The 57671-nt window shown below is 71.3% G+C and carries 49 protein-coding genes and 1 pseudogene (1 of these 50 cut by a window edge); 34 read left to right on the forward strand and 16 right to left on the reverse strand.

Annotated elements, in window-relative coordinates; genetic code table 11:
* Positions 1-307: 307 nt before the first annotated feature.
* The 5 genes from AB0J10_RS16890 to AB0J10_RS16910 all read left to right on the forward strand — a co-directional run bounded on the left by AB0J10_RS16890 (position 308) and on the right by AB0J10_RS16910 (position 7656).
* Complete coding sequence (locus AB0J10_RS16890; protein WP_363062217.1) at positions 308-1189, forward strand: MHYT domain-containing protein; 882 nt, start codon at positions 308-310, stop codon at positions 1187-1189.
* Positions 1190-1287: 98 nt separating this feature from the next.
* Positions 1288-3438 carry an excinuclease ABC subunit UvrB gene (gene uvrB / locus AB0J10_RS16895; RefSeq protein ID WP_363062219.1) on the forward strand — a complete coding sequence of 717 codons (2151 nt, stop codon included), beginning with the start codon at positions 1288-1290 and terminating at the stop codon, positions 3436-3438.
* A gap of 129 nt (positions 3439-3567) precedes the next feature.
* Positions 3568-4200, forward strand: a complete 633-nt coding sequence (locus AB0J10_RS16900; RefSeq protein WP_269731047.1) for a TerD family protein — start codon at positions 3568-3570, stop codon at positions 4198-4200.
* Between the two features lie 119 nt (positions 4201-4319).
* Positions 4320-6278, forward strand: coding sequence for a TerD family protein (locus AB0J10_RS16905; RefSeq protein WP_363062221.1), 1959 nt, complete (start codon positions 4320-4322; stop codon positions 6276-6278).
* Between the two features lie 376 nt (positions 6279-6654).
* On the forward strand, positions 6655-7656 hold the full coding sequence (locus AB0J10_RS16910; RefSeq protein ID WP_363062223.1) for a TerC family protein: 1002 nt from the start codon (positions 6655-6657) through the stop codon (positions 7654-7656).
* A 306-nt stretch (positions 7657-7962) separates the two neighbouring features.
* Here AB0J10_RS16910 and AB0J10_RS16915 read toward each other — a convergent pair whose 3' ends face one another.
* The 6 genes and pseudogenes from AB0J10_RS16915 to AB0J10_RS16940 all read right to left on the reverse strand — a co-directional run bounded on the left by AB0J10_RS16915 (position 7963) and on the right by AB0J10_RS16940 (position 12933).
* Positions 7963-9243: an MFS transporter gene (locus tag AB0J10_RS16915; RefSeq protein ID WP_363062462.1), complete on the reverse strand. Its 1281-nt coding sequence runs from the start codon at positions 9241-9243 to the stop codon at positions 7963-7965.
* Between the two features lie 365 nt (positions 9244-9608).
* Positions 9609-10673 (reverse strand): S66 peptidase family protein, encoded by a 1065-nt coding sequence (locus AB0J10_RS16920; protein ID WP_363062225.1) that lies wholly within the window; start codon positions 10671-10673, stop codon positions 9609-9611.
* Positions 10674-10730: 57 nt separating this feature from the next.
* Positions 10731-10844, reverse strand: a pseudogene (locus AB0J10_RS16925) (hydrolase); the annotation flags it as partial.
* A gap of 166 nt (positions 10845-11010) precedes the next feature.
* Positions 11011-11310 carry a DUF6342 family protein gene (locus tag AB0J10_RS16930; RefSeq protein ID WP_363062227.1) on the reverse strand — a complete coding sequence of 100 codons (300 nt, stop codon included), beginning with the start codon at positions 11308-11310 and terminating at the stop codon, positions 11011-11013.
* A 258-nt stretch (positions 11311-11568) separates the two neighbouring features.
* Positions 11569-12222 (reverse strand): MBL fold metallo-hydrolase, encoded by a 654-nt coding sequence (locus AB0J10_RS16935; protein ID WP_363062229.1) that lies wholly within the window; start codon positions 12220-12222, stop codon positions 11569-11571.
* A gap of 21 nt (positions 12223-12243) precedes the next feature.
* Positions 12244-12933 carry a maleylpyruvate isomerase family mycothiol-dependent enzyme gene (locus tag AB0J10_RS16940; RefSeq protein ID WP_363062231.1) on the reverse strand — a complete coding sequence of 230 codons (690 nt, stop codon included), beginning with the start codon at positions 12931-12933 and terminating at the stop codon, positions 12244-12246.
* A gap of 220 nt (positions 12934-13153) precedes the next feature.
* Here AB0J10_RS16940 and uvrA point away from each other — a divergent pair, with 220 nt between their 5' ends.
* Positions 13154-16171, forward strand: coding sequence for an excinuclease ABC subunit UvrA (gene uvrA / locus AB0J10_RS16945; protein ID WP_363062233.1), 3018 nt, complete (start codon positions 13154-13156; stop codon positions 16169-16171).
* Between the two features lie 161 nt (positions 16172-16332).
* On the opposite strand, the gene AB0J10_RS16950 is transcribed toward uvrA, so the two are convergent.
* Complete coding sequence (locus AB0J10_RS16950) at positions 16333-17250, reverse strand: carbohydrate kinase (protein ID WP_363062235.1); 918 nt, start codon at positions 17248-17250, stop codon at positions 16333-16335.
* A 136-nt stretch (positions 17251-17386) separates the two neighbouring features.
* Here AB0J10_RS16950 and AB0J10_RS16955 point away from each other — a divergent pair, with 136 nt between their 5' ends.
* Positions 17387-17815 carry a Rieske (2Fe-2S) protein gene (locus tag AB0J10_RS16955; RefSeq protein WP_363062237.1) on the forward strand — a complete coding sequence of 143 codons (429 nt, stop codon included), beginning with the start codon at positions 17387-17389 and terminating at the stop codon, positions 17813-17815.
* A gap of 229 nt (positions 17816-18044) precedes the next feature.
* Here AB0J10_RS16955 and AB0J10_RS16960 read toward each other — a convergent pair whose 3' ends face one another.
* Positions 18045-18989: a hypothetical protein gene (locus AB0J10_RS16960; protein ID WP_363062239.1), complete on the reverse strand. Its 945-nt coding sequence runs from the start codon at positions 18987-18989 to the stop codon at positions 18045-18047.
* Between the two features lie 404 nt (positions 18990-19393).
* Here AB0J10_RS16960 and uvrC point away from each other — a divergent pair, with 404 nt between their 5' ends.
* The 13 genes from uvrC (at position 19394) to AB0J10_RS17025 (ending at position 36091) form a co-directional block, all read left to right on the forward strand.
* A complete protein-coding gene (gene uvrC / locus AB0J10_RS16965; RefSeq protein ID WP_363062241.1) occupies positions 19394-21451 on the forward strand; it encodes an excinuclease ABC subunit UvrC in 2058 nt (685 codons plus the stop codon).
* A complete protein-coding gene (gene rapZ, locus AB0J10_RS16970; RefSeq protein WP_363062243.1) occupies positions 21448-22389 on the forward strand; it encodes an RNase adapter RapZ in 942 nt (313 codons plus the stop codon). The genes uvrC and rapZ overlap by 4 nt, the downstream gene beginning before the upstream one ends.
* A complete protein-coding gene (yvcK, locus tag AB0J10_RS16975; RefSeq protein ID WP_138055961.1) occupies positions 22386-23420 on the forward strand; it encodes a uridine diphosphate-N-acetylglucosamine-binding protein YvcK in 1035 nt (344 codons plus the stop codon). Before rapZ ends, yvcK begins: the two co-directional genes overlap by 4 nt.
* Complete coding sequence (whiA, locus tag AB0J10_RS16980) at positions 23411-24400, forward strand: DNA-binding protein WhiA (protein WP_093653140.1); 990 nt, start codon at positions 23411-23413, stop codon at positions 24398-24400. Before yvcK ends, whiA begins: the two co-directional genes overlap by 10 nt.
* Positions 24401-25107: 707 nt before the next feature.
* Positions 25108-28047, forward strand: coding sequence for a M14 family zinc carboxypeptidase (locus AB0J10_RS16985; RefSeq protein ID WP_363062246.1), 2940 nt, complete (start codon positions 25108-25110; stop codon positions 28045-28047).
* Positions 28048-28240: 193 nt separating this feature from the next.
* The gene (gene gap / locus AB0J10_RS16990) at positions 28241-29245 is read left to right on the forward strand and encodes a type I glyceraldehyde-3-phosphate dehydrogenase (protein ID WP_363062248.1); all 1005 of its coding nucleotides are present in this window, start codon (positions 28241-28243) and stop codon (positions 29243-29245) included.
* 118 nt (positions 29246-29363) lie between these two features.
* Positions 29364-30575 (forward strand): phosphoglycerate kinase, encoded by a 1212-nt coding sequence (locus AB0J10_RS16995; protein ID WP_363062250.1) that lies wholly within the window; start codon positions 29364-29366, stop codon positions 30573-30575.
* Positions 30576-30582: 7 nt separating this feature from the next.
* On the forward strand, positions 30583-31359 hold the full coding sequence (gene tpiA / locus AB0J10_RS17000; RefSeq protein ID WP_363062252.1) for a triose-phosphate isomerase: 777 nt from the start codon (positions 30583-30585) through the stop codon (positions 31357-31359).
* Between the two features lie 192 nt (positions 31360-31551).
* On the forward strand, positions 31552-31782 hold the full coding sequence (gene secG / locus AB0J10_RS17005) for a preprotein translocase subunit SecG (protein ID WP_363062464.1): 231 nt from the start codon (positions 31552-31554) through the stop codon (positions 31780-31782).
* 110 nt (positions 31783-31892) lie between these two features.
* Entirely contained in the window at positions 31893-32228 is a 336-nt protein-coding gene (locus AB0J10_RS17010; protein WP_351225356.1) for an RNA polymerase-binding protein RbpA, read from the forward strand.
* 165 nt (positions 32229-32393) lie between these two features.
* A complete protein-coding gene (gene pgi / locus AB0J10_RS17015; protein ID WP_363062254.1) occupies positions 32394-34058 on the forward strand; it encodes a glucose-6-phosphate isomerase in 1665 nt (554 codons plus the stop codon).
* Between the two features lie 12 nt (positions 34059-34070).
* A complete protein-coding gene (locus AB0J10_RS17020; RefSeq protein ID WP_363062256.1) occupies positions 34071-34571 on the forward strand; it encodes a PH domain-containing protein in 501 nt (166 codons plus the stop codon).
* Positions 34568-36091: a PH domain-containing protein gene (locus AB0J10_RS17025; protein ID WP_363062258.1), complete on the forward strand. Its 1524-nt coding sequence runs from the start codon at positions 34568-34570 to the stop codon at positions 36089-36091. The genes AB0J10_RS17020 and AB0J10_RS17025 overlap by 4 nt, the downstream gene beginning before the upstream one ends.
* Positions 36092-36236: 145 nt before the next feature.
* On the opposite strand, the gene pgl is transcribed toward AB0J10_RS17025, so the two are convergent.
* Genes pgl through tkt form a run of 5 tightly spaced genes read right to left on the reverse strand, consistent with a single transcriptional unit; the run spans position 36237 to position 42936 of the window.
* Positions 36237-37043 carry a 6-phosphogluconolactonase gene (gene pgl, locus AB0J10_RS17030; protein WP_363062260.1) on the reverse strand — a complete coding sequence of 269 codons (807 nt, stop codon included), beginning with the start codon at positions 37041-37043 and terminating at the stop codon, positions 36237-36239.
* Positions 37040-38104: a glucose-6-phosphate dehydrogenase assembly protein OpcA gene (opcA, locus tag AB0J10_RS17035; RefSeq protein ID WP_363062262.1), complete on the reverse strand. Its 1065-nt coding sequence runs from the start codon at positions 38102-38104 to the stop codon at positions 37040-37042. The genes pgl and opcA overlap by 4 nt, the downstream gene beginning before the upstream one ends.
* Complete coding sequence (zwf, locus tag AB0J10_RS17040; protein ID WP_363062264.1) at positions 38101-39633, reverse strand: glucose-6-phosphate dehydrogenase; 1533 nt, start codon at positions 39631-39633, stop codon at positions 38101-38103. Before zwf ends, opcA begins: the two co-directional genes overlap by 4 nt.
* Before the next feature lie 5 nt (positions 39634-39638).
* Positions 39639-40781, reverse strand: coding sequence for a transaldolase (gene tal / locus AB0J10_RS17045; RefSeq protein ID WP_363062266.1), 1143 nt, complete (start codon positions 40779-40781; stop codon positions 39639-39641).
* Between the two features lie 34 nt (positions 40782-40815).
* The gene (gene tkt, locus AB0J10_RS17050; RefSeq protein WP_363062268.1) at positions 40816-42936 is read right to left on the reverse strand and encodes a transketolase; all 2121 of its coding nucleotides are present in this window, start codon (positions 42934-42936) and stop codon (positions 40816-40818) included.
* 355 nt (positions 42937-43291) lie between these two features.
* On the opposite strand from tkt, the gene AB0J10_RS17055 reads away from it, so the two are divergent.
* The 3 genes from AB0J10_RS17055 (at position 43292) to AB0J10_RS17065 (ending at position 45868) form a co-directional block, all read left to right on the forward strand.
* A complete protein-coding gene (locus tag AB0J10_RS17055; RefSeq protein WP_363062270.1) occupies positions 43292-44239 on the forward strand; it encodes a heme o synthase in 948 nt (315 codons plus the stop codon).
* Between the two features lie 89 nt (positions 44240-44328).
* Entirely contained in the window at positions 44329-44670 is a 342-nt protein-coding gene (locus tag AB0J10_RS17060; RefSeq protein WP_363062272.1) for a hypothetical protein, read from the forward strand.
* A gap of 115 nt (positions 44671-44785) precedes the next feature.
* Positions 44786-45868: an amidohydrolase family protein gene (locus AB0J10_RS17065; RefSeq protein ID WP_363062274.1), complete on the forward strand. Its 1083-nt coding sequence runs from the start codon at positions 44786-44788 to the stop codon at positions 45866-45868.
* A gap of 14 nt (positions 45869-45882) precedes the next feature.
* On the opposite strand, the gene AB0J10_RS17070 is transcribed toward AB0J10_RS17065, so the two are convergent.
* The 3 genes from AB0J10_RS17070 to AB0J10_RS17080 all read right to left on the reverse strand — a co-directional run bounded on the left by AB0J10_RS17070 (position 45883) and on the right by AB0J10_RS17080 (position 48674).
* Entirely contained in the window at positions 45883-46851 is a 969-nt protein-coding gene (locus AB0J10_RS17070; RefSeq protein ID WP_363062276.1) for a COX15/CtaA family protein, read from the reverse strand.
* Between the two features lie 81 nt (positions 46852-46932).
* Entirely contained in the window at positions 46933-47649 is a 717-nt protein-coding gene (locus AB0J10_RS17075) for an ABC transporter permease (RefSeq protein WP_363062466.1), read from the reverse strand.
* 98 nt (positions 47650-47747) lie between these two features.
* Positions 47748-48674, reverse strand: coding sequence for an ABC transporter ATP-binding protein (locus tag AB0J10_RS17080; protein WP_363062278.1), 927 nt, complete (start codon positions 48672-48674; stop codon positions 47748-47750).
* 345 nt (positions 48675-49019) lie between these two features.
* Between AB0J10_RS17080 and AB0J10_RS17085 the strand changes: the two genes are divergently transcribed.
* The 11 genes from AB0J10_RS17085 to dapD form a co-directional block, all read left to right on the forward strand.
* Entirely contained in the window at positions 49020-49814 is a 795-nt protein-coding gene (locus tag AB0J10_RS17085; protein ID WP_363062280.1) for a metalloregulator ArsR/SmtB family transcription factor, read from the forward strand.
* Entirely contained in the window at positions 49811-51232 is a 1422-nt protein-coding gene (gene sufB / locus AB0J10_RS17090; protein ID WP_363062282.1) for a Fe-S cluster assembly protein SufB, read from the forward strand. Before AB0J10_RS17085 ends, sufB begins: the two co-directional genes overlap by 4 nt.
* A 60-nt stretch (positions 51233-51292) precedes the next feature.
* A complete protein-coding gene (sufD, locus tag AB0J10_RS17095) occupies positions 51293-52471 on the forward strand; it encodes a Fe-S cluster assembly protein SufD (protein WP_363062284.1) in 1179 nt (392 codons plus the stop codon).
* A complete protein-coding gene (locus tag AB0J10_RS17100; protein WP_017948817.1) occupies positions 52471-52788 on the forward strand; it encodes a non-heme iron oxygenase ferredoxin subunit in 318 nt (105 codons plus the stop codon). Before sufD ends, AB0J10_RS17100 begins: the two co-directional genes overlap by 1 nt.
* 7 nt (positions 52789-52795) lie before the next feature.
* Positions 52796-53560, forward strand: a complete 765-nt coding sequence (gene sufC, locus AB0J10_RS17105; protein ID WP_363062286.1) for a Fe-S cluster assembly ATPase SufC — start codon at positions 52796-52798, stop codon at positions 53558-53560.
* Positions 53557-54813, forward strand: a complete 1257-nt coding sequence (locus AB0J10_RS17110) for a cysteine desulfurase (RefSeq protein ID WP_363062288.1) — start codon at positions 53557-53559, stop codon at positions 54811-54813. Before sufC ends, AB0J10_RS17110 begins: the two co-directional genes overlap by 4 nt.
* A gap of 10 nt (positions 54814-54823) precedes the next feature.
* Complete coding sequence (gene sufU, locus AB0J10_RS17115) at positions 54824-55279, forward strand: Fe-S cluster assembly sulfur transfer protein SufU (RefSeq protein ID WP_026165434.1); 456 nt, start codon at positions 54824-54826, stop codon at positions 55277-55279.
* Complete coding sequence (locus tag AB0J10_RS17120; RefSeq protein WP_269731085.1) at positions 55276-55671, forward strand: metal-sulfur cluster assembly factor; 396 nt, start codon at positions 55276-55278, stop codon at positions 55669-55671. The genes sufU and AB0J10_RS17120 overlap by 4 nt, the downstream gene beginning before the upstream one ends.
* A gap of 704 nt (positions 55672-56375) precedes the next feature.
* Entirely contained in the window at positions 56376-56696 is a 321-nt protein-coding gene (locus tag AB0J10_RS17125; protein ID WP_363062291.1) for an SMR family transporter, read from the forward strand.
* On the forward strand, positions 56696-57268 hold the full coding sequence (locus AB0J10_RS17130) for a TetR family transcriptional regulator (protein WP_363062293.1): 573 nt from the start codon (positions 56696-56698) through the stop codon (positions 57266-57268). The genes AB0J10_RS17125 and AB0J10_RS17130 overlap by 1 nt, the downstream gene beginning before the upstream one ends.
* Before the next feature lie 277 nt (positions 57269-57545).
* On the forward strand, positions 57546-57671 hold the beginning of the coding sequence (gene dapD / locus AB0J10_RS17135) for a 2,3,4,5-tetrahydropyridine-2,6-dicarboxylate N-succinyltransferase (RefSeq protein ID WP_363062295.1). Its footprint extends 876 nt past the window's final position; only the first 126 of its 1002 coding nucleotides appear in the window; it begins with the start codon at positions 57546-57548; the stop codon falls past the right edge of the window.

The raw sequence follows: 57671 nt of genomic DNA on the forward strand, positions 1-57671 counted from the left end.
GGCACCCCGCGCGTCACCTGTCCCGTCAGCCGGCTCGCGTTCCGGTACGCGCTCGGCCACCGCGGCGGGCCGGACCCGGGACCGGCCGGCGTTCGACGGGCTCGCGGACCGATCACGTACGGTCGCAGAACGGCCACAAGCCGAACGGAACCCTCACGTCACGGTTCCCGGTCCGCGCTTTCCTCGCGGTAAATCTCCCTCCCGATCTTTGCTTGCCGGGGCGCTCGCCATACGCTCGCCCGGGACGGCCTTCTCGACGGGACGCACGAGGACACCTGGCGACACATGGGGCGAAGGGCATAGCGCGATGCACGGCACAGTGGACGGTTTCAGCCATGGGCTCGTCACGCCCGTGGCCGCGTACCTCATGGCGTGCCTGGGGGGTGTGCTCGGACTGCGCTGCACGACCAGGGCCCTGCGGAGCGGCGGCGCCGTACGGCCGGGCTGGCTGGTGCTCGGTGCCGTCTCCATCGGTTCCGGGATCTGGACGATGCACTTCGTCGCCATGACGGGCTTCACCGTGGACGGGGTGCCGATCGGCTACGACCCCGTGATCACCTTCGCCAGCCTCGGCGTCGCCGTCGTGATGACCGCGATCGGGACATTCGTCGTCGGCCATCGCGGCGCGAACACGATGGCCCTGGTCACCGGAGGCATGATCACGGGCCTCGGCATCGCGACCGTGCACTACCTGGGCATGGCGGGCATGCAGCTCAGTGGGCGGATCGAGTACGACACCCCGACCGTGGCCCTTTCGGTGGTGATCGCCGTCGTGGCGGCGACGGCCGCGCTGTGGGCGGCGGTCTCGGTCCGCGGCTTCCTGTCGAGCCTCGGTGCCGGTCTGGTGATGGGCGTGGCGGTGAGCGGCATGCACTACACCGGCATGGCCGCCGTCACCGTCCATGTGCACGACACCGTCTCGTCGCCGGCCGACGGCGACAGCCCGCTCGCGCTCCTGGCCCCGATGCTGGTGGGGCCCGTGGTGTTCCTGGTCCTGGCGGCAGTGATCGTCATGTCCGACCCCGCGCTCCTCACGGGCGGCCCCGACATACGGCACGCTCCTGTCGTGGGGCGCCCCGCCGCCGTGGGCGTGCCCGCGCAGCGCCGGCCCTCCCACGCCGAGCAGACGCAGCGGGCGGTGCCGCCCCGAGAGGACCGTCAGGGCGTGCGGCGCGGCCGCCGGCCCTGACGGTCCCGCCACGCCCCGGTGGCAGCTGCCGGGCCCGCGGCGCGGCCGTCGTGAGCGGTCCGGGCCGGTTGTCAGTGGGGGGTCGTACGGTTGATGGCATGCGGCCCGTTACCGAGATCGAACGCACAATGGCGCCCTTCGAGGTCGTCAGCCCCTACCGGCCCAGCGGCGACCAGCCCGCGGCCATCGCCGAGCTGGACCGGCGCGTCCGCGCGGGTGAGAAGGACGTCGTCCTGCTGGGTGCGACCGGCACCGGCAAGTCGGCCACCACGGCCTGGATGATCGAGAAGCTCCAGCGCCCGACCCTCGTGATGGCGCCGAACAAGACCCTGGCCGCCCAGCTGGCGAACGAGTTCCGCGAGCTCCTGCCGAACAACGCGGTCGAGTACTTCGTCTCGTACTACGACTACTACCAGCCCGAGGCGTACGTCCCGCAGTCGGACACCTACATCGAGAAGGACTCCTCGATCAACGAGGAGGTGGAGCGGCTGCGCCACTCCGCGACGAACTCCCTGCTCACCCGCAGGGACGTCGTGGTGGTCGCATCGGTCTCGTGCATCTACGGCCTCGGCACGCCGCAGGAGTACGTGGACCGCATGGTGCCGCTGCGGGTCGGGGACGAGATCGACCGCGACCAGTTGCTGCGCCGCTTCGTGGACATCCAGTACGCGCGCAACGACCTCGCCTTCACCCGTGGCACCTTCCGGGTCCGCGGCGACACCATCGAGATCTTCCCGGTGTACGAGGAACTCGCCGTCCGGATCGAGATGTTCGGCGACGAGATCGAGGCACTCTCCACGCTGCACCCGATCACGGGCGAGGTGATCAGCGACGACAACGAGCTGTACGTCTTCCCGGCCAGCCACTACGTCGCCGGCCCGGAGCGCATGGAGAAGGCGATCACCGGCATCGAGCGGGAGCTCGAGGAGCGTCTCGCGGAGCTCGAGAAGCAGGGCAAGCTCCTGGAGGCCCAGCGGCTGCGCATGCGCACCACGTACGACATCGAGATGCTGCGCCAGATCGGCACCTGCTCCGGTGTGGAGAACTACTCGATGCACTTCGACGACCGCCTCCCGGGCAGCCCGCCGAACACCCTTCTGGACTACTTCCCGGAGGACTTCCTCCTGGTCATCGACGAGTCCCACGTCACGGTGCCGCAGATCGGCGCCATGTACGAAGGTGACGCCTCCCGCAAGCGAACCCTCGTGGAGCACGGCTTCCGGCTGCCCTCCGCGCTCGACAACCGGCCGCTGAAGTGGGAGGAGTTCCAGGAGCGGATCGGGCAGACCGTCTACCTCTCGGCGACCCCGGGCGCGTACGAACTCTCCCGCGCCGACGGCTCCGTCGAGCAGATCATCCGCCCCACCGGCCTCGTCGACCCGGAGGTCGTCGTCAAGCCCACCGAGGGCCAGATCGACGACCTGGTGCACGAGATCCGCACGCGCACAGAGAAGGACGAGCGCGTCCTCGTCACCACACTCACCAAGAAGATGGCCGAGGACCTGACGGACTACTTCCTGGAGCTGGGCGTCCGGGTCCGCTACCTGCACAGCGACGTGGACACGCTCCGCCGGATCGAGTTGCTGCGGGAACTGCGCGCCGGTGAGTACGACGTCCTGGTCGGCATCAACCTCCTCAGGGAGGGCCTCGACCTCCCCGAGGTGTCGCTGGTGGCGATCCTCGACGCCGACAAGGAGGGCTTCCTCCGCTCCGGCACCTCGCTGATCCAGACCATCGGCCGCGCGGCGCGCAATGTGTCCGGACAGGTCCATATGTACGCCGACAAGCTCACTCCGGCTATGGAGAAGGCGATCGAGGAGACCAACCGGCGCCGGGCCAAGCAGATCGCGTACAACGAGGCGAACGGCATCGACCCGCAGCCGCTCCGCAAGAAGATCAACGACATCGTCGCCACCATCGCCCGCGAGGAGGTCGACACCGAGCAGCTCCTCGGCACGGGATATCGGCAGGGCAAGGACGGCAAGGGAGCCAAGGCGCCCGTACCGTCGCTCGCCGCGCACGCGGTCAAGGGCGCCGACGCCAAGGGCGCCAAGGCGGGCAAGGCGGGCAAGGGCGCGATCACGAGCGACCGGCCGGCCGCCGAACTGGCCGGGATCATCGAGGAGATGACGGACCGGATGCGGGCCGCCGCGGCGGAGCTCCAGTTCGAGGTGGCCGCGCGGCTGCGGGACGAGGTGGGCGAACTGAAGAAGGAGCTGAGGCAGATGAAGGAAGCCGGCATCGCCTGAGCCGGGCGGTGCTGCCCGGGCCCGGCCAGTGTCTCAACACCGCCACAAAAACACACCAGGTCTGCTGCGCGGTCGGAGCGACTGCGTAGGGTGCAGGCAACCGCACACACGGACGGTTGCGGGGGAACCATGGAGAGGGGACAGCGCGTGGTGGACGTATCCAAGGGCAATGCGCCCGGGGGTCCCGGCGTCAATCTGACCAAGGGACAGGCCATCAGCCTGGAGAAGAAGGGCGGCGGCACCCTCACCGCGGTGCGGATGGGCCTCGGCTGGCAGGCGGCCCCCCGCCGGGGACTGTTCGGGTCGCGCACCCGGGAGATCGACCTGGACGCCTCCGCGGTGCTCTTCGCCGACAAGCAGCCGGTGGACGTGGTCTTCTTCCGGCACCTCGTGAGCGACGACGGCTCGGTCCGCCACACCGGCGACAACCTGGTCGGCGGCGCCGGCCAGGGCGGCGACGACGAGGCGATCCTCGTCGATCTGCAGCGGGTGCCGGTGCACATCGACCAGATCGTGTTCACCGTCAACTCCTTCACGGGCCAGACCTTCCAGGAGGTGCAGAACGCCTTCTGCCGCATCGTGGACGAGACCAACGGCCAGGAACTCGCCCGCTACACGCTGGACGGCGGTGGCCAGTACACGGCACAGATCATGGCCAAGGTGCACCGCGCCGGCTCCGGCTGGCAGATGACCGCCCTGGGCAACCCGGCCAACGGCCGTACGTTCCAGGACCTGATGCCGTCGATCCTGCCGCACCTGTAGGCACGCGGGCAGGTCCGTCGGCACCAGAGGTCTCGGCGGCGGCCGCCGTGACCGCGCGGCTCCCGGAGGCGGCAGGCCGCCGGGAGCCGTTCCGCACACCACCGAGGGGGACAGAGGCGATGACGGCCGAGCTGGTCAGGGGGCAGAACCATCCCTTGCCCCACACCCGACTCGAGATCCGGGTGTCCGCCGGCAAACCGGTCGTGGCCGCCGCCGCGTTGAGCGACGAGCACGGCCGGGTCCCGGGCACCGAGTGGGTCGCCCACCCCGCCCAGCCGGCCCTGCCCGGTGTCGAGGTCTCCCGCCAGGCCACCGCCGACCATCTGCTGGCCGTCGACCTGAACGCCGTACCCGCCTCCGCGCACCGGCTGACGGTGCTGCTGGCACTGCCCATGGGGCCGGGGCGCCCCGTGCGCTTCGGGGCCGTCGCCGCCCCGTTCGTCTCCGTCGGCCCCCCGGACGGCGACGAGATCGCGAGCTACACGGTCACCGGCCTGGACACCGAGTCCGCCGTCGTGGCCCTGGAGCTGTACCGCCGTCAGGGGGCCTGGAAGGTCCGCGCCGTCGGCCAGGGGTACGCGGGCGGGCTCGCCGCATGCCTCACCGACCAGGGCCTCGACCGCGCCGGCGAACTCGCCGCGGTCGTCCACGAGGCAGTCGCGCCCGGCCTCTCGCGCACTCTCGGCACGCCCCCGCCCCGGACGACGGAGGTGCGGCACGGCGCGGCCGCGGCCGCCACCGCGGGCGACACCGGCCCCTCTCCCGACCCCGGCCCGGCACGGGGCGCCGCCTCGGGCACGGGTCCGCAGACCTCGGGCCCGGCGACACCGCAGCCGCCGGCCCAGACGCACGGGGGCCCCGTCGACTACTCGCATCCGCGCAGGCAGTCCGCCGCGCCGCCGCCTCCGCCCCCGGCCGTACCGCCCGCCGAGCCCGGCCGGCCGCCGGTGCCCGTCGCGGGCGACGCCACCGGCTGGTCCCTGGAGGAGCGGCTGTACAACCAGGTCTGGGGCATGTTCGAGGACCTGGCACGGACGACGGCCGCCTACCGCAGCGCGGTGGACTTCGCCGACTCACGGCTCGACCAGGAGCTCGACCGGGCCCTGTCCGATCCGCGCAGCCGGATCGCCGGCGCGGGGGACGGCGCCCTTGAGGCGGCCCGGGCCAGGCACGACGAGCTGACGGGACGCGCCCAAGAGGTTCTCGACCGCGATCTGACCCAGCTGGCTGCGGAGTCCGAGGTCGTCGAGCCCGCCCTGCCGCCGGCGTTCGCCCGCTGGGACAGCCCGGTCTGGCACGGCTACCGCGTCCCGATGGAGATCCCCATGGCGCTCCGCCTCGGCGACCTCCACCTGCCCGAGCGGCCCGAGCTCCGGATCCCGATGCTGGTCCGGCTGCCGCTGGAGCGCGGGCTGTGGGTGGACAGCGGCCGGGGCACGTCGGACGCCGCCGGGAAGCTGGACGAGGCGCGGCTGCGCGCGCTCGCCGTGGACACCGCGGTCGCCCACGCGGCCCGGCTGCTCGCGGTCTACCCGGCCGGGGAGTTCACCCTGCACGTCATCGACCCCGCGGGTTCGGCGGCGCGTTCACTGGCCCCGCTGGTGCGGTCGGGCGTGCTGGACGGGCCGCCGGCGGCCGGGGCCCAGGGCGTCTCCACGATGCTGACGAAGCTCACGCAGCGCGTGGACCTGGTGCAGATGGCCGTGCGCGGGGGCGCGGCCGACGCACTTCCGCCGGATCTGGACACCGCCCAGCAACTGCTGATCGTCAACGACTTCCCGCACGGTTTCGACGACCGCGCCGTCACACAGCTCCGCTACCTCGCCGACGAGGGGCCCGCGGTCGGCGTCCATCTGCTGATGGTCGCCGACCGGGAGGACGCCTCCGCGTACGGGCCGGTGCTCGACCCGCTGTGGCGCTCGCTGCTGCGGATCACCCCGGTCCCTGACGACCACCTGGCCGACCCATGGGTCCAGCACGCCTGGACGTACGAGCCGCCGTCGGTGCCCGAGGGCAGCGATGTGCTCGGGCCGGTGCTGGCGAGGGTCGCGGAGGCGCGGCGCACCTGGCGTCGCTGACCCGCGGCGGCCGGTGCGCTCCGGCCCCCGTGTGCCGCCTGCTCGCGGGGCACGGCCCGCCCCTGTGCTGCCCCGCGCCCGGAGCCGCCCCACCGCCGCCCCCGTGTCCGTCCCTCGGGACGAGCCCGGGATCGCCTCCCTGAGCTGCAACTTTGACCCCCCATTACCCTCGCCTTTACCTTTCTTTGGTCTTTCGGGTAGTGTTTCCCGCGCGGAGGGGAGTACTCCCACACCTGCGGCGTGCCCGTCAGTACGGACCGACAGACCCAGTGCGGTCCCGGGGCGCCGGCCCGCGGTTCGGCGACCAGCCACCCGGGTGGAAGAGACCTCCGGCAGCGACGACGCTGGTGAGTAGCCGTACGACGCCGGAGGCGCAATGGACGTTTCATTGACCATGTGGCTGGTGACCATTCTTGGTCTCTCCGCCCTGATCGCGGTCGACTTCTTCATCGGGCGCAAGCCCCATGACGTGTCGATCAAGGAAGCGGGTATCTGGACGATCGTCTGGATCGTCCTGGCGGCGATCTTCGGTGTCGGACTGCTGATGGCCGGTGAGACTCAGGCCTCGGGCGAGTTCTTCGCGGGCTACATCACGGAGAAGTCGCTCAGCGTCGACAACCTCTTCGTCTTCGTGCTGATCATGGCGAAGTTCGCGGTGCCGTCGCAGCTCCAGCAGCGCGTGCTGATGTTCGGTGTGCTCATCGCTCTGGTGCTGCGGGCCATCTTCATCGCCGCGGGTGCCGCGATCATCGCCAACTTCTCCTGGGTGTTCTACATCTTCGGCGCGTTCCTGATCTACACGGCCTGGAAGCTCATCCAGGAGGCGCGGTCCGACGAGGACGAGGACGAGTTCGAGGAGAACAGGCTCCTCAAGTCCATCGAGCGGAAGTTCGGCGTCGCAGACAGGTACCACGGCACCAAGCTCTTCATCCGCGTCAACGGCAAGCGGGTGCTGACGCCACTGATGGTCGTCATGCTCGCCATCGGCACCACCGACGTGCTGTTCGCCCTGGACTCGATCCCCGCGATCTTCGGTCTGACCCAGGACCCGTACATCGTCTTCACCGCGAACGCCTTCGCGCTGATGGGTTTGCGGCAGCTGTACTTCCTCATCGGCGGACTGCTCAAGAAGCTGGTCCACCTCAGCTACGGCCTGTCGGTGATCCTCGGCTTCATCGGCGTCAAACTGGTGCTGCACGCGCTGCACGAGTCCGGGGTCCATGTCCCCGAGATCTCCATCCCGTTCTCGCTGGCGGTCATCTGCGGCGTTCTGATCGTCACCACGATCACCAGCCTCATCGCCTCCAGGAAGCAGGAGAAGCAGGAGGCGGAGGCCAACGCCTCGGACGCGTCCGAGAAGGACAGCGTCGAGGCCTGAGCGCCCGGTGCGCCGAGTGCTCCCTGACACGCGCGGCGCACTGCACGATGGCGCCGGCCGGGTCTTCCGCGACCCGGCCGGCGCCGTCGTGCCCGGCCCGCCGCCCGCCGTCTCCGAAGAGCCGGGCCGGATCCTGTGGTCCCGGTTTCGGCTGTTCCGGGTTCCGCGGCCCGGGTACCGCGGTCCACGGGGCGGGGGCCTGGAATCCGCCGTCCGGGGATCCGCGCTCTCGCAGGGAGTGCGCGGGTCCTCCGTCGCACGGTCGCCGCAGGAGCCGCGGGTCCCGTCCGGCGGGCGTCGGGAGCGTCACACGGCAGCGGCGCCCTCGGCGGGCTCGCACAGCCGCCCACGGGCCGGCGCCGTCTCCGGCAGCAGTGCGAAGCAGCCGAGGCTGAGCAGGGCGACCGCGCTCAGATACGCCGCGACCCCCCACGGCGGTCCGCTCCCACCCGCCATGGCCGTGGCGACGACCGGGGTGAGTGCTCCTCCGAGCACTCCCGCCAGGTTGTACCCGACCGCCGCCCCCGTGCACCGCACCCGGGGCTCGTACAGCTCCGGCAGATACGCCGCGACCACCGCGAACATCGTGATGAACGCAAGCATCGCACCGAGGAACCCGGCGAACATCAGCAGCGGCTCGGCCGTCTGGAGCAGCGCCACCATCGGGAACGTCCACAGCGCGCTCGCCGCGCATCCGACCAGACAGAGCGGCCTGCGCCCGTAACGGTCCCCGAGCATCGCCGCGAACGGTGTCACCGCCCCCTTGACGGCGACCGCCGCCATGACGCAGACCAGCATCACGGTCCGGCTCACCCCGAGCCGCTCGGTGCCGTACGCCAGCGACCACGTGGAGACGGCGTAGAAGACCGCGTAGCCGACCGACAGCGCGCCCGCGGTGAGCAGCACCAGCCGCCAGTGCCCCCGCACCACCTCGGCCAGCGGCAGCCGCGCCCGCTCGTCGATGCCTTCGAACTGCGGTGTCTCCGCCAGTGATCCGCGCAGCAGCAGCCCGCCCGCGGCCAGCAGCCCCGCCGCCCAGAACGGCACCCGCCAACCCCAGTCCCGGAACTGGGCATCGGTCAGCCCCGCGGACAGCGCCAGCATCACTCCGTTGGCCAGCAGAAAACCCACCGAGGGGCCGATCTGGGGAAAACTCGCCCAGAGCCCGCGCCGCCCGGCCGGGGCATGCTCGGCCGTCAGCAGCACCGCCCCGCCCCACTCGCCGCCGAGGCCGAGCCCCTGGAGGAAGCGCAGCACCAGCAGCAGTGCGGGAGCGGCCGCTCCGAGGGTCGCGTACGACGGGACACAACCCACGCCGACGGTCGCCAGCCCCGTCAGCAGCAGTGAGGCGAAGAGCACCGGCCGCCGCCCGTGGCGGTCGCCGATGTGCCCGAAGAGCACCGACCCCAGCGGCCGGGAGAGGAAGCCGACGGCGAACGTCCCGAAGGCGGCGAGCGTCCCGGCCAGCGGGGAGAAAGTCGGGAAGAACAACGGGCCGAGGACCAGTGCCGCGGCCGTGCCGTAGACGAAGAAGTCGTAGAACTCCACGGCCGTCCCCGCGAGGGAGGCGGCCGCGAGCCGGGGCATGGAGACCGGCCGGGCGGACGGCACCGGAGGGGGCGACGGGGACTCTTCGGGCGACGGAGCGCGACGATTGTGCATGCCGCGCCAACCACCCGTGGCCGTCGGCGGTTACGGGGGCGCGCAGGCGCGTGATCGGCGACGGGTGGCGCACCGGTGCACGGCCGGTGCACGAGGCGGAACCGGTGCGGTCGCCGTGAGCGTTCGCCCTGCGGGGGCGCTTCCGTCCGCCCCGTCGAAGAGCCCCCGGCCGCCGCTCGTCGCCCGGGGTCCGGGGCCACGGACTCAAGTCCGGCCCTCGCACCCGGGGTTCGCGGCCCGGACGCGGGGCCCGAGCCGGTCCGGCGCCCGGTCTCCGCTCCGCCCAGGGCTCAGTACGTGACCACGATGCGCCGGGCCACGCCGTCCACCCGGATCAGCCCGCCGTAGGGGATCACCAGTTGGGGATCGGTGTGCCCGAGGTCGACGTCGAACACCGCCATGGTGTCCGGCGCGTACAAGAGCAGCGCCCGCTCCACGGCCTCGCGCTGCTCCCGTGCGTAGCGGGCCTGCCCTTCCGCGTCGAGCGGCTGGTCGAACGACCAGGTCTTGGGCCGTGCCCACAGCAGCGCGGGGAAGCGGCGCAGCAGTCCCCGCTCGCCCATGCTGCGCAGGATCCAGAACACCTCGGTGGCCGACGGCAGGTCCTCTGAGGTCTCCAGGAACAGCACACAGCCGTCGTACGCGGCGGGGTCGCGCTGGATCTCCCGGTCGGCCATGAGCATCCAGGAGAGGATCTCCAGGTTTCCGCCCCAGCCGCGGCCCTCGACGACCCGCTCGGGCCCCGTCCAGGTCCACCCGGCAGCGGGATGGGTCTCCGGCTCGTCCGCGAACGTCCCGGGGTCGGCCCAGTCGCGGTCGATGATCCGGACCCGGTCCGCCGGGCGCAGCTCGTAGGGGCCTGGGGTGAACAGGGCGGTCCGCAGCGAGTCCGCGGTCAGTGGTGCCACGGCACCGGGCCGGCCGAGCTCGCACATCACCGACGCGCCGTGGTAGCCCACCACGCCGGTGTTCCAGAGGAACGCGAGCAGATTGGTGTTGTCGCTGTAGCCGAAGAACGGCTTCGGGTTCGCCCGTACCAACTCCCGGTCCAGCAGGGGCAGCACGGTGATCTGGTCGTCGCCGCCGATCGACGCGATCACGGCGCGGATCTCCGGGTCCGCGAAGGCCGCGTGGATGTCGTCGGCGCGCTGTCGGGGCGTGGATCCCATCGTGCGGGTGGCCGGGTACTCGACGGGCACCAGCCCGAACTCCTTCTCCAGCCGCTCGAGTCCCAGCTCGTACGGCAGGGGCAGCAGACCGGGCAGGCCCGCGGAGGGGGAGATCACGGCGATCCGGTCCCCGGGCCGGGGCTTGGGCGGGTACACGGGTACGGATGGGCCGCCGAACGGTGTCATGGGTGCGAGGCTAGCCATGGCTCCGCGGAAAGGGCACCGGGATTTCGCGCCCGGCCGTCACCAACCGCGCTCGTGCCACTCGGGGAGGTGCCGCCGCTCGTCGCCGAGTGTCGTGTCGTCGCCGTGGCCGGGGTAGACCCAGGTCTCGTCCGGCAGTCCGTCGAAGAGCTGGGCTCCCCCGGTCCTGCCCGGACCGATCCGTTGGCCGCGACGAACTCCAGGACACGGGACGGGCCCGCGCGACCGGTCGCGCGGGCCCTTGCGGTGTGCGGGTGGGAGACAGACGCCGGCTCACTCGGGAGCGCGGCCTCCTCGCCCGGCGCAGAGCGGGCAGCCGCTAGTAGCCGAGGTCCTTCTGCTCGGTGATCAGACGTCCGGCGATGTGCAGGTTCCCGTCGGAGTCGAGCACCGCGATGATCTTCTTCGTCGAGCCGTGATGGGTCGTGAAGTAGATCTTGTCCGCCTCCTGGGAGGTGGAGTAGTTCGAGTTCACCGAGAGCTCGATGCTCACGGGGGAGCTGATGAGCACGTCCTTCTTGGGCGAGTTCGGGTAGACCTGGTTCTGTCGCAGCTTCACGCGGCCGTGGGTATCCCCCTCGTTCCAGTCCGTCGCCACTCCGAGATCGATGTCAGGCATGCGACTCCCCCTTCAAATTCGGTGAATGGGCCTTCGCCTCGGGCTGCCGTGGAGCGCCCGAACCACGGCTGAATCTAGACGGACAGTGAGTGCGCCATCGCCGGGAGTTCTGTGCATGGCCGGATTTCTTCCTGAACAGTCTTAAATCAGTGTTCAGGCCATCAAAGGGAGAAACGTCCGGAATTCCTAGAGACAACCGGGGGCTGTCGGCTGCGCACACGCGCACGGGTGCCGTCGGCTGTGCGGTAAGCGTCGTGGCTACCAGCCTCGCGCGCGCCATTCCGCCAGGTGGGGCCGCTCCGCGCCGAGGGTGGTGTCGTTGCCGTGGCCGGGGTAGACCCAGGTCTCGTCCGGGAGGACGCCGAACACCTTGGACTCCAGGCCGTCCATGAGGGAGTCGAACTCCTCCGGCTGTGTTGTCCGGCCAGGGCCCCCGGGGAAGAGGCAGTCGCCCGTGAACACGTGGGGGTGGCCGTGCGGGTCGTCGTAGACGAGCGCGATCGATCCGGGAGTGTGGCCGACCAGGTGGCGGGCGGTGAGCTCCACGTGGCCCACCCTGATCGTGTCGCCGTCGTCGACGAGCACGTCGGTCGGCACCGGGATGCCGGCGGCGTCGTGGCGGCCCGCGTACGTCCGCGCGCCGGTCGCGCCCACCACGTCCGCCAGCGCGCCCCAGTGGTCGCCGTGCCGGTGGGTGGTGACGACGGACGCGATCCCGTCGTCGCCGATCAGCCGGAGCAGTGTCTCGGGCTCGTTGGCCGCGTCGATCAGCAACTGTTCGTCGGTGCTCCGGCAGCGCAGCAGATAGGCGTTGTTGTCCATGGGGCCGACCGCGACCTTGGAGATCATCAGGGCCGCCAGCTCGTGGACGTCCGCCGGGCCGCCGACCCTCACCGCTCCGCTGTAAGTCATGGGGTCAGCGTACTCAGCCGGTCACAGCGGCGGCAGCACCGGCAGCGGGCCGCCGCTGACCTGGAGGGCCGCGCCGTCACGGCGGCCGGAGAGCCAGCCGAGCACGTCCGCGGCGGTGCCCCGGACGGTGACCGGGGTGCCCGCGGTCCCGCCTCCGGTGGTCCAGGTCCGTCCGTCGTCGGCGACGACGGACGTGGGCGGCACGTCCTTGTGCCCGTCGAAGCGCTCCGCGAGGAAGGCCGTCTCGCGCTCGGTGAAGTCGGCCGGCAGGTCCTCCAGCTCGTAGCCGATGCCGAGGTCCACGTGGTGCAGCTCGACCTCGATCAGCCGCCGGAAGGGGATGCGGGACGCGGCGTCCTTCACGCCGTTGCGGAGCTCGACGATCCGCGACCAGTCCGCGTCCGCCGTGGCCGCGGTCCGAAAGCGCCCGTCGGACTCGCGCACGTCGTCCAGCTGGACGGCCAGGGGTCGGGCGGCGTCGCGCTCGATGTCGGCCTCACGCGCCTCCGCGCTCGCGTACATGGGGCGGCCCTCGAGGACGTTCACGAGGGCGTCGGCGTTGCGGGCGAGATGGGCGAGGACGTGGCCGCGGCTCCAGCCGGGGAGCCGTGACGGCCCGGCGGCCGCAGCGTTGTCCAGGTCGGCGGCCGCGTTCAGCAGTCGCTCGGTCGCATCACGTACGGAGTCGAGGTCAGCCACGGGATCGATCATGGGGAAGACGATAGCCCCGCCACACGTTCGGGTGAAGGTGACCGTAGACCGGGGTTAATCGAATGCGCGTGCTATAGGCTCGGGGCAGAGCATTCTGGAGGGCCGGGCGTTCGTCCGGCAGCCGCCGATCCCGTGGTCGCCCTGACCCGGAGCTGTCCGGGCCGGGGGCTGTGCCCCCGATGCTTCTCACGACCTGTCTCAAGAAAGGTGCGGACCCGGCGTGGCCGACCGTCTCATCGTCCGTGGCGCTCGCGAGCACAATCTGAAGAACGTCTCGCTCGACCTCCCGCGTGACTCACTCATCGTCTTCACCGGGCTCTCGGGGTCGGGCAAGTCGTCGCTCGCGTTCGACACGATCTTCGCCGAGGGGCAGCGCCGCTACGTCGAGTCGCTGTCCTCCTACGCCCGGCAGTTCCTGGGCCAGATGGACAAACCGGACGTGGACTTCATCGAGGGTCTCTCACCGGCCGTCTCGATCGACCAGAAGTCCACCTCGCGCAACCCTCGCTCGACGGTGGGCACGATCACCGAGGTGTACGACTACCTCCGGCTGCTCTTCGCCCGGATCGGCAAGCCGCACTGTCCCGAATGCGGCCGCCCCATCACGCGCCAGTCCCCGCAGGCCATCGTGGACCGGGTGCTGGAGCTCCCCGAGGGCAGCCGCTTCCAGGTGCTGTCGCCGCTGGTGCGGGAGCGCAAGGGCGAGTTCGTGGACCTCTTCGCCGACCTCCAGTCCAAGGGGTACTCGCGGGCCCGGGTCGACGGGCGGACGATCCAGCTCACCGAGCCGCCGAAGCTCAAGAAGCAGGAGAAGCACACGATCGAGGTGGTCGTCGACCGCCTGACCGTCAAGGACAGCGCCAAGCGCCGGCTCACCGACTCCGTGGAGACCGCACTGGGTCTGTCCGGCGGCATGGTCGTGCTGGACTTCGTCGATCTCCCCGAGGGCGACCCTGAGCGCGAGCGGATGTACTCGGAGCACCTCTACTGCCCGTACGACGACCTCTCGTTCGAGGAGCTCGAGCCCCGTTCGTTCTCCTTCAACTCGCCGTTCGGCGCCTGCCCCGACTGCACCGGCATCGGCACGCGGATGGAGGTCGACCCCGACCTGATCGTCCCGGACGAGGACCGCTCCCTCGACGACGGCGCGATCCACCCCTGGTCGCACGGCCACACCAAGGAGTACTTCGGGCGCCTGATCGGGGGGCTCTCCGACGCGCTCGGCTTCCGCACGGACATCCCGTGGGCCGGATTGCCGCAGCGTGCCAGGAAGGCCCTGCTGTACGGCCACAAGACCCAGGTCGAGGTCCGCTACCGCAACCGGTACGGCCGGGAGCGCGCCTACACCACCCCGGCGTTCGAGGGCGCGGTGTCCTTCGTCAAGCGGCGCCACAGCGAGGCGGAGAGCGACTCCAGCCGGGAGCGCTTCGAGGGCTATATGCGCGAGGTGCCCTGCCCCACCTGTGACGGCACCCGGCTGAAGCCGATCGTCCTGGCAGTGACGATCATGGAGAGGTCGATCGCCGAGGTCTCGGCCATGTCGATCAGCGAGTGCGCCGACTTCCTCGGCCGGCTGACGCTCAACGCCCGCGACAAGAAGATCGCCGAGCGGGTGCTCAAGGAGGTCAACGAGCGGCTGCGGTTCCTGGTCGACGTCGGCCTGGACTACCTCTCCCTCAACCGTGCCGCGGGCACGCTGTCCGGCGGTGAGGCGCAGCGCATCCGGCTGGCCACCCAGATCGGCTCCGGGCTCGTGGGCGTGCTGTACGTGCTGGACGAGCCGTCGATCGGTCTGCACCAGCGCGACAACCACCGGCTCATCGAGACCCTGGTCCGGCTCAGGGACATGGGCAACACGCTGATCGTCGTCGAGCACGACGAGGACACGATCAAGGTCGCCGACTGGGTCGTGGACATCGGCCCCGGCGCCGGCGAGCACGGTGGCAAGGTCGTCCACTCGGGGCCGCTGAAGCAGCTGCTGGCCAACAAGGACTCGATGACCGGGCTCTATCTGTCCGGGAAGAAGTCCATCGCGACGCCGGAGATCCGGCGGCCGGTGGATCCCGCCCGGCAGCTCACGGTGCACGGCGCCAGGGAGAACAACCTCCGGGACATCGACGTGTCGTTCCCCCTCGGTGTCCTCACGGCGGTCACCGGCGTCTCCGGCTCCGGCAAGTCCACGCTGGTCAACGACATCCTCTACACCCATCTGGCACGCGAGCTGAACGGCGCCAAGTCGGTGCCGGGCCGGCACACCCGTGTGGACGGCGACGACCTCGTCGACAAGGTCGTCCACGTCGACCAGTCGCCCATCGGCCGTACGCCCCGGTCCAACCCGGCCACCTACACCGGTGTCTTCGACCATGTGCGCAAGCTCTTCGCGGAGACGATGGAGGCGAAGGTGCGCGGCTATCTGCCGGGTCGCTTCTCCTTCAACGTCAAGGGCGGGCGCTGTGAGAACTGCTCCGGCGACGGCACCATCAAGATCGAGATGAACTTCCTGCCGGACGTGTACGTCCCCTGCGAGGTCTGCCACGGTGCGCGCTACAACCGGGAGACCCTGGAGGTCCACTACAAGGGCAAGTCCATCGCCGAGGTGCTGGACATGCCGATCGAGGAGGCCCTGCACTTCTTCGAGGCGGTGCCGACCATCTCCCGTCACCTCAAGACGCTGACCGAGGTGGGCCTCGGGTACGTCAGGCTGGGCCAGCCGGCGCCGACTCTCTCCGGTGGTGAGGCTCAGCGGGTGAAGCTGGCGAGCGAGCTGCAGAAGCGATCGACCGGCCGGACGGTCTACGTCCTGGACGAGCCGACCACAGGTCTGCACTTCGAGGACATCTCCAAGCTGATCAACGTGCTGTCCGGACTGGTCGACAAGGGCAACACGGTGATCGTGATCGAGCACAACCTCGATGTGATCAAGACTGCCGACTGGGTCGTCGACATGGGTCCGGAGGGCGGCAGCGGCGGTGGTCTCGTCATCGCCGAGGGCACTCCGGAACAGGTCGGCGCGGTCCCGGCGAGCCACACCGGCAAGTTCCTGCGGGACATCCTGGGCCCGGAGCGCATCAGCGACTCGGTGCCACCGCAGTCCCGGAAGACGGCGGCGAAGAAGACCGCTACCAGGAAACCGGTCTCGGCCAACTCCACCGCCGTGAAGAAGAACACGGTCACGGCCAACGCGACTCCGGTGAAGAAGAAGACGGCAGCGTCGCGGACCCGGGCCCGCAAGGCCTGACCCCGGCTCCGGGCCCCACCGCTCGGTCCTGAAGGCCCGTCGCCCCGGTCCCCGGGCCTCCGGGCCGGGGTGCACCGGGGCCGCCGAGCCGCAATCCCCGGGACGTCAGGTGCCGCGCTTGCGGCGCGGGGCCGCCGAGCCGGCCTCGCGCGCCCTCCGGGTCAGGCCAGTTCGGAGGCGTACGGGGGTTCCGCTCCCGTGCGGGAGCAGGTGACGGCGGCGGCGCGGGCGGCGAACGCGAGCACCTCGGTCCAGGCCGCGGCGTCCAGGGCGAGCAGACCGCCGGGAGAGAGGGCGCCGAGCCGGTGCAGTTGGTGCAGCAGTGCCGCGTTCACGGTGTCGCCCGCGCCGATCGTGTCGGCCACCGTCACGGCCGCCGCCGGAACGGCGGTCTCCACACCCTCCCGGGTGCGTACCGCGAGGCCGCGGTCGCCGCGGGTCAGAACCACGGCGGCGGGGCCCTCGGCCAGCCACTGCTCCGGGGAGCCGCCGAGCCATGCGGCGTCGTCCTCCGAGAGCTTCAGCAGCGACACCGAGGGGAGCCAGCCCGCGAAGCGTCTCCGGTAGGCGTCGGCGTCGGGCACGAGCCGCGGCCGGATGTTGGGGTCGAGCAGCGTGAACACCCCGCGCTGCGCCTCGCGTCGCAGCAGCGCCTCGTATGCGCTCGCCCCGGGTTCCAGCACCAGCGAGCACGTGCCGAGTGCGAGCGCCCCCACCCCGTCCGGCAGTTCCGGCGGCAGTTCGAACAGCCGATCGGCGGTGCCCGTCATGTAGAAGCCGTAGCCCGCCGAGCCGTCCGCGTCGACCTCGGCGACCGCGAGGCTCGTCGGCTCCGGGCCTCGCTGCACCAGCGACGTCCGTACGCCCGCCGTGCGCAGCCCGCCCAGCAGCGCCTCTCCGAAGCCGTCCGCCGACACGCGGGAACAGAAGGCCACGGGGGATCCCAGGCGCCCCAGCGCCACCGCCGTGTTGTACGGGCCGCCGCCGGGCCGCGGCAGCAGGGGCGGCAGTGGTGCGTCCCCGGCTGCCGTCCGCTGCGGGACCAGGTCGATCAGGGACTCACCGGCGACGACGATCACGGCTGAGAACGTAGCCCATCGCCCCCGGGTGCGACAGTCCCGCTCCCGGCCGGCGGACCCGCCGGGAGGGGCCGCGATCTGCGCCGGTATCGTCGGGTTGGTCACCCGCGCCCCGCCCTCACCCGTGGAGATCTTCATGTCCGGTCGATCCACCGCCCGCCGCACCGTGCTGAAAGGCGCCGCCCTCGCCGGGGCCGCCGGGCTGGGGGTCGCCGCCTGCTCCACCGAGTCCAAGGTGGGCCACGCACAGGTCCCGACGCCGACCGCACCGGTCGACCTCGGCGCCGCCGAGGAGGTCCCCGTGGGCGGCGCCCGGCTCTACCGGGAGCAGCGGCTCGTCGTCCACCGCCCGGCGGAGGGCCGGTACAGGGCGTTCAGCGCCCAGTGCACCCACGCCGGCTGCGTGCTGGACAAGGTGGAGGGCACGGAGGGCAACTGCCCCTGCCACGGCAGCCGCTTCGACGTGACGACCGGCACGGCCCTCCGGGGGCCGGCGACCGTGCCGCTCCCGGAGGTCCCGGTGCGGGTGCGGGACGGGAAGCTCGTGGCCGGTCCGGAGGCATGAGCGGCCCGCCCGTCCGCGCCCGGCCGGGCAGGGCGGCCCCACCCGTCCGCGCCCTGGGGGTTGAGCGGCGCGGGCCCACGGATCGCGGCACGCCGTCCCCGGCCCCGGCGGCCGATCCGGTGCCCGTGCGCGTCGGTGCGGCGGCCGTACCGGGTCCCGGCGCCCACCCCGGCGAACCTCCGGGTGAGGCGCTGTTCCCCGCGGGCGGGCGCTGATCGTCCGGCTTCCCTCAGCGTTCCCACTCCCATTCGATCCCCTGGATCCCCGGCCGGACGCCCTGCTCGACCAGGTGCACCGCCGGGTGGCGGCCGCTCGGGGCCAGTTCCGCACGGCAGATCCGTGCCGCGCCGGGGGAGTTCTGGGCGAAGTGGCGGCACCGCACCGGCAGTGCCGCCCCGTCGAAGCGGACCTGCAGCACGTACTGACCGCCGGCCGCCCGGAAGCCCCGTACGTACTCACCGCTCGGGCCCGCCGTGCCGTCCTCGAAGCCGTAGCCGAGTAGGTATGTCTCACCGGACCGCAGCCGGGCGTCGAGGAGCAGTTCCGCGACCAGCACCCCCGCCTCCCGGTCGTATCGGACGCGCCCCGGGCGGCAGTTCTCCGTGGCCCGCACGCTCACCCGCGCCGGATCCCACCCCTGATCCCCGTGATGGACGGCCAGCAGCCGGTCGACGCCGTCGCGGTGGGCGCGCACGACCTTCTGGGAGTCCCGGCCCAGCAGCTCGCGGCCGGGCCCGATCCGCACGCGCTCGTGGTGCCCCACCGTGTGCAGCCCGCCGTCCGCGGGTCGCCCGAGTCCGGCGAGCAGCCGCTCCACCGCCCCGGACACCTCGGCCGGGGCGCGCGGCGAACGGGCCACGGGGCGCTGGGGACCGGTCCCGGCGTCCTCGGGGAGCAGCCGCAGCAGGGAGTTCTCCGGCAGCCGGAGCACGTCCTCGAGAGCCCGCACGGCCCGCAGCGACTCGGGGCGCTGCGGCCGCCGGGCGCCCTGCTGCCAGTAACTCAGACTGGTCACCCCGACCTTGATCCCCCGGTGTGCCAGATGGTGCTGCACCCGCTGCAGCGGCAGCCCCCGCACCGCGAGCGCGGCACGCAGGGCGAGGTGGAAGGGTCCCGTGCGCAGCACCCGGTCCAGTTCGGCCTGGGTGTGCGCGGGGTGCGCGGCGTGCCCCATGGGACTCCTCGATGGACGTTCACGGCCGCCCGGTGGCCCTCGCGCCGGGGGCGGGGCGTGCGGACGGGACCGACGGCGGGCGGCACGGGTCCGGACGGGACCGCGGCAGGCGTCACGGGGCCTCCGGCCGCCGTCACAGCCGCGTGTCACCCCGCATTGAAGCGTGCCGGTCCCGGCCGGACAACGGTTGTCCGGGTGCCGGTCCGATTGCCGGGGGAGCATGGGCGAAGGGTCCGTATTGCGCCGTCGAACGGTGAGCGGCCGGGCACCGGCCGTAGCGGCGTCGGCCCTCGCGACCCTGCCCGCGAGGGTCCGGCGGAGGGGGCCGCGTCCGTGCGGGAGGGCGGGTGCGCGCGCCCTTCCGGCGGCCCCGGTTGTCCGTGCCCGCCAGTAGGGTGGGCGGCATGGCAGACCCCTCCAGCTACCGCCCCAAGCCGGGACAGATCCCCGACTCGCCAGGGGTCTACAAGTTCCGCGACGCGCACCGCCGGGTGATCTACGTCGGCAAGGCGAAGAGTCTGCGGCAGCGGCTGGCGAACTACTTCCAGGACCTGGCGGGTCTGCATCCGCGCACCCGCACGATGGTCACGACCGCGGCCTCCGTGGAGTGGACCGTCGTCTCCACGGAGGTGGAGGCCCTCCAGCTGGAGTACTCCTGGATCAAGGAGTTCGACCCCCGGTTCAACGTCAAGTACCGGGACGACAAGAGCTACCCGTACCTCGCGGTGACCATGAACGAGGAGTTTCCGCGGGTCCAGGTGATGCGCGGCGCCAAGAGGAAGGGCGTGCGCCACTTCGGTCCGTACGCGCACGCGTGGGCGATCCGCGAGACGGTCGACCTGATGCTCCGCGTCTTCCCCGTGCGCACCTGCTCCGCCGGGGTCTTCAAGAACGCGGAGCGCACCGGCAGGCCCTGTCTGCTGGGCTACATCGGCAAGTGCTCCGCGCCCTGCGTCGGCAGGACAGGCGCCGCGGAGCACCGCGAACTGGCCGAGGAGTTCTGCGACTTCATGGCCGGCCGCACCGGCACCTACATCCGCCGCCTGGAGAAGGAGATGGTGGCGGCGGCCGATGACATGGAGTACGAGCGGGCCGCCCGACTGCGGGACGACATAGAGGCCCTGAAGCGCGCCATGGAGAAGAACGCGGTGGTGCTGGCCGACGCCACCGACGCGGACCTGATCGCGGTCGCCGAGGACGAGCTGGAGGCCGCCGTCCAGATCTTCCACGTCCGCGGCGGGCGTGTGCGCGGCCAGCGCGGCTGGGTCACCGACAAGGTCGAGGCCGTCGACACGTCCGGCCTGGTCGAGCACGCGCTGCAGCAGCTGTACGGGGAGGAGCGCGGTGACGCCGTCCCCAAGGAGGTCCTCGTCCCGGCCCTGCCCGAGGACCTCGCCGCGGTCACCCAGTGGCTCGGCGAACGCCGGGGTTCGGCCGTGTCGCTCCGCATCCCCCAGCGCGGCGACAAGAAGGACCTGATGGAGACCGTCGGGCGAAACGCCCAGCAGGCCCTCGTCCTGCACAAGACCAAGCGCGCCAGCGATCTGACGACCCGCTCCCGGGCCCTGGAGGAGATCGCCGAGGCGCTCGGCCTCGACTCGGCGCCGCTGCGCATCGAGTGCTTCGACATCTCCCACCTCCAGGGCCAGGACGTGGTCGCGTCCATGGTCGTGTTCGAGGACGGGCTGCCCCGGAAGGGCGAGTACCGGCGCTTCCAGATCAAGGGTCGTGTCGGAGACACGCAGATCTGGCACGGCGAGGGCCAGGACGACGTCCGCTCGATGCACGAGGTGATCAGCCGGCGCTTCCGGCGCTATCTCGCGGAGCGGGAGAAGACCGGCGAGTGGGCGGTCCCGGAGGACGGCGAGGCCGTGGCGGGCGGCGAGGTGCCGTCGGCCCCGGTGGACGACGGCAGACCCAGGAAGTTCGCCTACCCGCCGCAACTGGTGCTCGTCGACGGCGGGCAGCCGCAGGTCGCGGCGGCCCAGCGGGCCCTGGACGAGTTGGGGATCGACGACGTCGCCGTCGCCGGCATCGCCAAGCGCATGGAGGAGGTGTGGCTGCCGGGGGAGGACGACCCGGTCGTGCTGCCCCGCTCCAGTGAGGGGCTGTACCTCATCCAGCGGGTGCGTGACACCGCCCACGACTTCGCGATCCGCTACCAGCGGTCCAAGCGCACCAAGCGGCTGAGGACCGGTCCGCTGGACTCCGTGCCGGGCCTCGGCGAGGCACGCAAGCAGGCACTGATCAAGCACTTCGGCTCGGTGAAGCGGCTTCGGCAGGCGACGATCGAGCAGATCTGCGAGGTTCCGGGCTTCGGCAGGAAGACCGCGGAGTCCGTGGCCGTCGCCCTGGCGCAGGCCGCTCCGGCCGCCCCGGCGGTGAACACGGCGACAGGCGAGATCATGGAAGAGGACCACGGGGCAGCAGCGACGGAAGGAATCGGGGGAACCACGGAATGACCGAGCGGAACAGACAAGAACACGGAGCAGGAGACGTGAGTACGGGCACGACCGAGGCCGGGCAGGCCGCAGACGCGGCCATCCCCGAGCTGGTGATCATCTCCGGAATGTCGGGCGCCGGCCGCAGCACCGCGGCGAAGTGCCTGGAGGACCTCGGCTGGTTCGTCGTCGACAACCTGCCGCCCGCGCTGATCCCCACCATGGTGGAGCTCGGCGCACGCTCCCAGGGCAATGTGGCCCGGATCGCCGTCGTCGTGGACGTTCGCGGCCGGCGGTTCTTCGACAACCTCCGCGAGTCCCTCGCGGACCTCGACGCCAAGCAGGTCACCCGCCGGATCGTCTTCCTGGAGTCGTCCGACGAGGCCCTGGTGCGCCGTTTCGAGTCCGTGCGCCGTCCGCACCCGCTCCAGGGTGACGGCCGGATCGTCGACGGCATCGCCGCCGAGAGGGACCTGCTGCGGGAGCTGCGCGGCGACGCCGACCTCGTGATCGACACCTCCGGCCTCAACGTCCACGAGCTGCGCGCCAAGATGGACGCCCAGTTCGCGGGCGACGAGGAGCCGGAGCTGCGGGCCACCGTGATGTCGTTCGGGTACAAGTACGGCCTGCCCGTCGACGCCGACCTCGTGGTGGACTGCCGCTTCCTGCCGAACCCGCACTGGGTTCCGGAGCTGCGCCCGTTCACCGGGTTGAACGAGGAGGTGTCGGGCTATGTGTTCAACCAGCCCGGGGCCAAGGAGTTCCTCAACCAGTACACCGGGCTGCTGCAGCTGATCGCCGCGGGCTACCGCCGCGAGGGCAAGCGGTACGTGACGATCGCCGTGGGCTGCACGGGCGGCAAGCACCGCTCCGTCGCCATGTCCGAGAAGCTCGCCGCCCGGCTCGGTTCCGAGGGGATCGAGACCGTCGTCGTCCACCGGGACATGGGGCGCGAGTGACCGCACGCAATCTCCGGCTGCGCCGGCTGCGGGGCAGTGACGCGCTCCGCACCGGCCGTAGACGCGGAACCCAGCCCAAGGTCGTCGCGCTCGGCGGCGGCATGGGCCTCTCCGCCTCCCTCGCGGCCCTGCGCCGCATCACGGGCGACCTCACCGCCGTCGTCACCGTCGCGGACGACGGGGGCTCCAGCGGGCGGCTCCGCAAGGAACTCGGGGTGCTGCCGCCCGGCGATCTCCGCAAGGCGCTCGCGGCGCTGTGCGGGGACGACGACTGGGGCCAGACCTGGTCCCGGGTCATCCAGCACCGCTTCCAGTCCCAGGGCGAGCTGCACGAGCACGCGGTCGGCAATCTGCTGATCGTCGCGCTGTGGGAACAGCTCGGCGACCATGTGCAGGCCCTGGACCTGGTCGGCAGGCTGCTCGGCGCCCACGGCCGGGTGCTGCCCATGTCCGCCGTGCCGCTGGAGCTCCAGGCCCTGGTGAGGGGGCACGATCCGGCGCGCCCCGACGAGGTGGGCACCGTGCGCGGCCAGGCGACCGTGGCGCTGACGCGGGGCGAGGTGCAGTCCGTGCACCTGGTGCCGAACGATCCGCCGGCCGTCCCGGAGGCCGTCGAGGCCGTGCTGGACGCCGACTGGGTGGTCCTCGGCCCCGGCTCCTGGTTCTCCTCGGTGATCCCCCACCTCCTCGTGCCCGAGCTGCTGGACGCGCTCGTCGAGACCAAGGCCCGGCGTGTCCTGTCGCTCAACCTCGCCCCGCAGCCCGGGGAAACGGAGGGCTTCTCTCCGCAGCGTCATTTGGAGGTTTTGGGGCGACACGCCCCTAAACTCGCCCTGGACGTGGTGCTGGCCGACGAGGCCGCCGTGCCCGACCGCGAGTCCCTCGCCGACGCGGCGAAGCGGCTCGGTGCCGCGGTCGAGCTGGCGCCCGTGGCGAGACCCGACGGGGCTCCGAAGCACGATCCGGAGCTGTTGGCCGCCGCGTACGACCGTATTTTTCGGATGCATGGAAGGATCGGCCCATGGCGATGACGGCAGCGGTGAAGGACGAAATCTCCCGGCTCCCCGTCACCCGGACCTGCTGCAGAAAGGCGGAGGTCTCGGCGATCCTGCGGTTCGCGGGCGGACTGCACCTGGTCAGCGGCCGCATCGTGATCGAGGCGGAGCTGGACACGGGGATCGCGGCGCGCAGGCTCCGCAAGGACATCCTGGAGATCTTCGGGCACTCCTCGGACCTCGTGGTGATGGCCCCCGGCGGGCTGCGGCGCGGTTCGCGCTACGTCGTCCGCGTGGTGGCGGGCGGTGACCAGCTGGCCCGTCAGACCGGTCTGGTCGACGGCCGGGGCCGGCCCATCCGGGGCCTGCCGCCCCAGGTGGTCTCGGGCGCCACGTGCGACGCGGAGGCCGCCTGGCGGGGCGCCTTCCTCGCCCACGGCTCGCTGACCGAGCCCGGCCGTTCGTCCTCGCTGGAGGTGACGTGCCCCGGCCCGGAGGCCGCGCTGGCGCTGGTCGGTGCGGCGCGCCGGCTCTCCATCGCCGCGAAGGCCCGCGAGGTGCGCGGGGTGGACCGGGTCGTGGTGCGCGACGGCGACGCGATCGGCGCGCTGCTGACCCGGCTCGGCGCGCACGAGTCGGTCCTGGCCTGGGAGGAGCGGCGGATGCGCCGTGAGGTCCGGGCCACCGCCAACCGGCTGGCGAACTTCGACGACGCCAATCTGCGCCGTTCGGCCCGGGCCGCGGTCGCCGCGGGCGCGCGGGTGCAGCGCGCGCTGGAGATCCTCGGCGAGGAGGTCCCCGAGCACCTCGCGGCGGCGGGTCGGCTGCGCATGGAGCACAAGCAGGCGTCGCTGGAGGAGCTGGGTGCGCTGGCGGACCCGCCGCTGACGAAGGACGCGGTCGCGGGCCGTATCCGCAGGCTGCTGGCGATGGCCGACAAGCGTGCCCAGGACCTCGGGATCCCGGGTACGGAGTCCAATCTGACGGAGGAGATGGCCGACGGTCTGGTGGGCTGAGCCCGCCAGGGCGAACACTCGCTCTCCGGTGGCCGCCTCCCGAGGCCGTGCGCACGGAGCCCCCGTGGCCGAGGCCGCGTCCCGGGCGGCCCGCTTCGGGCGGCTCTCGCGTGGCCGTGCTGGTGACGACGCGGGTGCTGGGCCCCGTTCCGCGGCCGTGTTCCCCGAGGCCCTGTGCGCAGGGCCGCCGTCGCCGGGTTGGCCGTCCCGCGTGGTGGTGGTGTGCGAGCGTGCTGCGGGCGCGAGTGCCCCGCGGGGCCGCTCTCGCGGGGCGGTGCTCGTGACGGTGCACCTGTGCCGGGATCGCGTTCCGCGGCCGTGTCCCCCGCGACGCGCCCGTGAGCCGGGCTCCGAACGAATGCTCCCCTCGGAGCTGCGGGACGGATCCGCTCCACCGATCCGCTCGACGGGGTCCACCAGGGTTGCGAAAGTCCTCACGCCCTGCGGGCGGACGGATCCGCTTTCCGACCCTCCCGGTCGAGGGCCCTCACGCCCCGCCCGTGGACGTCATGGCCCGCCGGGCCGTCCGCGGCCCGGACGGCACACGGTCCGGAGCTCCCGTCACGCTCCGGGCGCCGAGACGCCTTCCCTCTCAACGCCCCTAGGGAGAACGCCACTTGGCCGGCCGGAGCATCTTGACATGATCATGAACTGTCATGAGCCTGGCATCTGTTTTCTTTCGCGACAGACGAAAGCAAGGGGGGCCGATGAGACGAAGAGCGAGATCGATCCTCGCTGCGACCTCACTCCTGATGGCCGGTCTGGCCGCCGCGCCGCTCGCCCGGGCGGACACGGGCGCCGACGACGCCGGACTCACCGTGTGGCAGGCGGAAGTCACCAAGGAACAGGTGCCACTGCTCCTCCAGGCGGGCGCCGACGGTCATGAACTGACCGAGCAGGTACCGGCCGAGGGCACCGCCACGGTCGAGGTGTTCCTCACCGACGCCCAGGCGGGCGCGCTCCGCGACAAGGGTGTGAGCCTCACCGAGCACACCGTGTCCGGCGCGGCGAAGAAGCGCGTCGCCGCCGCCGGGGACGGTGTCTTCCGGCCGTACAGCGGGGAGGGCGGCCTCCAGGAGGAGATCCTCGCCGTCGCGGCCGCCAACCCGTCGATCACCAAGGTCGTCAGCATCGGAAGGACCGTGCAGGGCAAGGACATCCTCGCCCTGAAGCTGACCAAGGGCGCCAAGAAGCACCGGGACGGCGCCAAGCCGTCCACCCTCTACATGTCCAACCAGCACGCCCGCGAGTGGATCACGCCCGAGATGACCCGGCGGCTGCTCCACCACTACGTGGACGGATACGGCAAGGACCGGCGCCTCACCCGGATCGTGGACCGCACCGAGCTGTGGTTCCTGCTTTCCGCCAATCCGGACGGCTACGACTTCACCCACGCCGCCGACAGCAACCGCCTCTGGCGCAAGAACCTGCGCGACAACAACGGCGACGGCAGGATCACCACCGGAGACGGTGTCGACCTGAACCGCAACTTCGCCTACAAGTGGGGCTACGACAACGAGGGTTCGTCCCCCAACGCCGCCAGTGAGACCTATCGCGGTCCGGGCCCCTCCTCGGAGCCCGAGACCGTCGCGCTGGACCGCTTCCAGAAGCGCATCGGCTTCGAGTACGGCATCAACTACCACTCCGCCGCCGAACTGATCCTGTACGGCGTGGGCTGGCAGGTCGCCACCCCCACGCCGGACGACGTGCTCTACAAGGCGCTGGCGGGCACCCCGGACAACCCGGCCGTGCCCGGCTACCACCCCCAGGTCTCCTCCGAGCTCTACACCACCAACGGCGAGGCCGACGGCCACGCGGCCAACGTCAACGGGACGATGATGTTCACCCCGGAGATGACGACCTGCCAGACCGCCTCCGCCATCGACCCGAACGACCGGTGGCGGCCCGAGGACTGCCGCTCCGGGTTCAACTTCCCCGACGACGAGAAGCTGATCCAGGCGGAGTTCGCGAAGAACGTCGACTTCGCGCTGTCCGTCGCCGAGACCGCCGCCCACCCCGACCAGCCCTCGTCGGCGGTCGGTATGGAGGCCCCCGACTTCACCGTCGACCCGTTCACCACCTCCTACTCGCGCGGCGGGGACCAGGAAGTGTCCGTCGTCGCCCGCAAGTCCCTGCGGGACAAGGAGCTCAAGTACCGCGTCAACGGCGGCCGTACCCACGACATGGCGCTCCGGCCGTGGCGGGGCGGGGAGACCTACGGCGGCGAGGACAACATCCGCTTCGACCAGTACCGCGCCAAGGTCAAGGACGGGGACGTCGGCGACCGGGTCGAGGTCTGGTTCACCGGCGAGACGAGGAGCGGGAAGCGCACGTCCAGCGAGCACTTCACCTACACGATCGCGCCCCGGCCCAAGGCCGACACGGTCGTCGTGGCGGAGGAGGGCGCACCGGCCCAGCACGCCCGGGCATACGTCGACGCGCTCCGGGCCAACGGCCGAAAGGCCGTCGTCTGGGACGTCGCCGCGCAGGGCGCCCCGCACCCGCTCGGCGTCCTGGGCCACTTCTCCACCGCCGTCCACTACACCGGCGCGCAGGCGCCCGGCGGGCCCACCCAGCTCGCCCTGCGCGACTTCCTCAACGAGGGCGGCAAGCTGATCGAGGCCGGGGAGCTGGCCGGCGGCAGCGCCCAGGTCGGCAGGGCCGTGACCAACGACTTCAGCCAGTACTGGCTGGGTGCGTACGGCCGCGCCTCGGCTCCCGGCGCCACCGGGTTCACCGGAGCGGGAACGCTGACCGGGACCGGCGGACCCCTCTCCGGCGCCACCGGCAACCCGCTGAACGCACCCGGTGCGTACACGGTCACCTCCGACACGCTGCCGGCCGCGCAGTTCCCGCAGTTCGCGAGCGCCCAGGCGGGCCGCTACGGCGGGGTGAGCAACCCCTACGCCCCGTACGCGGGCTCGTCGATGGCCTCCGCGATCCACGAGGACAACGACTGGAAGCGGCTCACCCGGACCGTCGACCTCACCGGGGTCACCGCGGCCGACACGCCGCGGCTGAGGCTCGCGCTCAACTGGAACACCGAGCCGGGCTACGACCACGCGGTCCTGGAGGCCCACACCGTGGGCGCCGAGGACTGGACGACGCTCCCGGACGAGGGCGGGCTCAGCGGTACCGCGGTACCGGAGGAGTGCGAGGCCGGGTACTTCCTCGGCGGGCATCCCTTCCTGCGGCACTACCTCACCCTGGGCTCCGGCGGCTGCACCGCTTCCGGCTCCAGCGGCACCTGGAACAGCTTCACCGGTTCCTCCGCAGGGTGGAAGCAGGTCTCCTTCGACCTGAGCGCCTACGCCGGCAAGCGGATCGAGCTCTCACTCTCCTACGTCACCGACCCGGGCAGCGGCGGACGCGGTGTGTTCGCCGACGACGCCGCCCTAGTCGTCGGCGGGTCGGAGAGGGAGAGCGAGGGCTTCGAGAGCTCGCTCGGTCCGTGGACCACGCCGGGGGCGCCGGAGGGCAGCCCCGCGCTCGGTGGTGACTGGGCGCGCACAGGTGAGCTGTTCGTCTCGTACGCGGCCGTCACCACCCGCGACACGGTCCTGCTGGGCTTCGGCCTGGAGCACGTCGCCGCGCCCGCGGACCGCAACGCACTGGTCCGCAAGGCGCTCGCCGCGCTCCGTCGCTGACACTGCGTAGTCGCCGAAAAGCGCCGGTGGTCCGTACTTGTCGGTAGGTACGGGCCACCGGCTTTCGGCTCGATCCGGGGGCGTGCTCGATGCCACTCCGGCTGCCCCGGGGAGGTAGGGTCGTAAGCGGTCGGGGACATCCCATATCAGCTCGCCGGCGTCGAAACCGGCGTACCACTGAGGAGATCGGTTCGTGACGATCCGCGTAGGCATCAACGGCTTTGGCCGCATCGGTCGTAATTACTTCCGCGCGCTGCTGGAGCAGGGTGCAGACATCGAGATCGTGGCTGTCAACGACCTGGGTGACACCGCGACCACCGCTCACCTGCTGAAGTACGACACCATCCTCGGCCGTCTGAAGGCCGAGGTCAGCCACACCGCTGACACCATCACCGTCGACGGGCACACCATCAAGGTGCTCTCCGAGCGCAACCCGGCCGACATCCCCTGGGGCGAGCTCGGCGTCGACATCGTCATCGAGTCCACCGGCATCTTCACGAAGAAGGCGGACGCCGAGAAGCACATCGCCGGCGGCGCCAAGAAGGTCCTCATCTCGGCTCCGGCCACCGACGAGGACATCACCATCGTGATGGGTGTGAACCAGGACAAGTACGACCCCGCGCAGCACAACGTCATCTCCAACGCCTCGTGCACCACCAACTGCGTGGCCCCGATGGCCAAGGTCCTCGACGAGAACTTCGGCATCGTCAAGGGCATGATGACGACGGTCCACGCCTACACCAACGACCAGCGCATCCTCGACTTCCCGCACAAGGACCTGCGCCGCGCCCGTGCCGCCGCGGAGAACATCATCCCGACCTCGACGGGTGCCGCGAAGGCCACCGCCCTGGTCCTCCCGCAGCTCAAGGGCAAGCTGGACGGCATCGCCATGCGCGTCCCGGTCCCCACCGGCTCCGTCACCGACCTCGTCCTGGAGCTGGACCGCGAGGTCACCAGGGACGAGATCAACTCCGCCTTCCAGAAGGCCTCCGAGGGCCAGCTGAAGGGCGTCCTGGAGTACACCGAGGACCCGATCGTCTCCTCGGACATCGTGAACTGGCCGGCTTCCTGCACCTTCGACTCGAAGCTGACCATGGTCCAGGGCAAGCAGGTCAAGGTCGTCGGCTGGTACGACAACGAGTGGGGCTACTCCAACCGCCTCGTCGACCTCACGGTCTTCGTCGGCAACCAGCTCTGACCGCCTGCCGGCGACGGTAGGCACCACGATGTGAGCGGAGCAGGGCTCGGGCAGCGCAACGGCGCGCTGCGCGGGCCCTGTGGCGTGTCCCCGACCTCCCCCTAGGAGCCAACAAAGCATGAAGACGATCGACGAACTTCTCGCCGAAGGCGTCTCCGGCAAGCGGGTCTTCGTCCGCGCCGACCTGAACGTGCCCCTCGACGGCACCACGATCACCGACGACGGCCGCATCCGCGCGGTGCTGCCGACCGTGAAGGCCCTGGCCGGCGCCGGCGCCCGGGTCGTCGTCGCCTCGCACCTCGGCCGCCCGAAGGGCGCCCCGGACCCGGCCTTCTCGCTCGCCCCCGCCGCCGCGCGGCTCGGTGAACTGCTCGGCGCGGAGGTGGCGTTCGCCACCGACACGGTCGGCGAGTCCGCTCGCGCGACCGTCGCCGGTCTCGGCGACGGCAGCGTCGCCGTCCTGGAGAACCTGCGATTCAACCCCGGGGAGACGTCCAAGGACGACGCCGAGCGCGGCGCCTTCGCCGACGAGCTCGCCTCCCTCGCCGACCTGTACGTGGGCGACGGCTTCGGGGCGGTCCACCGCAAGCACGCCTCGGTCTACGACCTCCCGGCCCGGCTGCCGCACGCCGCCGGGTACCTCATCGCCGCCGAGGTCTCGGTGCTGAAGAAGCTCACCGAGGACGTCAGCCGGCCGTACGTGGTCGTCCTCGGCGGCGCCAAGGTCTCCGACAAGCTCGCCGTGATCGACTCGCTGCTGGCGAAGGCGGACCGTCTGCTCATCGGCGGCGGAATGGCCTACACCTTCCTCAAGGCCCAGGGGCACGAGGTCGGGATCTCCCTCCTCCAGGAGGACCAGGTCCCGGCGGTGAAGGAGTACATGGAGCGCGCCGAGAAGAACGGCGTCGAGCTGGTGCTGCCGGTCGACGTCCTCGCCTCCGGCGAGTTCCCCGACCTCAAGACCAAGGCGCCCGCCGACTGCATCACGGTGGACGCCGACCGGATCCCCGCCGACAAGGAGGGGCTGGACATCGGCCCGAAGACGCGAGAGCTGTACGCGTCCAAGATCGCCGATGCCGCCACGGTGTTCTGGAACGGCCCGCTGGGCGTGTTCGAGCACCCGGACTACGCCGGCGGCACCCGTGCCATCGCCCAGGCACTCGTGGACAGCAAGGCCTTCACCGTCGTCGGCGGTGGCGACTCGGCCGCCGCGGTCCGCACACTGGGCTTCGACGAAAACGCATTCGGCCACATCTCGACCGGTGGCGGCGCGAGCCTCGAGTACCTCGAGGGCAAGACGCTTCCCGGCCTCGCCGCACTGGAGGACTGAACACCACATGAGCACCCGCACCCCGCTGATGGCGGGCAACTGGAAGATGAACCTCAACCACCTCGAGGCCATCGCCCACGTCCAGAAGCTCGCCTTCGCGCTGACCGACAAGGACTACGACGCCGTGGACGTCGCGGTCCTGCCGCCCTTCACCGATCTGCGCTCCGTGCAGACCCTGGTGGACGGCGACAAGCTGAAGATCACCTACGGCGCCCAGGACCTCTCGGCGCACGACTCGGGCGCGTACACCGGTGAGATCTCCGGAGTCATGCTCGCCAAGCTGAAGTGCACCTACGCGGTCGTCGGTCACTCCGAGCGACGCCAGTACCACGCCGAGTCCGACGAGCTCTGCAACGCCAAGGTGAAGGCCGCGTTCCGGCACGGTCTGACCCCGATCCTCTGCGTCGGCGAGGGCCTGGACGTCCGCAAGGCCGGCCAGCAGGTCCAGTACACGCTGAACCAGATCGACGGCGGACTGAAGGACATCACGGCCGAGCAGGCCGAGACCCTGGTGATCGCCTACGAGCCCGTATGGGCCATCGGCACCGGCGAGGTCGCCACCCCCGAGGACGCCCAGGAGGTCTGCGGGGCGATCCGCGGCCGGCTGGCGGAGCTGTACGGCCAGGTGGTGGCCGACAAGGTCCGCATCCAGTACGGCGGCTCGGTGAAGTCGAACAACGTCGCGGCGATCATGGCCCAGCCCGACGTCGACGGCGCCCTGGTCGGCGGCGCGTCCCTCGACGTGGACGAGTTCGTCAAGATCGTGCGCTTCCGCGACCAGTGAGCGGACGGTAGCGTTGCCCGCCCTCCTCGTCACCTTCGGTGAGGAGGGTCCGGTCCACGGCGAGGCTCGTGGAAATGGGTAACCTCGTCGTACGCTTGCGGGGGCCGAGGCTTGCGGGCCCGGCCCCCGTTCTTCTTGATCAGTTGTTCAGTCTGAATTCGTTCGTCCGAGGAAGTTGGTCCAGCCGTGGTTATGGGGTTCATGATCGCCCTGATCGTCTTCAGCCTGCTGCTGATGCTGCTGGTGCTGATGCACAAGGGGAAGGGCGGCGGCCTCTCCGACATGTTCGGTGGCGGCATGCAGTCGTCCGTCGGCGGCTCCTCGGTCGCCGAGCGCAACCTGGACCGCATCACGATCGTGGTCGGCCTGATGTGGTTCGCGTGCATTGTCGTACTTGCCCTGCTGATGAAGCTGGGCGGCTGAACCGCAAAGGGCGTCCCGGAGGTGGGGGTGTAACTCCAATCACTGGACGAGCGTTGGGCCTTACGTAGACTGGGGCATCTTCGAGCACCATCACGCAGGGAGTTACGACCGTGGCAAGTGGCAACGCGATCCGGGGAAGCCGGGTCGGGGCGGGGCCGATGGGGGAGGCGGAGCGGGGCGAGTCCGCACCGCGTCTCCGCATCTCCTTCTGGTGCTCGAACGGGCACGAGACGCAGCCGAGCTTCGCCAGCGACGCACAGGTTCCGGAGAGCTGGGACTGCCCGCGCTGCGGGTTCCCGGCCGGCCAGGACCGGGACAACCCGCCGGACCCGCCGCGTACCGAGCCGTACAAGACGCATCTGGCGTATGTGCGCGAGCGGCGCAGCGACGCGGACGGCGAGGCGATCCTCGCCGAGGCGCTCGCGAAGCTCCGGGGCGAGATCTGAGCAGCTGACGCGGGCCCGGCCGGTGACGGAATCCCAGGATTCCGTCACCGGCCGGGCCCGATGCGTTCGGCCCGCACGCCGTTGCGTCGCGCCGGTGCCCTCACGATCAATTAGGTTGGTGGGGCAGCGGGGACGCAGTCAGGTACGAGAAGAAGTGGGCTGAAGATGAACGCAATCCGGCTCAACCGGAGGCCCGAATGGGCTGCTCTGACCAAGCACCGTGAGCAGATGGCGGACACGCATCTACGGGAGCTGTTCGCCGCGGATCCCGAGCGCGGCAGCCGGTACACGTTGAGGGCCGGCGATCTGCACCTCGACTACTCCAAGCACCGGGTGACCGACGAGACGCTGGCACTGCTGCGCGACCTCGCCGCCGCCACCGGGGTCGCGAAGCTGCGGGACGCCATGTTCCGCGGTGAGAAGATCAACATCACGGAGGACCGGGCGGTCCTGCACATCGCGCTCCGCGCCCCCCGGGACGCCGTCATCGAGGTCGACGGCGAGAACGTGGTGCCGGCCGTGCACGCCGTGCTCGACAAGATGAGCGCCTTCTCCGGGCAGATCCGTTCGGGCCGCTGGACCGGCCACACCGGAAAGCCCATCAGGAACGTCGTCAACATCGGCATCGGCGGCTCCGACCTAGGCCCCGCGATGGCCTACGAGGCGCTGCGCGCCTACACCGCACGGGACCTGACGTTCCGTTTCGTCTCGAACGTGGACGGGGCCGACATCCACGAGGCGGTCCGCGACCTCGACCCCGCCGAGACGCTGTTCGTCATCGCCTCCAAGACCTTCACCACCGTCGAGACCATCACCAACGCCACCACCGCCCGCGAATGGCTCCTGACCGGCCTCGGCGCGGGCCAGGAGGCCGTGGCCAAGCACTTCGTCGCGCTGTCCACCAATGCGGAGAAGGTCGCCGACTTCGGCATCGACACCGCGAACATGTTCGAGTTCTGGGACTGGGTCGGCGGCCGCTACTCGTACGACTCGGCGATCGGGCTCTCGCTGATGATCGCCATCGGCCCGGAGCGCTTCCGCGAGATGCTGGACGGATTCCACCTCGTCGACGAGCACTTCCGCACGGCGCCGCCGGAGGAGAACGCGCCGATGCTGATGGGCCTCCTCGGCGTCTGGTACGACGACTTCCTCGACGCCCAGTCGCACGCGGTCCTGCCGTACTCGCACTACCTGAGCAAGTTCACCGCGTACCTGCAGCAGTTGGACATGGAGTCGAACGGCAAGTCCGTCGACCGCGAGGGCGAGCCCGTCGACTGGCAGACGGGACCCGTCGTCTGGGGCACGCCGGGCACCAACGGGCAGCACGCGTACTACCAGTTGATCCACCAGGGCACCAAGCTGGTGCCGGCCGACTTCATCGGGTTCGCCGACCCCGTCGACGAGTTGCCGGCCGGACCGGCGGGCCACCACGACCTGCTGATGGCCAACTTCTTCGCCCAGACCCAGGCGCTGGCCTTCGGCAAGACCCCGGAGGAGGTGCGTGCGGAGGGCGTGCCCGAGGAACTGGTGGCACACAAGACGTTCCGCGGCAACCACCCGACCACGACGATCCTCGCCGGCAGGCTGACGCCCTCCGTCCTCGGCCAGCTCGTCGCCCTCTACGAGCACAAGGTGTTCGTCCAGGGCGCCGTCTGGAACATCGACTCCTTCGACCAGTGGGGCGTCGAGCTCGGCAAGGTCCTGGCCAAGCGCCTGGAGCCGGTGCTCACCGAGGGCCGCGGGGGCGAGGACCTCGACAGCTCCACCGCCGCCCTGGTGTCCATGTACCGCACTCTGCGCGGCCGGAGCCCGCTGGGCGGCGGGGCGTAGGACGGCGATCCGATGACGGGGGAGGGGACCGTGCGGCTGAGGCCGCCGAACAACACGCTGAACGAACGCGCCGTCGGGTGGTGGCGGGCGCGGTGCCTGCTGACGGCGGCCGTGCCGGTGGCGGTGCTCGCCGCCCTCGGCGCGTTCATCGGGCCCGCCAGGACCTGGCTGTGGATCGCGGTCGGGGTCCTGGCGTTCCTGGGTCTGGCCGGCACGGCCTTCTTCCCCTCCTGGTGGTACCGCGTCCACCGCTGGGAGGTCACGGAGGAGGCCGTGTACGTCCGCACGGGCGCCCTCCTGCAGGAGTGGCGGATCGCCCCGATGTCCCGGATCCAGACCGTCGACACCGTACGGGGCCCGCTGGAGCAGCTGTTCCGGCTGGCCACCGTCACCGTCACCACCGCCTCCGCCAAGGGCGCCGTCCGGATCGAGGGCCTGGACCACGAGGTCGCGGCCGCACTGGCCGAGCAACTCACGCGGATCACCCAGGCCACCCCCGGGGACGCCACATGAGCACCGAGGGCGGGTCCGACGACGACTGGCGCCGGCTCGACCGGGGCACGGTGCTCGTCACGGCCGCCGTCATGGCCGGTGTGGCCGCCGGCGCCGGGCTGCCCGCGCTGCTGGCTCTCGCCGGGAGCATGCCGTGGTGGCAGGCGTTCGGCTGGGTGGCCGCCGGCGCCCTGGTGCTCATCGCCGGGGGCGCGGGCGCGGACTGGCTGCGCTGGCGGCGCACGCGGTACCGCATCGGTCCCGAGCGCGCCGAACTCCACACCGGACTGCTGCTGGTGAAGCGGCGCTCACTGGCACGCGAACGCATCCGCACGGTCGACCTGACGGCCCATCCGCTGCTGCGGATACTCGGTCTGGTGAAGGTACGGATCGGAACCGGCGAGCACACCGGTGGCGGGGAGTCCACGCTGGAGCTCGACCCCGTCCCCAGGGCCGAGGGCGAGCGGTTGCGCCGGGAGCTGCTGGCCCGGCGGATCGCCGGGGTTCCGGAGGCGGACCGGGAGGGGACACTGGCGACCCTCGACCCCCGCTGGATCCGCTACGCGCCGGTGTCCTTCGTCGCGCCCCTGCTCGGCGGTGCCGCGGTCGGCGCGGTGATGCAGGTGAGCCAGTGGTTCGGGGTGCAGACCCAGGTGATCGACTGGGTCGGTGAGCGGGTCCGGGACACCCCGCTGCTCTGGTCGGTCGCGGTGCTCGCCGTACTCGCCCTGGTGGCCGGGGTCGTCGGAGCGCTCGGCCTCTGGGTGGAGATGTGGTTCGGCTACCGGCTGGAACGCGAACCGGGCGGCACGCTGCGGGTCCGCCGGGGGTTGTTCACCTCCCGCTCCCTCTCCATCGAGGAGCGACGGCTGCGCGGGGTCGAACGCGTCGAACCCCTCGGCGTGCGGCTGTTCGGCGCCGCGCGGGTGGATGCCGTGGCGACCGGACTGGTCGAGGACGGCGAGGACAGGAACGCCGGCCACAGGACGCTGCTGCCGCCCGCGCCGGGGCCCGTGGCCGACGACGTCGCCGCCCGGGTGCTGCGGGAGCCCCGCCCGCCCACCCGCGCCCCGCTCACCGGGCATCCGCGTGCGGCGCGCTCCCGCAGACTGCGCCGGGCCCTCGCGGCGGCGCTCGCGCCCGTCCTGGTCCTCGTCGTCCTGGGGCTGTCGGTGACGGACGTCCTGCTGTCCGCCGCCGCCGTGTGCGCGGCGGTGTCCCTGCCGCTCGCGGTACTGCTGGCCCTGGACGCGTACCGGAGCCTGGGTCACGCGCTCGAAGGCGACTATCTGGTCGCCCGCTCGGGGACCGTACGGCGATGCACGGTGGCGCTGCGGCGCGGCGGCGTCATCGGGTGGACGCTGAGGCAGTCGTGGTTCCAGCGGCGTGCCGGCTTGCTGACCCTGACCGCCACCACGGCGGCGGGCGACGGTGCGTACCCGGTGCACGACGCCGACGAGCAGGAGATCCTGGACTTCGCCGCCCGGGCGGTCCCGGGGCTGCTTGAGCCCTTCCTCGACCGGCCCGCCGAACCGGGCTGACCGGCCGGAGGGGGCGGCGCCGGGGTGCGCGGGGCACGAGCGGGTCACGCCGGGCCTGTGGCGGTCCCGCCTCCGGAACGGCGTACGGCCCGGTCCGCCGGGGAAGGGCGGACCGGGCCGTACGCACCGGAGCGGTGAGTCTCCGTCAGGCGGAGGCGGGCGGATAGAGGTCGCGTGGCAGCTGGGCCGCCGCTGCCGCGTCCAGCAGCCACAGCGTCCTCGACCTGCCGTACGCCCCTGCCGCCGGGGCCTGGATCTCGCCCGCGCCCGACAGGGCGATGCGCGCGGCGTTCGCCTTGTCCTCACCGGCCGCGAGCAGCCACACCTCGCGAGCGGCCCGGATCGCCGGAAGCGTCAGGGAGATGCGCGTCGGCGGGGGCTTCGGCGCGCCGTGGACGCCGACGACCGTACGCTCGGTCTCCCGTACCGCGGGAAGCTCGGGGAACAGGGAGGCCACGTGCGTGTCGGGGCCCACGCCCAGCATCAGGACGTCGAACGCCGGCACATCGCCGCCCGCGTCGGCAGCCGCCGACCGGTAGTGCTCGGGGCCCGCGGCGGCGGCCAGCTCCTCCGCGTACGCGGCTGCCGCGGCGTCCGCGTCGTTGCCGTACCGTCCGCCCGACGCGGGCATCGGGTGCACCCGGGCCGGGTCCAGCGGCACCGAGTCGAGCAGGGCCTTCCGGGCCTGGGTGATGTTGCGCTCCGGGTCCCCTTCGGGAAGGAAGCGCTCGTCGCCCCACCACAGGTCGAGCCTCGACCAGTCGACGGCGTCCCGCGCGGGAGCCGCGGCGAGCGCGGCCAGCAGGCCGTTGCCGTTGCGCCCGCCGGTGAGCACCACCGAGGCGGAGCCCCGGGCGGCCTGGGCATCCACGATCTTCGTGATCAGCCGGGCCGCCGCGGCCTGGGCCATCAGTTCCTTGTCGCGGTGGACGACGAGTTGGGGGGCGCTCACTTGGACGCCGCCTTCCTCGCCGTTGCCTTCGCGGGAGTCCTGTCCCCGGTCTTCTCCCCGGACTTCTCCGCCGCCGGGTCCGGGCGCTTCGCCGGGGCCTTCCTCGCGGCGGAGCCGCTGACGGCCGCTGGGCTCCGCTGGTCGAGCCGGTCGAGCCCGAACCGCAGCGTCGCGGCGTAGATGTCGTCCGGGTCCAGCCGCCGCAGTTCCTCGGCCATCAGCTCGGCGGTGTCACGCCGCTTCAGCGCCACCGCACGGTCCGGCTGGCCCTCGATGGACAGCGTCGCCAGGGAGCCGTCGGCGCGGTCAAGCACGATGGTGCCGCTGTCCGTCAGCAGCCGCACGGCGGTGAGGCCGGGTCCGCCGGAGACCGTGCGCGTCACCGGGACGTCCAGCCGGTCGCCGAGCCACATGCCGAGCAGTTCGCAGCTCGGGTTGAACTCCTCGCCCTCGACCTCGGCCCCGGTGATCCGCCAGTCCACCTGGTCCAGCGCGGCCGCGAGCATCGAGCGCCACGGGGTGATACGGGTCCAGGACAGATCCGTGTCGCCCGGGGTGTAGGCGTCGGCGCGGGCCGTCAACTCGGCGATGGGCTGCTCGCAGGCGTACGTGTCGGTGACCCGGCGCTGGGCCAGTGCGCCCAGGGGGTCGGAAGCCGGATCGACCGGCGCGTTCACCGGCCACCACACCACGACCGGCGCGTCCGGCAGGAGCAGGGGCAGCACCACGGACTGGGCGTGGTCGGCGACCTCGCCGTACAGGCGCAGTACCACCGTCTCGCCGGTCCCGGCGTCCGCGCCGACCCGGACCTCGGCGTCCAGCCGCGCCTTGGCCCGGTCGCGCGGAGAGCGGGAGACGCGCTTGATGACGACGAGCTTGCGCGAGGGGTGTTCGCGGGCGGCCTCGTTGGCCGCCTTCAGCGCGTCGTAGGCGTTCTCCTCGTCGGTGACGATGACGAGGGTGAGGACCATGCCGACGGCCGGGGTGCCGATCGCCCGCCGGCCCTGCACCAGCGCCTTGTTGATCTTGCCGGAGGTGGTGTCCGTAAGGTCGATCTTCATGGCCGGCGCCAGCTCCGTCCGTCTCGTGCGAGCATTTCGTCCGCCTCGACCGGACCCCACGTCCCTGCCGGGTACCGCGCGGGCCGGCCGTGCTTCTCCCAGAACTGCTCGATCGGGTCGAGGATCTTCCAGGACAGCTCGACCTCCTCGACCCTCGGGAAGAGGTTGGAGTCGCCGAGCAGCACGTCGAGGATCAGCCGCTCGTACGCCTCCGGGCTGGACTCCGTGAAGGACTCGCCGTAGGCGAAGTCCATGGAGACGTCGCGGACCTCCAGCGAGGTGCCGGGGACCTTCGAGCCGAAGCGCAGGGTCACACCCTCGTCCGGCTGGACCCGGATGACCAGCGCGTTCTGCCCCAGCTCCTGGGTGGCCGTGCGGTCGAAGGGGGAGTGCGGCGCGCGCTGGAAGACGACGGCGATCTCGGTGACACGGCGGCCGAGCCGCTTGCCGGTGCGGAGGTAGAACGGCACGCCCGCCCAGCGCCGGTTGTCGATCTCCAGCTTTATCGCCGCGTAGGTGTCGGTCTTGGAGGTGGCGTCGATGCCCTCCTCCTCCAGATAGCCGACGACCTTCGCGCCGCCCTGCCAGCCGGCGGCGTACTGGGCGCGGACGGTACCGGCGGCGAGGTCCCTGGGCAGCTTCACCGCGCCCAGCACCTTGGTCTTCTCCGCCGCCAGCGAGTCCGCCTCGAAGGACGCGGGCTCCTCCATCGCGGTCAGCGCGAGCAGTTGGAGCAGATGGTTCTGGATGACGTCGCGCGCCGCACCGATGCCGTCGTAGTAGCCGGCACGGCCGCCGATGCCGATGTCCTCGGCCATGGTGATCTGCACGTGGTCGACGAACGACCGGTTCCAGATCGGTTCGAAGAGGGTGTTGGCGAAGCGGAGCGCCAGGATGTTCTGGACGGTCTCCTTGCCCAGGTAGTGGTCGATACGGAAGACCTGGTCCGGCTCGAACACGTCGTGGACGAGCGAGTTGAGCTCCATCGCGGAGGCCAGGTCGTGGCCGAAGGGCTTCTCGATGACGGCGCGCCGCCACGAGCCGTCCTTCTGCTCCGCGAGCCCGTGCTTCTTCAGCTGCTTGACGACCTTGGGGAAGAACTTCGGCGGCACCGAGAGGTAGAAGGCGAAGTTGCCGCCCGTGCCCTGCACCTGGTCGAGTTCCGTGATGGTCTTCTTCAGGGTCTCGAACGCGTCGTCGTCGTCGAACTCGCCGGGGACGAACCGCATGCCCTGGATGAGCTGCTGCCAGACCTCCTCCCGGAAGGGAGTGCGGGAGTGCTCCTTCACGGCCTCGTGGACCTCGTGCGCGAAGTCCTGGTCGTCCCACTCGCGGCGGGCGAAGCCGACGAGGGAGAAGCCCGGCGGCAGGAGCCCGCGGTTGGCGAGGTCGTACACAGCGGGCATCAGCTTTTTCCGTGACAAATCGCCCGTAACGCCGAAGATCACCAGGCCCGACGGCCCCGCGATGCGCGGGAGCCGTCGGTCCGCGGCGTCACGAAGCGGATTCGCTCCGTGTGCGGAAGTCAAGGTGCTCAGCCCTCCGAGGGAGCGAGGCGCTGGAGCTCCGCCTCGGTCGACTTGAGCAGGTCGTTCCAGGACCCCTCGAACTTCTCGACGCCCTCGTCCTCGAGGAGCTGGACGACGTCGTCGTAGGAGATCCCCAGCTTCTCGAGGGCGTCGAGCTCGGCACGGGCCTGCTCGTACGTCCCGCGCACCGTGTCGCCCGTGATCCGCCCGTGGTCGGCGGTCGCCTCCAGCGTGGCCTCCGGCATGGTGTTGACCGTGCCCGGCGCGACCAGCTGGTCCACGTACATCGTGTCCGGGTACGCCGGGTCCTTGACGCCGGTCGAGGCCCACAGCGGACGCTGCGCGTTGGCCTGCGCCTTGTCGAGGGCGGCCCAGCGCTCCGACGGCGGCGTCGACTTGTCGGCCGAACCGAACACCGCCTCGTACGCCTGGTAGGCGAGCCGTGCGTTGGCGAGCGCCGCCTTGCCGCGCAGCTGCTTCGCCTCGTCGGTGCCGAGGGCGTCCAGCCGCTTGTCGATCTCGGTGTCCACCCTGGACACGAAGAACGAAGCCACGGAACGGATCTTCGACAGGTCCAGGCCCGCGGCCTTCGCCTTCTCAAGGCCGGCCAGGTAGGCGTCCATGACCGCGCGGTAGCGCTCCAGCGAGAAGATCAGCGTGACGTTGACGCTGATGCCGAGACCGATGACCTCGGTGATCGCCGGGAGACCGGCCCGCGTGGCCGGGATCTTGATGAACGTGTTGGGCCGGTCCACCAGCCAGGCCAGCTGCTTGGCCTCGGCGACCGTCGCCGCCGTGTTGTGCGCCAGCCGCGGGTCGACCTCGATCGACACCCGGCCGTCCTGGCCGCCCGTGGCGTCGAACACCGGCCGCAGTACGTCCGCGGCGTCGCGCACGTCCGCCGTGGTGATCATGCGGAGGGCTTCCTCCACGGTCACCCGGCGGGTGGCGAGGTCGGAGACCTGCGGCTCGTACCCGTCGCCGGACGAGATGGCCTTCTGGAAGATGGACGGGTTGGTGGTGACGCCCACGACGTGCTGCTGGTCGATGAGCTCGGCCAGGTTGCCGGACGTGATGCGCTTGCGCGACAGGTCGTCGAGCCAGATCGCGACGCCTTCGTCGGAGAGGCGCTTGAGTGCGTCTGTCATGAGAGTTGCATCTCCTACTGGTCGTATGCCGGCGTCAGCGCTCGGCTGCGGCGATCCCGGTCGTTGAATCGAGCGCGGCCCGCGCTGCGGCGGCCACCGCCTCGGGGGTGAATCCGAACTCGCGGAACAGCACCTTGCCGTCGGCAGAGGCACCGAAGTGCTCCAGCGACACGATCCGGCCTTCGTCACCGACGAAGCGGTGCCAGGTCAGCCCGATACCGGCCTCGACGGCCACCCGCGCCTTCACCGAAGGCGGCAGCACCGAGTCCCGGTACGCCCGGTCCTGCTCGTCGAACCACTCGACGGACGGCATCGAGACGACCCGCGTCGCGATGCCCTCGGCCTGGAGCTGCTCGCGGGCCTCCACGGCCAGGTGCACCTCGGAGCCGGTGGCGATCAGCACGACCCGCGGCTCGGCGCTCTCCCCACCGGGGCCCTCGGCCTCGAACATGACGTAACCGCCCCTGGCCGCGTCCTCGTTGGGCTCGTACGTCGGCACGCCCTGGCGGGTCAGCGCCAGACCGTGCGGCGTGCCCACGCGGAACTCCTTGGTCCAGCGGCGGAGGATCTCGCGCCAGGCGATCGCCGTCTCGTTGGCGTCGGCCGGGCGCACGACGTTGAGGCCCGGAATGGCGCGCAGCGAGGCCAGGTGCTCCACCGGCTGGTGCGTCGGGCCGTCCTCGCCGAGACCGATCGAGTCGTGGGTCCAGACGTATGTCACCGGCAGATGCATCAGCGCGGACAGCCGGACCGCGTTGCGCATGTAGTCGGAGAAGACGAGGAACGTACCGCCGTAGACCCGGGTGTTGCCGTGCAGCGTGATGCCGTTCATGATCGCGGCCATCGCGTGCTCGCGGATGCCGAAGTGGACCGTGCGTCCGTACGGGTCGGCCTCGGGCAGCGGGTTGCCCTCGGGCAGGAACGACGAGGTCTTGTCGATCGTGGTGTTGTTCGAGCCCGCCAGGTCCGCGGAACCGCCCCACAGCTCCGGCACGACCGCGCCCAGCGCCTGCAGCACCTTGCCCGACGCGGCACGGGTGGCGACCGCCTTGCCGGTCTCGAAGACCGGGAGCTTCTCCTCCCAGCCGGCCGGGAGTTCGCCCGCGCGGATGCGGTCGAACTCGGCGGCGCGCTCCGGGTTGGCGGCACGCCACTCGGCGAACGTCTTCTCCCACTCCTCGCGCGCGGTGCGCCCGCGGTCGAGAGCCTGACGGGTGTGCCGGACGACCTCCTCGGAGACCTCGAAGGTCTTCTCCGGGTCGAAGCCGAGGACCCGCTTGGTGGCCGCCACCTCGTCGTCGCCCAGCGCCGCGCCGTGTGCGGCCTCGGTGTTCTGGGCGTTCGGGGCCGGCCACGCGATGATCGAGCGGACGGCGATGAAGGACGGACGCCCGGTCTCCTCCTTGGCCGCCTTCAGCGCCTCGTACAGACCCACCGGGTCCAGGTCGCCGCTCGGCAGCTGCGCCACGCGCTGGACGTGCCAGCCGTACGCCTCGTACCGCTTCAGGGTGTCCTCGGAGACCGCGGTCTCGGTGTCGCCCTCGATGGAGATGTGGTTGTCGTCCCAGAGCAGCACCAGGTTGCCGAGCTTCTGGTGGCCGGCCAGCGAGGACGCCTCGTGGGAGATGCCCTCCTGGAGGCAGCCGTCGCCGGCGACGGCCCAGACGGTGTGGTCGAACGGGGAGGTGCCGGGAGCGGCGTCCGGGTCGAACAGCCCGCGCTCGTAACGGGCGGCCATGGCCATGCCGACGGCGTTGGCGATGCCCTGGCCCAGCGGGCCGGTCGTCGTCTCGACGCCCACCGTGTGGCCGTACTCGGGGTGGCCCGGGGTCTTGGAGTCCCACGTGCGGAAGGACTTGAGGTCGTCGAGCTCCAGGCCGTACCCGGCGAGGTAGAGCTGGATGTAGAGGGTCAGACTGGAGTGACCCGCGGAGAGCACGAACCGGTCACGGCCGGTCCAGTCCGCGTCGGCGGGGTCGTGGCGCATCAGCTTCTGGAAGAGGACGTAGGCCGCGGGGGCCAGGCTCATCGCCGTACCGGGATGGCCGTTGCCGACCTTCTGTACGGCGTCGGCGGCGAGGACACGGACGGTGTCCACGGCCCGCTGGTCCAATGCGGTCCACTCGAGGTCTGTGGTGGTCGGCTTGGTGCTCACCCTGGGTCAGGGCTCCTCTCCACATGTTCGGGTCCCGGTGACTGACCGGGCGCTGTCGAGCCTACCCTCGCAGCAACGTGCATCCTTTCGGGTGCACGTCTCTCCAATCGGACACATCAACCAGCCTGCGGGTACCGGCCCGACTTCGCCTGTTGTCGGTGACTGACTCCGGTGATTACGGACGCCGCGGCCGCAGCGCTCAACACGACCCACCCCCGCGAAGATCGGCATGGGGCCAACGTCTAGAGTGGCGTGGTACGCGCAAGCCTTCACCGGGCATTCACGCCTCCATGACCCTCCGGGTACGAGGGATGCCCCCGCGAAGCTTGCTGGGAATTCTCTGTCAGGGGTGTGCGTGACGGCCGTCGAGTCCCGACCCGCCGGGGTCGTCTTGACTCCCAGCCCGGGGGGCCACCGGCCGTTCGGGGCCCGCGTCAAGGCATTCGTGGCGCTGACCAAGCCGCGGATCATCGAGCTGCTTCTCATCACCACCGTACCGGTGATGTTCCTGGCCGCGCAGGGCGTGCCGGACCTCTGGCTCGTGATCGCCACGTGCGTCGGCGGGTACCTCTCCGCGGGCGGTGCCAACGCGCTCAACATGTACATCGACCGCGACATCGACGCCCTGATGGACCGCACCGCGCAGCGCCCGCTGGTCACCGGCATGGTGTCGCCGCGCGAGGGCCTGGCCTTCGGGATCACCCTGGCCGTGGTCTCCACGCTCTGGTTCGGACTCCTCGTCAACTGGCTGTCGGCGGCCCTGGCGCTCGGCGCGCTCCTCTTCTATGTGGTCGTCTACACGATGCTGCTGAAGCGGCGCACCGCGCAGAACATCGTCTGGGGCGGCATCGCCGGCTGCATGCCGGTGCTGATCGGCTGGTCCGCCGTCACCGACTCCATGTCGTGGGCCGCCGTCGTCCTCTTCCTCGTCATCTTCTTCTGGACGCCGCCGCACTACTGGCCGCTGTCGATGAAGGTGAAGGAGGACTACGCGCGCGTGGGCGTGCCCATGCTCCCGGTCATCGCCTCGAACAAGGTCGTCGCCCGGCAGATCGTCGTCTACAGCTGGGTGATGGTGGCGGTCTCGCTGCTGCTGACCCCGCTCGGCTACACCGGCTGGTTCTACACGGTGGTGGCGCTGGCCACCGGCGGCTGGTGGCTCTGGGAGGCGCACGCGCTGCAGAGCCGCGCCAAGGCCGGGGTGACGGGCGGGAAGCTCAAGGAGATGCGGCTGTTCCACTGGTCCATCACCTATGTCTCGCTGCTGTTCGTCGCCGTCGCCGTGGACCCCTTCCTGCGCTGACCGGCCGACCGGGCGACCCGGGACGGCGTGGCCGAGACCACGTGGCCGGGCGGTCGCCAGTCGATCTACCCGCGAGTAGCATCCTGGTCATGGCAGACACCCAGGTTGACGAGAAGCAGTCCGCGAAGACCGAGCGGAAGGCGGCGAGGCTCGCCAAGCAGATCGGCGCCTTCGCCAAGGCGCACGGCGGCGCCGAGGGCCAGCTCGCGTACATCGGCCAGACGGGCACCCGCATCGTGCTCGTCGGCGAGGACGGCCGCTGGGGCGACCTGGTCGCGCCGACCCACGAGATCGCCGTCAGGGCCGCGGAGAAGTCCGGCATCACCCTGCACGAGTCGTTCGACGGCGACTTCGCGCTGAAGGTCCGCACCGGACCGTACGAGTGGACCCGGATGGCCGGCATCCAGATCGGCGGCCCGTCGAACGGCTGACCGCTCCGTGCCCTGCGGGGGCGCGGGAGAGCGGCCGTTGCGGCCCGGGGCAACACCTCGCGCGGGGCTCACCCGTTAGGACGGGTGGAACGACGTCCACCGCTGGGAGCCCCGGATGATCGACACGCCGTCCTTGGTGGATCAGTACTGCCACGGCGTCCTCCGCACGGAGCTGGGCCTCGGTACCTTCGAGGCCCACCTCGGCGGGACCGCCGGGCCGCCCGCACCCGGCACCACCTTCTTCGACACCCAGACCGGCTTCGCCGTACGCCGCTGGTGCCCGCCGCTGCTCGGCCTCGAACCCCACTGCCCGCCCACGCACTATCTCGCGCGCCGCCGCGAGCTCGGCGTCCTGGAATCCGGCAGGCGGCTGCTGCGGGCCACCGGCATCTCCACCTACCTGGTGGACACCGGACCGCCCGGGGACCTCACCGGAGTGCCCGAGATCGCCGCCGCGGGCATGGCGGACGCCCATGAGATCGTGCGCCTGGAACTCCTCGCCGAACAGGTCGCCGACACCTCGGGCACCGTCGACTCGTTCCTCACCAACCTCGCCGAGGCCGTGCACGGCGCAGCCGACTCGGCCGTCGCCTTCACCTCCGTCGCCGGCGTACGGCACGGGGCCTCCCTCGCGCCCGATCCACCCGGGTCCGGCGAGGTGCGCGGCGCCACCGGGCGCTGGCTGGAAGGCCGGGCGGTCGGCGGCCGGCTCACCGACCCCGTGCTGCTGCGCCATCTGCTCTGGGTCGCCGTCGCCTCGGGGCGGCCACTGCAGATCCACGTCGGGGTGGGCGATCCGCTGTCGCTGACCGGCTTCGCGGCGGCCACCGCGGGCCTCGGCACCGATCTGGTGCTGCTGCACAGCTACCCGTACCACCGCCACGCCGCGCATCTGGCGAGCGTCTTCCCGCACGTGTACGCCGATGTGGGGCCCGCGCCTGCCCACACCGGCGCGGGGGCGGCGGCGGTCCTGGCCGAGACCCTGGAGCATGCCCCGTTCGGGAAGCTGTTGTTCTCCAGCGGGGCCCGGGGGCTGCCCGAGCTCCATGTCGTCGGCGCCAGGATCTTCCGGGAGGCGCTGGACCGGGTGCTCGGCGGCTGGGTCGGCGACGGCGCCTGGTGCCGGGCGGACGCCCGGCGGGTCGCCGGGATGATCGCGGCGGACAACGCCCGCCGCGTCTACGGACTGGCCGGCTGAACCGGACCGCCGGCTCAGGCCGCGGTGAGGGCGGCGTCCGGCGCGGCCGGGGCGCCAGGGGCGGCGAGCGGACGCTCCCGCAGGCTCAGGGCCAGCCGCAGCACGGCGATCCACATCAGCGAGGAGCCGAGCATGTGCGCGCCGACCAGCAGCTCCGGCACGTCGGTGAAGAACTGCACATAGCCGACGGCGCCCTGCGCGACCAGCACGCAGACCAGCTCCCTGGCGCGTGCCCGGGTGTCGTCGGGCGCGTCCACGATCCGCAGCGCCAGCCAGGCCGCCACGGCGAGCACGCAGACCAGCCAGGCCAACGCGGCGTGGACATGGGCCGCGTCCACCCAGTCGAACGGCATCCTCGGCACATCGCTGCTGTCGCCCGCGTGCTTGCCGGACCCGGTCACGATCGTGCCCGCCGCGATCAGCAGGCCCGCCGCGCCGGTCAGCGCCCAGGACAGCCGCCGCACGGGGAGCGGGACCCGGGGCCGGGGCGCGCAGTCGCCCTCGCCCGCCCGGATCCAGGTGACCGTGGCCACCGTCAGCAGTGCGTTCGCCGCGAGGAAGTGGCCGGCGACCGTCCAGGGGTTGAGCCCCGCCCACACGGTGATGCCGCCGAGGACCGCGTTGCTCATCACGACCCAGAACTGCGCCCAGCCGAGCCGGGTGAGCCCGCGCCGCCAGGGCTTGGTGGAGCGGGCCGCGATGATGGCCCAGCCGACCGCCGCCGACAGGACGTACGTCAGCATCCGGTTGCCGAACTCGATGGCGCCGTGGATGCCCTGCTCGGGCGTCGCGAACAGACTGTCGTCCGTGCACTTGGGCCAGGTGTCGCAGCCGAGCCCGGAGCCGGTCAGCCGGACCGCGCCGCCGGTGACGATGATGACCACGCTCATCACGACGGGTGCGAGCGCGGCTCGCCGGAGCACCGTGGGGGACGGCGTCCAGCGCTTGGCGATGTGGGCGAGGGGGGTTTGCACGGCGACCATCGTAGAGGGGCGCTTGTGCGTGTTTTCACGAGGGGCCCCCGGAGCGTCGTCGCCAGGCCGTACCGGAGGCCGCGCAGGCGCTCACTCCCAGCGGAAGAACCTCGCCGCCGCGGCGAGTCCCAGCACCGCCCAGCCCGCCAGGATCCCCAGATCGGCCCACGGCAGTGCCGCGCCGTCCCGGAGCACGTCGCGCAGCCCGTCGGAGAGCGCGGAGATCGGCAGCAGTGAGAGGACCGTCTGCGCCGCGTCCGGGAACCTGTCCAGCGGCACGATCACCCCGCCGCCGACCAGCAGCAGCAGGAAGACCAGATTGGCCGCGGCGAGCGTCGCCTCGGCCCGGAGCGTGCCGGCCATCAGCAGACCCAGCCCCGAGAAGGCCGCGGTTCCCGCGACCAGCAGCAGCGCCACGGCGACGGGACCGCCCCGCGGCGACCAGCCGAGCCCGAGGGCGATCAGCGTCAGCAGCGCGACCTGCAGGACCTCCGTGACCAGGACGGAGAGCGTCTTGGCCGCCATCAGCGCCCAGCGGGGGAGCGGGGAGGCGCCCAGCCGCTTCAGCACGCCGTAGCGGCGCTCGAAGCCGGTGGCGATCGCCTGGCCGGTGAAGGCGGTGGACATCACGGCCAGCGCCAGGACGCCGGGGGCGAGGAAGTCCACCGCCCGGTCCCCTCCCGTGTCGACGATGTCGACGGTCGAGAAGAGCACCAGCAGCAGCGACGGGATGATCACCGTCAGCAGCAACTGCTCGCCGTTGCGGAGCAGCATCCGGGTCTCCAGCGCCGCCTGCGCCGCGATCATCCGGACGACCGGCGCACCCCCCGGCCGCGGGGCGTACGCGCCCCTGCCGCCGGGCGAGTCCGGTGTGCCGGACGTCCGGTCCGTGGTCACCTCAGCGGTCACGACCGCAGCTCCTTCCCCGTGAGCTCCAGGAAGACGTCCTCGAGGGTGTGGCGCTCCACCGAGATGCCGTCCGGCATGACCCCGTGCTGCGCGCACCAGGAGGTCACGGTGGCGAGCAGCTGCGGGTCGACGGTGCCGCTGATCCGGTAGGCGCCCGGCGTCAGCTCGGCCGCCGCGGTGCCGTCCGGCAGCGCCTTCAGCAGGGAGCCGAGGTCCAGGCCGGGACGGCCGGTGAAGCGGAGGGTGTTCTCGGCTCCGCCCCGGCACAGCTGCTCGGGGCTGCCCTGGGCGGCGACCCGGCCCGCGTCGACGATCGCGACGTCGTCGGCGAGTGCCTCGGCCTCGTCCATGAAGTGCGTGGTCAGGACGACCGTCACCCCGTCGGCGCGCAGCTCGCGCACGAGGTTCCAGGTGGCGCGACGGGCCTGGGGGTCGAGTCCGGCGGTCGGCTCGTCCAGGAAGACCAGTTCGGGCCTGCCCACGACGGCCATGGCCAGGGCGAGCCGCTGCTGCTGTCCGCCCGAGAGCCGCCGATAGGTCGTCCGACCGCAGGAGCCGAGGCCGAGCCGTTCGATCAGGGCGTCCACGTCGAGAGGGTGGGCGTGCAGTTTCGCCATGTGGCGCAGCATCTCGTCGGCTCGGGCGCCCGAGTACACGCCGCCGGACTGCAGCATCACGCCGATCCGCGGGCGCAGCCGCGCGGCGTCGGCGACCGGGTCGAGGCCGAGGACGCGGACCGTGCCGGAGTCGGCGCGGCGGTAGCCCTCGCAGGTCTCGACGGTGGTGGTCTTCCCGGCCCCGTTCGGGCCGAGGACGGCGGTGACCGTGCCGGTGCGGACGTCGAGGTCGAGCCCGTCCACCGCGGTTCTGGCTCCGTACCGCTTGACCAGGCCCCGTACCCGGACGGCGGACTCGTTGTTCATGCCGGGCAGTCTAGGGAGAGGGGAGGGGCGGCCGGGGCGCCGGGGCGGGATCCCGGTGGCTCGGGGGGCATGGATCCGGCCACCCGCGGGGGTGCCCCGGAGGCGGTGGCCGCTCCCTCGGGACGGCGGTGCGCAGGGGCGCCCCGGGAGGGACGAATCGCCGGTCAGCGGGGGTGGGCGGGCATCGTGACCGCCCTTCGCCGGACCGCGCCGGTCTCCGCCGGATCGATCCCCCGACTGATCGTTTCCGCAGGTCAGGTTAGGTTTCCCTAAGTGATGCACGGCACCGCCCGCTCGGCGGGACGCGGCTTGTCAGTCTCTCGGGAATTACGCAACAATGGCGTTGTGAAAAACGGCGGAGCTGTGGGGGAGTCCCCCCAGGAGGAGCTCGCGACCGGGGAGCGGTCCACCCGCAACCGGGTCGCGCGGTCGATCCTGGACCACGGCCCGTCCACCGTCGCCGATCTCGCCGGGCGCCTCGGACTCACCCAGGCCGCCGTACGCCGTCATCTGGACGCGCTCGTCTCCGACGACGTCGTCGCGGCCCGTGAGCAGCGCGTGTACGGCGCCCGCACCCGCGGCAGGCCCGCCAAGGTCTTCGCGCTCACCGACTGCGGCCGGGACGCCTTCGACCAGTCCTACGACGTGCTGGCCGTGGACGCCCTCCGCTGGATCGAGGAGAACGCGGGAGGCGAGGCCGCCGTCGCCGCCTTCGCCCGCGACCGCATGGAGGCCCAGGCCGAGGCGTACCGCCGGGCCGTGGAGGCCGCAGATCCGGAGGCGCGCACCGATGCCCTGGCCAAGGCGCTGACCGCGGACGGGTACGCTGCCACGGCGCGTAACGCTCCGGTCGGCGAGCAGCTGTGTCAGCACCACTGCCCCGTCGCCCATGTGGCCGAGCGGTATCCGCAGCTGTGCGAGGCGGAGACCGAGGTCTTCTCCCGTCTGCTCGGCACGCACGTACAGCGTCTGGCCACCATCGCCCACGGCGACGGCGTGTGCACGACCTTCATCCCGAAGGCCGGCCACCGGTCCGACGACGGGCCGGCCGGCGGGTCCGGCGGGACCAGCACGACCAGCAACACCGACAAGACCACTTCGCAAGCATCTGCAAGCACGGCCGGGAGGAACCCCGCATGACTCTCCCCACGGAGACTGCCCACCCTGAGCTCGAGGGCCTGGGCAAGTACGAATACGGCTGGGCCGACTCCGACGTCGCGGGCGCATCCGCGAAGCGCGGCCTCTCGGAGGACGTGGTCCGGGACATCTCCGCGAAGAAGTCCGAGCCCGAGTGGATGCTGAAGATGCGTCTGAAGGGCCTGAGGCTCTTCGACAAGAAGCCCATGCCGAACTGGGGCTCCGACCTCTCCGGCATCGACTTCGACAACATCAAGTACTTCGTGCGGTCCACGGAGAAGCAGGCGGAGTCCTGGGAGGACCTGCCCGAGGACATCAAGAACACGTACGACAAGCTCGGCATCCCCGAGGCCGAGAAGCAGCGCCTGGTGGCCGGTGTCGCCGCGCAGTACGAGTCCGAGGTCGTCTACCACCAGATCCGCGAGGACCTGGAGGAGCAGGGCGTCATCTTCCTGGACACCGACACCGCGCTGAAGGAGCACCCGGAGCTCTTCAAGGAGTACTTCGGCACGGTCATCCCGGCCGGTGACAACAAGTTCGCCTCGCTGAACACCGCGGTGTGGTCCGGCGGCTCCTTCATCTACGTGCCGAAGGGCGTGCACGTCGAGATCCCGCTCCAGGCCTACTTCCGGATCAACACCGAGAACATGGGCCAGTTCGAGCGGACGCTGATCATCGTCGACGAGGACGCCTACGTCCACTACGTCGAGGGTTGCACCGCCCCGATCTACTCCTCGGACTCGCTGCACAGCGCCGTGGTCGAGATCATCGTCAAGAAGGGCGCCCGCTGCCGCTACACGACCATCCAGAACTGGTCGAACAACGTCTACAACCTGGTCACCAAGCGCGCCGTGGCGTACGAGGGGGCGACCATGGAGTGGATCGACGGCAACATCGGCTCCAAGGTCACGATGAAGTACCCGGCCGTCTACCTGATGGGCGAGCACGCCAAGGGCGAGACCCTGTCCATCGCCTTCGCGGGCGAGGGCCAGCACCAGGACGCCGGCGCCAAGATGGTCCACATGGCGCCGAACACCTCGTCGAACATCGTCTCCAAGTCGGTGGCGCGAGGCGGCGGCCGCACCTCCTACCGCGGTCTGATCGAGATCGGCGAGGGCGCCCCCGGTGCCAAGTCCAACGTGCTCTGCGACGCCCTGCTCGTCGACACGATCTCCCGGTCCGACACCTACCCGTACGTCGACGTCCGCGAGGACGACGTCTCCATGGGGCACGAGGCCACCGTCTCCAAGGTCTCGGAGGACCAGCTCTTCTACCTGATGAGCCGAGGCCTCTCCGAGGACGAGGCGATGGCGATGATCGTGCGCGGCTTCGTCGAGCCGATCGCCAAGGAGCTGCCCATGGAGTACGCCCTGGAGCTCAACCGGCTGATCGAGCTGCAGATGGAGGGCGCGGTCGGCTGACGCCGGCGCCCCACCCGCAGCGAGCAGATTCTCACGTAGGAAGCGAGCAACACGACAGCCATGGCTGAGGCTCAGAACATCCCGGTGGGCTCCACCACCGCCGGCTCGATCGCGGTGGCCGCGGAGTCGACCGTCGCCACGCGCATGAGCGCGCCCCCGTCCTTCGACGTGGCGGACTTCCCCGTTCCGCACGGCCGCGAGGAGGAGTGGCGGTTCACGCCGCTGGAGCGACTCAAGGGGCTGCACGACGGCACCGCGAAGGCCGACGGTTCGATCAAGGCGGAGGTGCACGCCCCCGACGGCGTCACCGTCGAGTCCGTGGGCCGCGACGACGCGCGCGTCGGCAGGGCGGGCACGCCCGTCGACCGGGTGGCCGCGCAGGCGTACTCCGCGTTCGAGAAGGCCACCGTCGTCTCGGTCCCCAAGGAGACGGTCCTGGCCGAGCCGGTGCGGGTCACCCTGCACGGCGAGGGCGGCACCACCTTCGGGCACACGGTCTTCGAGATCGGCGCCTTCGCCGAGGTCGTCATCGTCATCGACCACACCGGTGACGCCGTGCGCGCCGCCAACGTGGACTTCCTGATCGGCGACGGCGCCAAGGTCACCTTCGTCTCCGTCCAGGACTGGGACGACACGGCGGTGCACTGCTCGCAGCACAACGCGCTCGTCGGCCGCGACGCCACCTTCAAGTCGGTCGTGATCACCTTCGGCGGCGACGTCGTGCGCCTCCACCCCCGCGTCGAGTACGCGGGCACCGGCGGCGAGGCCGAGCTGTTCGGCCTGTACTTCACCGACGCGGGCCAGCACCAGGAGCACCGACTCCTGGTCACCCACAACACGCCGCACTGCAAGTCCAACGTCGTCTACAAGGGCGCGCTCCAGGGCGACGACGCGCACGCCGTCTGGATCGGCGACGTCCTCATCGAGGCCAAGGCCGAGGGCACCGACACCTACGAGATGAACCGCAACCTGGTTCTGACCGACGGCGCCCGCGTCGACTCCGTGCCCAACCTGGAGATCGAGACCGGTGAGATCGTCGGCGCCGGCCACGCCTCCGCCACCGGCCGCTTCGACGACGAGCAGCTCTTCTACCTGATGGCCCGGGGCATCCCGGAGGCCGAGGCCCGCCGCCTCGTCGTCCGCGGCTTCTTCGCCGAGCTCGTCCAGCAGATCGGTCTGCCGGACGTGGAGGAGCGCCTCATCGCCAAGATCGAGGCGGAGCTGGAGGCGTCCGTCTGATGGCCTTCGTCCGCGCCTGTGGGCTGAGCGAGCTGGAGGAGGACACCCCGAAGCGGGTGGAACTCGACGGCACGCCGGTCTCCGTCGTCCGCACGGAGGGCGAGGTGTTCGCGATCCACGACATCTGTTCGCACGCGAACGTCTCCCTGTCCGAGGGCGAGGTGGAGGACTGCCAGATCGAGTGCTGGCTGCACGGCTCCAGCTTCGACCTCCGCACCGGCAAGCCGTCCGGCCTTCCCGCGACGCGCCCCGTCCCCGTGTACCCCGTAAAGATCGAAGGGGACGATGTGCTCGTCTCCGTCACCCAGGAGTCCTGAGTCACCCATGGCAACGCTTGAAATCCGCGACCTGCACGTCTCCGTCGAGGCCGAGAACGGCCCCCGGGAGATCCTCAAGGGCGTCGACCTGACCGTGAAGCAGGGCGAGACCCACGCCATCATGGGCCCCAACGGCTCCGGCAAGTCGACTCTCGCCTACTCCCTCGCGGGCCACCCCAAGTACACGATCACCGGTGGCACCGTGACCCTGGACGGCGAGGACGTCCTGGAGATGTCCGTCGACGAGCGCGCCCGCGCCGGCGTCTTCCTCGCCATGCAGTACCCGGTCGAGGTCCCCGGCGTCTCGGTCTCCAACTTCCTGCGGACCTCCGCCACCGCGATCCGCGGCGAGGCGCCCAAGCTGCGCACTTGGGTGAAGGAGGTCAAGGAGACCATGGAGAGCCTCCAGATGGACCCCTCGTTCGCCGAGCGGAACGTGAACGAGGGCTTCTCCGGCGGCGAGAAGAAGCGCCACGAGATCCTCCAGCTGGAGCTCCTCAAGCCGAAGATCGCGATCCTCGACGAGACGGACTCCGGTCTCGACGTCGACGCGCTGCGCACGGTCTCCGAGGGCGTCAACCGCGTCCGCGAGACCGGTGAGGTCGGCACCCTGCTGATCACCCACTACACGCGCATCCTGCGCTACATCAAGCCCGACTTCGTCCACGTGTTCGCGAACGGCCGTATCGCCGAGTCCGGCGGCGCCGAGCTCGCCGACAAGCTCGAGGCCGAGGGCTACGAGGCATACACGAAGGGTGGCGTATCCGCGTGACACAGCTGCCGGGCCTCCTCGACACCGAGGCGATCCGCAAGGACTTCCCGATCCTGGACCGCGTGCTCCACGACGGCAGGAAGCTCGTGTACCTGGACAACGCGGCGACCTCGCAGAAGCCGCGCCAGGTGCTGGACGCGGTCGCCGAGTACTACGAGCGCTACAACGCCAATGTCCACCGCGGTGTGCACGTGCTCGCCGAGGAGGCCACGGCACTGTACGAGGGCGCTCGCGACAAGGTCGCCTCCTTCGTCAACGCACCGAGCCGCGACGAGGTGATCTTCACCAAGAACGCGTCGGAGTCGCTGAACCTCGTGGCGAACATGCTGGGCTGGGCCGACGAGCCCTACCGCGTGGACCGCGAGACCGAGATAGTCATCACGGAGATGGAGCACCACTCCAACATCGTTCCGTGGCAGCTGCTGGCGCAGCGCACCGGTGCGAAGCTGAAGTGGTTCGGCCTCACCGACGACGGCCGCCTGGACCTCTCCAACATCGAGGAGGTCATCACGGAGAAGACGAAGATCGTCTCCTTCGTGCTGGTCTCCAACATCCTGGGGACGGTCAACCCGGTCGAGCAGATCGTCCGCCGGGCGCAGGAGGTCGGCGCGCTCGTCCTCGTCGACGCCTCGCAGGCCGCCCCGCACATGCCGCTGGACGTCCAGGCCCTCGGCGCCGACTTCGTCGCCTTCACCGGCCACAAGATGTGCGGTCCGACCGGCATCGGCGTGCTCTGGGGCCGCCAGGAGCTGCTGGAGGACCTGCCTCCGTTCCTGGGCGGTGGCGAGATGATCGAGACCGTCTCGATGCACTCGTCGACGTACGCCCCGGCGCCGCACAAGTTCGAGGCCGGTACGCCCCCGATCGCCCAGGCCGTCGGCCTCGGCGCCGCCGTGGACTACCTCGACGCGATCGGCATGGACAAGATCGCACAGCACGAGCACGCGATCACCGAATACGCCGTCCAGCGCCTGCAGGAGGTTCCCGACCTGCGGATCATCGGCCCGGTCACGGCCGAGGACCGGGGAGCGGCGATCTCCTTCGTGCTCGGGGACATCCACCCGCACGACGTGGGGCAGGTGCTCGACGAGCAGGGCATCGCCGTCCGGGTCGGCCACCACTGCGCACGGCCGGTGTGCCTCCGGTACGGAATTCCCGCGACCACCAGGGCGTCGTTCTATCTGTACTCCACGCCGGGCGAGGTGGACGCACTCATCGACGGCCTGGAGCACGTCCGCAACTTCTTCGGCTGAGGGGCCTGACGTGAAGCTTGATTCGATGTACCAGGACGTCATCCTGGACCACTACAAGCACCCGCACGGGCGGGGCTTGCGGGACGGCGACGCCGAGGTGCACCACGTCAACCCCACCTGCGGCGACGAGATCACGATGCGTGTGAAGTACGACGGCACACGCATCGCGGACGTCTCCTACGAGGGCCAGGGCTGTTCCATCAGTCAGGCGTCCGCCTCCGTGCTGAACGAACTGCTCGTCGGCAAGGAGCTCGCCGAGGCGCAGAAGATCCAGGCGACGTTCCTGGAGCTGATGCAGTCCAAGGGCCAGATCGAGCCGGACGACGCGATGGAGGAGGTGCTGGAGGACGCGGTCGCGTTCGCCGGTGTCTCCAAGTACCCGGCGCGCGTGAAGTGCGCCCTGCTGAGCTGGATGGCATGGAAGGACGCGACCGCGCAGGCGCTGTCCGAAGGGAAGACCGCATGACTGAGAACCGCGAGACCACGGCGGAGAAGGACTGGCCGGACGAGGAGACCTTCTCCTCCGAGGCCGCGGCGCCGACGAGCACGAAGGCCTCCGAGGAGGAGGTCCGTGAGGCCCTGTACGACGTCGTCGACCCCGAGCTGGGCATCGACGTGGTCAACCTCGGGCTGATCTACGGCATCCACATCGACGACGCCAACATCGCGACCCTGGACATGACGCTGACGTCCGCTGCCTGCCCGCTGACGGACGTGATCGAGGACCAGGCGAAGGCCGCGACCGACGGCATCGTCAACGAGCTGAAGATCAACTGGGTCTGGATGCCGCCGTGGGGTCCGGACAAGATCACCGACGACGGCCGTGAGCAGCTGAGGGCGCTCGGCTTCAACGTCTGACACCGCTCGACTCCGCCCCCGAAGCCGGGGCGCGGTGCCGCGGCACGCTCCGGCACGGACCTCTCCGGCACGGGAGGCCGTCCGTCGCGTGCGGGAGTCCGGGACATGACGTCCAGTGGCACGGAGACGTGACGGTCCGCAGGGACCGGGACGGCCGTGCCCGCCGGGGAGACCGGCGGGCACGGCCGTTCGTGCGTGCGGGCCCGTCCGGCCCCGGGACGGTCCCGGCCGGGACCGTCCCGGGGCCGGACGGGCCCGCCGTCCGCCGAGTACGCCACCGCGATGGCCCCCGCCGACCAGCAGGGCGGCGGCGAGGCACACGGCAACCACCGTGCCGTAAAGCTGCTTCCAACCACGGCCTGTCGTCGCGAACGGACCGCCCAGGACATCGCCGAGGGCGAGCGGGCGAAGCGGCATCACCTCCGGCTTCGTACCGGGGAAGGTCCCCAGCCGCCCCAGCCGGGGCCCCGCCGTATCCCGGCGTCCCGCCCCAGCCCGAAGGGTGGCCGTGGTCGGGCACACCGCCCGAGCCGGGTGTGCCGTCGTACGGCCCCGACCCCGGTCCCATGTTGTCCGACATGGGTCTTGCCCCCACCCAGTCGCCTCATCCGACCGGGCCGCGGTAGCCCTCCTGAACACGCCGGAAGGCACCGGTACCCGTCTCCCCGTGTACGTCCGGACCCCTCTTGTGTACGGTCGTACACATGGCTTACGGACTGCTGGCCGCGGCGATCGCGGCGGAGGTCGCCGGCACCACGGCGATGAAGTACAGCGAGGGCTTCACCCGGCTCTGGCCCTCACTGGCCACCGTCATCGGGTACGTGATCGCCTTCGCGCTGCTCGCACAGACGCTGAAGACGCTCTCCGTCGGCACGGCGTACGCGATCTGGGCGGGCGTCGGGACCGCCGCCGTCGCGGCGATCGGCATGGTGTTCCTGAACGAGTCCACCAGCCTCGTGCGGATCGCCGGTATCGCGCTGGTCGTCGCCGGCGTCGTCGTGCTCAACCTCGGCGGCGCGCACTGATGGGGCGCCGCTACGACCCCGATCGGCGCCAACGCATCATCGACGCCGCCATCCGGGTGGTCGGACGCCACGGCATCGCCGGGCTGAGCCACCGCACGGTCGCCACCGAGGCGGACGTGCCGCTGGGCTCGACCACGTATCACTTCGCCTCGCTGGACGAGCTGCTGGTCGCCGCGCTGCGCCAGGCCAACGAGGGCTTCGCGGCCGCCGTCCGGGACAGCGGGGTCCTCGCGGACCCCGGCCGGGATCCGGCCGGTGAGCTGGCCCGGCTGATGGGGGAGTGGCTCGGGGGCGAACGGAGCGGGGTGGAGCTGGAGTACGAGCTCTATCTCGCCGCCCTCCGCCGCCCCGCGCTGCGCCCCGTCGCGGCGGAGTGGGCCGACGGGGTCACCGAAGTGCTCGCCCGCCGCAGCGACCCGGTGACCGCCCGGGCCCTGGTGGCGCTGATGGACGGGATCTGCCTCCAGGTCCTGCTCACGGGCACCGCCTACGACGAGGAGTACACGCGCGAGATGCTGGGCCGGGTCCTGTCCGCGTCGGGGAGCGTGAACCCGAACGCGGTCTCCGGGTGACAGGGGGTGTGACGCCTACCGACAGCGGACACGGAGACCGCGTGAACGGCCCACCCGAGGCACCCGGCGACGACGCGCATCCGGAGGCCCCTTCGTCGCGAAGGGCACCGTCATCGCCCACGCTCACCCGGGTGAGCACCGAGATCGTGGACGACCCCGAGGGGAGGCAGGGAACCGCACCGCCCGGCGGCCCGCACAGGGGACGGGCCGCCGGGACGCGCGACCGGCACCTGAGACCGGTTCGCCCCCGCCCGGCCCCGCCGGTTAGGTTCTCCTCATGACTGACTCGCCCGACAGCACCACCGCACCTCGCCCCACCGGCGCCGTCGCCGCCGGACTCGCCACCGTCGCCGGTGACGGCACCGTGCTCGACACCTGGTTCCCCGCCCCCGAGCTCTCCACC

This window comes from Streptomyces sp. NPDC049887, from assembly GCF_040656535.1.
GTDB lineage: Bacteria > Actinomycetota > Actinomycetes > Streptomycetales > Streptomycetaceae > Streptomyces.

Excerpts from the sequence above, each read along its gene's own strand:
- AB0J10_RS17120 (WP_269731085.1), top strand. The coding sequence starts at position 55,276 with ATGACTGAGAACCGCGAGACCACGGCGGAGAAGGACTGGCCGGACGAG.
- AB0J10_RS17130 (WP_363062293.1), top strand. The coding sequence starts at position 56,696 with ATGGGGCGCCGCTACGACCCCGATCGGCGCCAACGCATCATCGACGCC.
- AB0J10_RS17125 (WP_363062291.1), top strand. The coding sequence starts at position 56,376 with ATGGCTTACGGACTGCTGGCCGCGGCGATCGCGGCGGAGGTCGCCGGC.
- sufB (WP_363062282.1), top strand. The coding sequence starts at position 49,811 with ATGACTCTCCCCACGGAGACTGCCCACCCTGAGCTCGAGGGCCTGGGC.
- AB0J10_RS17020 (WP_363062256.1), top strand. The coding sequence starts at position 34,071 with ATGACGGGGGAGGGGACCGTGCGGCTGAGGCCGCCGAACAACACGCTG.
- AB0J10_RS16905 (WP_363062221.1), top strand. The coding sequence starts at position 4,320 with ATGACGGCCGAGCTGGTCAGGGGGCAGAACCATCCCTTGCCCCACACC.
- secG (WP_363062464.1), top strand. The coding sequence starts at position 31,552 with ATGGGGTTCATGATCGCCCTGATCGTCTTCAGCCTGCTGCTGATGCTG.
- AB0J10_RS17070 (WP_363062276.1), bottom strand. The coding sequence starts at position 46,851 with ATGGTCGCCGTGCAAACCCCCCTCGCCCACATCGCCAAGCGCTGGACG.
- AB0J10_RS17100 (WP_017948817.1), top strand. The coding sequence starts at position 52,471 with ATGGCCTTCGTCCGCGCCTGTGGGCTGAGCGAGCTGGAGGAGGACACC.
- AB0J10_RS17025 (WP_363062258.1), top strand. The coding sequence starts at position 34,568 with ATGAGCACCGAGGGCGGGTCCGACGACGACTGGCGCCGGCTCGACCGG.
- sufC (WP_363062286.1), top strand. The coding sequence starts at position 52,796 with ATGGCAACGCTTGAAATCCGCGACCTGCACGTCTCCGTCGAGGCCGAG.
- AB0J10_RS17065 (WP_363062274.1), top strand. The coding sequence starts at position 44,786 with ATGATCGACACGCCGTCCTTGGTGGATCAGTACTGCCACGGCGTCCTC.
- AB0J10_RS17075 (WP_363062466.1), bottom strand. The coding sequence starts at position 47,649 with ATGATCGCGGCGCAGGCGGCGCTGGAGACCCGGATGCTGCTCCGCAAC.
- AB0J10_RS16915 (WP_363062462.1), bottom strand. The coding sequence starts at position 9,243 with ATGCCCCGGCTCGCGGCCGCCTCCCTCGCGGGGACGGCCGTGGAGTTC.
- uvrC (WP_363062241.1), top strand. The coding sequence starts at position 19,394 with ATGGCAGACCCCTCCAGCTACCGCCCCAAGCCGGGACAGATCCCCGAC.
- pgi (WP_363062254.1), top strand. The coding sequence starts at position 32,394 with ATGAACGCAATCCGGCTCAACCGGAGGCCCGAATGGGCTGCTCTGACC.
- AB0J10_RS17080 (WP_363062278.1), bottom strand. The coding sequence starts at position 48,674 with ATGAACAACGAGTCCGCCGTCCGGGTACGGGGCCTGGTCAAGCGGTAC.
- AB0J10_RS16910 (WP_363062223.1), top strand. The coding sequence starts at position 6,655 with ATGGACGTTTCATTGACCATGTGGCTGGTGACCATTCTTGGTCTCTCC.
- AB0J10_RS16900 (WP_269731047.1), top strand. The coding sequence starts at position 3,568 with ATGGAGAGGGGACAGCGCGTGGTGGACGTATCCAAGGGCAATGCGCCC.
- sufD (WP_363062284.1), top strand. The coding sequence starts at position 51,293 with ATGGCTGAGGCTCAGAACATCCCGGTGGGCTCCACCACCGCCGGCTCG.
- tpiA (WP_363062252.1), top strand. The coding sequence starts at position 30,583 with ATGAGCACCCGCACCCCGCTGATGGCGGGCAACTGGAAGATGAACCTC.
- AB0J10_RS16890 (WP_363062217.1), top strand. The coding sequence starts at position 308 with ATGCACGGCACAGTGGACGGTTTCAGCCATGGGCTCGTCACGCCCGTG.
- AB0J10_RS16935 (WP_363062229.1), bottom strand. The coding sequence starts at position 12,222 with ATGACTTACAGCGGAGCGGTGAGGGTCGGCGGCCCGGCGGACGTCCAC.
- AB0J10_RS16985 (WP_363062246.1), top strand. The coding sequence starts at position 25,108 with ATGAGACGAAGAGCGAGATCGATCCTCGCTGCGACCTCACTCCTGATG.
- AB0J10_RS16955 (WP_363062237.1), top strand. The coding sequence starts at position 17,387 with ATGTCCGGTCGATCCACCGCCCGCCGCACCGTGCTGAAAGGCGCCGCC.
- AB0J10_RS16995 (WP_363062250.1), top strand. The coding sequence starts at position 29,364 with ATGAAGACGATCGACGAACTTCTCGCCGAAGGCGTCTCCGGCAAGCGG.
- uvrB (WP_363062219.1), top strand. The coding sequence starts at position 1,288 with ATGCGGCCCGTTACCGAGATCGAACGCACAATGGCGCCCTTCGAGGTC.
- AB0J10_RS16940 (WP_363062231.1), bottom strand. The coding sequence starts at position 12,933 with ATGATCGATCCCGTGGCTGACCTCGACTCCGTACGTGATGCGACCGAG.
- whiA (WP_093653140.1), top strand. The coding sequence starts at position 23,411 with ATGGCGATGACGGCAGCGGTGAAGGACGAAATCTCCCGGCTCCCCGTC.
- AB0J10_RS16920 (WP_363062225.1), bottom strand. The coding sequence starts at position 10,673 with ATGACACCGTTCGGCGGCCCATCCGTACCCGTGTACCCGCCCAAGCCC.
- AB0J10_RS16930 (WP_363062227.1), bottom strand. The coding sequence starts at position 11,310 with ATGCCTGACATCGATCTCGGAGTGGCGACGGACTGGAACGAGGGGGAT.
- AB0J10_RS16960 (WP_363062239.1), bottom strand. The coding sequence starts at position 18,989 with ATGGGGCACGCCGCGCACCCCGCGCACACCCAGGCCGAACTGGACCGG.
- AB0J10_RS17060 (WP_363062272.1), top strand. The coding sequence starts at position 44,329 with ATGGCAGACACCCAGGTTGACGAGAAGCAGTCCGCGAAGACCGAGCGG.
- rapZ (WP_363062243.1), top strand. The coding sequence starts at position 21,448 with ATGACCGAGCGGAACAGACAAGAACACGGAGCAGGAGACGTGAGTACG.
- tal (WP_363062266.1), bottom strand. The coding sequence starts at position 40,781 with ATGACAGACGCACTCAAGCGCCTCTCCGACGAAGGCGTCGCGATCTGG.
- opcA (WP_363062262.1), bottom strand. The coding sequence starts at position 38,104 with ATGAAGATCGACCTTACGGACACCACCTCCGGCAAGATCAACAAGGCG.